The organism is Pantoea stewartii subsp. stewartii (assembly GCF_008801695.1).
Taxonomy (GTDB): domain Bacteria; phylum Pseudomonadota; class Gammaproteobacteria; order Enterobacterales; family Enterobacteriaceae; genus Pantoea; species Pantoea stewartii.
In genome coordinates this window covers 1-44342 of record NZ_VZPF01000041.1, presented here as the reverse complement: position 1 = coordinate 44342, position 44342 = coordinate 1, and the positions used below count along the sequence as shown (strand labels likewise).

At 52.9% G+C, this 44342-nt stretch carries 38 protein-coding genes and 3 pseudogenes; 30 read left to right on the top strand and 11 right to left on the bottom strand.

All coding sequences use genetic code 11. The features are described 5' to 3' along the window. Positions 1-560 precede the first annotated feature (560 nt). Positions 561-1961, top strand: a complete 1401-nt coding sequence (mdtD, locus tag F7Q90_RS13735) for a multidrug transporter subunit MdtD (protein WP_006121179.1) — start codon at positions 561-563, stop codon at positions 1959-1961. Here mdtD and rbsR read toward each other — a convergent pair. The 7 genes from rbsR to F7Q90_RS13700 form a co-directional block, all read right to left on the bottom strand. Next, complete coding sequence (gene rbsR, locus F7Q90_RS13730; RefSeq protein WP_033737206.1) at positions 1958-2941, bottom strand: ribose operon transcriptional repressor RbsR; 984 nt, start codon at positions 2939-2941, stop codon at positions 1958-1960. The two genes, mdtD and rbsR, sit on opposite strands and share 4 nt — an antisense overlap. A gap of 13 nt (positions 2942-2954) precedes the next feature. Beyond that, on the bottom strand, positions 2955-3884 hold the full coding sequence (gene rbsK, locus F7Q90_RS13725) for a ribokinase (protein ID WP_006121181.1): 930 nt from the start codon (positions 3882-3884) through the stop codon (positions 2955-2957). 61 nt (positions 3885-3945) lie between these two features. Next, positions 3946-4821, bottom strand: a complete 876-nt coding sequence (rbsB, locus tag F7Q90_RS13720) for a ribose ABC transporter substrate-binding protein RbsB (protein WP_033737208.1) — start codon at positions 4819-4821, stop codon at positions 3946-3948. A gap of 26 nt (positions 4822-4847) precedes the next feature. Further along, positions 4848-5819 carry a ribose ABC transporter permease gene (rbsC, locus tag F7Q90_RS13715; protein WP_006121183.1) on the bottom strand — a complete coding sequence of 324 codons (972 nt, stop codon included), beginning with the start codon at positions 5817-5819 and terminating at the stop codon, positions 4848-4850. Continuing rightward, the gene (rbsA, locus tag F7Q90_RS13710; protein WP_006121184.1) at positions 5816-7324 is read right to left on the bottom strand and encodes a ribose ABC transporter ATP-binding protein RbsA; all 1509 of its coding nucleotides are present in this window, start codon (positions 7322-7324) and stop codon (positions 5816-5818) included. Before rbsA ends, rbsC begins: the two co-directional genes overlap by 4 nt. Positions 7325-7331: 7 nt before the next feature. After that, entirely contained in the window at positions 7332-7751 is a 420-nt protein-coding gene (gene rbsD / locus F7Q90_RS13705; protein WP_006121185.1) for a D-ribose pyranase, read from the bottom strand. A gap of 182 nt (positions 7752-7933) precedes the next feature. Next, the gene (locus tag F7Q90_RS13700) at positions 7934-8335 is read right to left on the bottom strand and encodes a YgiW/YdeI family stress tolerance OB fold protein (RefSeq protein WP_006121186.1); all 402 of its coding nucleotides are present in this window, start codon (positions 8333-8335) and stop codon (positions 7934-7936) included. Positions 8336-8495: 160 nt separating this feature from the next. Between F7Q90_RS13700 and qseB the strand changes: the two genes are divergently transcribed. Both qseB and qseC read left to right on the top strand, forming a co-directional pair. Further along, the gene (gene qseB / locus F7Q90_RS13695; RefSeq protein ID WP_006121187.1) at positions 8496-9167 is read left to right on the top strand and encodes a quorum sensing response regulator transcription factor QseB; all 672 of its coding nucleotides are present in this window, start codon (positions 8496-8498) and stop codon (positions 9165-9167) included. After that, positions 9155-10491: pseudogene (gene qseC / locus F7Q90_RS13690) on the top strand (quorum sensing histidine kinase QseC). Before qseB ends, qseC begins: the two are co-directional and overlap by 13 nt. Before the next feature lie 32 nt (positions 10492-10523). Here the strand turns inward: qseC and kup are convergent. Continuing rightward, on the bottom strand, positions 10524-12392 hold the full coding sequence (gene kup, locus F7Q90_RS13685; RefSeq protein ID WP_006121188.1) for a low affinity potassium transporter Kup: 1869 nt from the start codon (positions 12390-12392) through the stop codon (positions 10524-10526). A gap of 271 nt (positions 12393-12663) precedes the next feature. Here kup and ravA point away from each other — a divergent pair, with 271 nt between their 5' ends. The 18 genes from ravA (at position 12664) to glmS (ending at position 33127) form a co-directional block, all read left to right on the top strand. After that, the gene (gene ravA, locus F7Q90_RS13680) at positions 12664-14160 is read left to right on the top strand and encodes an ATPase RavA (protein WP_006121189.1); all 1497 of its coding nucleotides are present in this window, start codon (positions 12664-12666) and stop codon (positions 14158-14160) included. Further along, the gene (gene viaA / locus F7Q90_RS13675; protein WP_006121190.1) at positions 14157-15617 is read left to right on the top strand and encodes an ATPase RavA stimulator ViaA; all 1461 of its coding nucleotides are present in this window, start codon (positions 14157-14159) and stop codon (positions 15615-15617) included. Before ravA ends, viaA begins: the two co-directional genes overlap by 4 nt. Positions 15618-15691: 74 nt before the next feature. Further along, on the top strand, positions 15692-17830 hold the full coding sequence (gene ovoA / locus F7Q90_RS13670) for a 5-histidylcysteine sulfoxide synthase (RefSeq protein WP_006121191.1): 2139 nt from the start codon (positions 15692-15694) through the stop codon (positions 17828-17830). Positions 17831-17933: 103 nt separating this feature from the next. After that, positions 17934-18395, top strand: a complete 462-nt coding sequence (gene asnC / locus F7Q90_RS13665) for a transcriptional regulator AsnC (protein ID WP_006121192.1) — start codon at positions 17934-17936, stop codon at positions 18393-18395. A gap of 154 nt (positions 18396-18549) precedes the next feature. Beyond that, entirely contained in the window at positions 18550-18990 is a 441-nt protein-coding gene (gene mioC / locus F7Q90_RS13660) for an FMN-binding protein MioC (RefSeq protein ID WP_006121193.1), read from the top strand. A 430-nt stretch (positions 18991-19420) separates the two neighbouring features. Next, positions 19421-21310: a tRNA uridine-5-carboxymethylaminomethyl(34) synthesis enzyme MnmG gene (mnmG, locus tag F7Q90_RS13655; RefSeq protein WP_006121194.1), complete on the top strand. Its 1890-nt coding sequence runs from the start codon at positions 19421-19423 to the stop codon at positions 21308-21310. A gap of 47 nt (positions 21311-21357) precedes the next feature. Continuing rightward, positions 21358-21975, top strand: coding sequence for a 16S rRNA (guanine(527)-N(7))-methyltransferase RsmG (rsmG, locus tag F7Q90_RS13650; protein WP_006121195.1), 618 nt, complete (start codon positions 21358-21360; stop codon positions 21973-21975). Positions 21976-22653: 678 nt separating this feature from the next. After that, the gene (gene atpI / locus F7Q90_RS13645) at positions 22654-23037 is read left to right on the top strand and encodes a F0F1 ATP synthase subunit I (RefSeq protein WP_006121196.1); all 384 of its coding nucleotides are present in this window, start codon (positions 22654-22656) and stop codon (positions 23035-23037) included. Between the two features lie 8 nt (positions 23038-23045). Continuing rightward, positions 23046-23864, top strand: a complete 819-nt coding sequence (gene atpB, locus F7Q90_RS13640) for a F0F1 ATP synthase subunit A (protein WP_006121197.1) — start codon at positions 23046-23048, stop codon at positions 23862-23864. A gap of 48 nt (positions 23865-23912) precedes the next feature. Next, positions 23913-24152 carry a F0F1 ATP synthase subunit C gene (gene atpE / locus F7Q90_RS13635; protein WP_003849523.1) on the top strand — a complete coding sequence of 80 codons (240 nt, stop codon included), beginning with the start codon at positions 23913-23915 and terminating at the stop codon, positions 24150-24152. A 102-nt stretch (positions 24153-24254) separates the two neighbouring features. Beyond that, positions 24255-24725, top strand: a complete 471-nt coding sequence (gene atpF / locus F7Q90_RS13630; protein WP_006121198.1) for a F0F1 ATP synthase subunit B — start codon at positions 24255-24257, stop codon at positions 24723-24725. Between the two features lie 14 nt (positions 24726-24739). After that, positions 24740-25273, top strand: coding sequence for a F0F1 ATP synthase subunit delta (gene atpH, locus F7Q90_RS13625; RefSeq protein ID WP_006121199.1), 534 nt, complete (start codon positions 24740-24742; stop codon positions 25271-25273). A gap of 14 nt (positions 25274-25287) precedes the next feature. After that, the gene (gene atpA, locus F7Q90_RS13620; protein WP_006121200.1) at positions 25288-26829 is read left to right on the top strand and encodes a F0F1 ATP synthase subunit alpha; all 1542 of its coding nucleotides are present in this window, start codon (positions 25288-25290) and stop codon (positions 26827-26829) included. A 52-nt stretch (positions 26830-26881) separates the two neighbouring features. Then, entirely contained in the window at positions 26882-27748 is an 867-nt protein-coding gene (gene atpG, locus F7Q90_RS13615) for a F0F1 ATP synthase subunit gamma (RefSeq protein WP_006121201.1), read from the top strand. A gap of 30 nt (positions 27749-27778) precedes the next feature. After that, positions 27779-29176, top strand: coding sequence for a F0F1 ATP synthase subunit beta (atpD, locus tag F7Q90_RS13610; protein ID WP_006121202.1), 1398 nt, complete (start codon positions 27779-27781; stop codon positions 29174-29176). Positions 29177-29200: 24 nt separating this feature from the next. Further along, positions 29201-29620, top strand: a complete 420-nt coding sequence (locus F7Q90_RS13605; protein WP_006121203.1) for a F0F1 ATP synthase subunit epsilon — start codon at positions 29201-29203, stop codon at positions 29618-29620. 161 nt (positions 29621-29781) lie between these two features. Next, a complete protein-coding gene (gene glmU, locus F7Q90_RS13600; RefSeq protein ID WP_006121204.1) occupies positions 29782-31152 on the top strand; it encodes a bifunctional UDP-N-acetylglucosamine diphosphorylase/glucosamine-1-phosphate N-acetyltransferase GlmU in 1371 nt (456 codons plus the stop codon). Between the two features lie 145 nt (positions 31153-31297). Further along, positions 31298-33127 carry a glutamine--fructose-6-phosphate transaminase (isomerizing) gene (gene glmS / locus F7Q90_RS13595; protein ID WP_151161018.1) on the top strand — a complete coding sequence of 610 codons (1830 nt, stop codon included), beginning with the start codon at positions 31298-31300 and terminating at the stop codon, positions 33125-33127. A 192-nt stretch (positions 33128-33319) separates the two neighbouring features. Here the strand turns inward: glmS and F7Q90_RS27220 are convergent, their stop codons facing one another. Beyond that, complete coding sequence (locus F7Q90_RS27220) at positions 33320-33517, bottom strand: hypothetical protein (protein ID WP_006121206.1); 198 nt, start codon at positions 33515-33517, stop codon at positions 33320-33322. A 206-nt stretch (positions 33518-33723) separates the two neighbouring features. Here F7Q90_RS27220 and pstS point away from each other — a divergent pair, with 206 nt between their 5' ends. The 8 genes and pseudogenes from pstS (at position 33724) to F7Q90_RS13550 (ending at position 40655) form a co-directional block, all read left to right on the top strand. Then, on the top strand, positions 33724-34767 hold the full coding sequence (pstS, locus tag F7Q90_RS13585) for a phosphate ABC transporter substrate-binding protein PstS (protein WP_006121207.1): 1044 nt from the start codon (positions 33724-33726) through the stop codon (positions 34765-34767). 86 nt (positions 34768-34853) lie between these two features. Then, positions 34854-35816 carry a phosphate ABC transporter permease PstC gene (gene pstC, locus F7Q90_RS13580; protein WP_006121208.1) on the top strand — a complete coding sequence of 321 codons (963 nt, stop codon included), beginning with the start codon at positions 34854-34856 and terminating at the stop codon, positions 35814-35816. After that, positions 35813-36703, top strand: coding sequence for a phosphate ABC transporter permease PstA (gene pstA, locus F7Q90_RS13575; RefSeq protein WP_006121209.1), 891 nt, complete (start codon positions 35813-35815; stop codon positions 36701-36703). The genes pstC and pstA overlap by 4 nt, the downstream gene beginning before the upstream one ends. A gap of 44 nt (positions 36704-36747) precedes the next feature. Next, a complete protein-coding gene (gene pstB / locus F7Q90_RS13570) occupies positions 36748-37521 on the top strand; it encodes a phosphate ABC transporter ATP-binding protein PstB (RefSeq protein WP_006121210.1) in 774 nt (257 codons plus the stop codon). A gap of 17 nt (positions 37522-37538) precedes the next feature. Beyond that, positions 37539-38276: a phosphate signaling complex protein PhoU gene (gene phoU, locus F7Q90_RS13565; RefSeq protein WP_006121211.1), complete on the top strand. Its 738-nt coding sequence runs from the start codon at positions 37539-37541 to the stop codon at positions 38274-38276. A gap of 110 nt (positions 38277-38386) precedes the next feature. Then, positions 38387-39624: pseudogene (locus F7Q90_RS13560) on the top strand (MFS transporter). 12 nt (positions 39625-39636) lie between these two features. Next, a complete protein-coding gene (locus tag F7Q90_RS13555; protein ID WP_141119400.1) occupies positions 39637-40053 on the top strand; it encodes a hypothetical protein in 417 nt (138 codons plus the stop codon). An 83-nt stretch (positions 40054-40136) separates the two neighbouring features. Next, positions 40137-40655 carry a GNAT family N-acetyltransferase gene (locus tag F7Q90_RS13550; RefSeq protein ID WP_141119401.1) on the top strand — a complete coding sequence of 173 codons (519 nt, stop codon included), beginning with the start codon at positions 40137-40139 and terminating at the stop codon, positions 40653-40655. A gap of 58 nt (positions 40656-40713) precedes the next feature. Here F7Q90_RS13550 and xylB read toward each other — a convergent pair whose 3' ends face one another. Both xylB and xylA read right to left on the bottom strand, forming a co-directional pair. After that, positions 40714-42159 (bottom strand): xylulokinase, encoded by a 1446-nt coding sequence (gene xylB, locus F7Q90_RS13545; protein WP_006121213.1) that lies wholly within the window; start codon positions 42157-42159, stop codon positions 40714-40716. Between the two features lie 17 nt (positions 42160-42176). Further along, complete coding sequence (xylA, locus tag F7Q90_RS13540; protein ID WP_006121214.1) at positions 42177-43499, bottom strand: xylose isomerase; 1323 nt, start codon at positions 43497-43499, stop codon at positions 42177-42179. A gap of 669 nt (positions 43500-44168) precedes the next feature. Between xylA and F7Q90_RS13535 the strand changes: the two are divergent. After that, positions 44169-44342 (top strand): annotated as a pseudogene (locus tag F7Q90_RS13535) (IS630 family transposase); the annotation flags it as partial.

Genomic DNA, 44342 nt, shown 5'->3' with positions numbered 1-44342 from the left:
GCCATGATCAAACTCTTCAATTTAAAGTTTGATTTGCTGCAACCAGTGCAGCGATGCTCAAGGAAAACGTCGTAATGAATTTCAATACGTGTTCACTCTTAAGACTTGATATTTTTTTTGCGTCCGGAGACGCGGATATCAATCCTGCGAGTGCCCACACAGATTGTCTGATAAATTGTTAAAGAGCAGTGCAACCAGCGGGTTAACCCTCTGTTGCGAGGTGGCGTATATTACGCTTTCCTCCTTCAGAGTCAACCTCTTTTTCAGAAGTTTTACTCCGGCGAAAACTCCGGGGAGCTCTCTGCTGAACACCGCGTTACGTAAGCCGTTGTGCCGTGTCAGTGGAGGCGCATTATAGGGCGTTCTTTCTGGGTGACAAGCATTAATTATAAAAAAATGACTGAGCGATTCATTTTTAAACGAACGGGGTAAAAAGCGACACATCCTGCGTAAATAACGCACGGAAATCACCACATATCGGTTGAAAGAGGCGTATTGTGCATTTCTGCCAATGCTATTCTTTTTATATTCTTTGCCGAAGACATTACGAAGGACGCTCAATGATTAAATCCGCGCGCAGTATGGCCGGTCTGCCATGGATTGCCGCTATGGCCTTCTTTATGCAGTCACTGGATGCCACGATACTCAATACCGCGCTGCCCGCGATCGCTACCAGCCTTGAACGTTCCCCGCTAGCCATGCAGTCCGCCGTTATCAGCTACACCTTAACTGTTGCCATGCTTATTCCGGTTAGTGGATGGCTTGCAGACCGCTTTGGCACACGCAAGATCTTTATTATTGCCGTTTCGCTGTTTACGCTGGGTTCACTTGCCTGTGCCTTATCGCCCTCCTTATCAATACTGGTCACATCGCGCGTTATTCAGGGCGTGGGTGGCGCGATGATGATGCCCGTCGCGCGGCTGGCACTTCTGCGTGCCTATCCCCGTAGTGAACTCTTACCTATTCTCAACTTTGTCACCATGCCGGGATTAGTCGGACCGATACTGGGGCCGTTGCTGGGGGGAATCATGGTGACCTATGCCACCTGGCACTGGATCTTCCTGATAAACATTCCGATAGGTCTGCTCGGCATCGTCTATGCACGTAAATTCATGCCTGACTTCACGACACCAAAGCGCCGCTTCGACTTTCTGGGATTTTTATTGTTCGGCATTGGATTAGTGATGATCTCTACCGGCATAGAGCTGTTTGGTGAGCGTATTGTCTCACCCTGGCTTGCGGCAGGCGTTCTGACTGGCGGCGTTGTCTTGTTGCTCCTCTATATAGCCCATGCCCGGCGTCATCCCTCGCCGTTGATCAATCTGCCCATGTTTAAGACACGCACATTCTCGGTAGGCATCATTGGTAACATCGCTTCGCGGCTGGGCACTGGTTGCGTGCCGTTTTTGATGCCGCTGATGCTTCAGGTAGGATTTGGCTATTCTGCGATTCTGGCTGGCTGCATGATGGCCCCCACAGCCATTGGCTCCATTCTGGCTAAACAAAGCGTGACGCAATTACTGCGCTGGTTTGGCTATCGCCGCCTGTTAGTCAGTATTACGATGATCATTGGCGTGATGATCGCCAGCTTCTCGCTGCAGTCACCTTCTGAGGATATTGCGTTCTTATTAATTCCGCTCTTTCTGTTAGGTATGGCGATGTCCACCCAGTTTACGGCAATGAACACCATTACCCTGGCTGATTTGGATGACGACAATGCCAGTGGCGGCAACAGTGTACTCGCGGTGACACAGCAGCTCGCGATCAGCTTTGGGGTGGCCGTCAGTGCGGCCGTCCTGCGCTTTTATCAGGAATTTGATAGCACGACAGTAGAACAGTTCCATTCTACCTTCCTGACGATGGGCATCGTCACCGTCCTGTCAGCGCTGACGTTTACGATGCTGCGCAATGGCGACGGACGCAACCTGATTAAAAATCGCGATAAAAAGAAGAAAGCTTAAACCGATCCCCGCGGAACCAGTTCCGGCGTCAGTACCAGCGTCTGCTGGCTGACGTCGGGATTACTCAGACGATAAATCAACGTATCAATAGCCAGTTCACCCAGCTCATCTTTCGGTTGATGAATGGTGCTCAGCGGCGGCGACATATAGCGCGCCAGTTCCACGTCATCATATCCCATCACCGCCATATCCTGCGGAATCTGCAAGCCGGCCTGATGTAGTGCATGGTAAACCCCAACCGCCATCGCGTCGTTGCTGGTAAAAACGGCATGCGGTGGGGTATCCAGCGCCAACAGTTCGAACATAGCGTTATAACCGCCCGCAAACTCAAAGTCACCGCTCACGACATAGTCTGGCGGGACCTCCAGACCGTTTTTCTGCATTGCCTGATGAAAACCTTCAAGGCGCATGCGCGCCGGGGTTTTATCAAGCGGCCCGGAAATACAGGCGATACGCGAATATCCGCTGTCAATCAGATGCTGTGTCGCCAGTTCACCCCCCAACAGCGCGTTATCCTGAATGATATCGCCCCGCCCTTCGAAAGGCGCCCAGTCCATCATCACCATAGGAATAGAAGGATAACGATTCAGGATTTCCGCCGACGGTAAATGACTTTCCGTGCACATAATCAGCAAACCATCGACCCGCTTTTGCAGCAAGGTTTCCAGGCTACGATTCATACGGTCTTCGTCCCCGGCGGTATTGCACAGGATCAGGCTGTATCCACGCTCATAACAGCTGTCTTCAACACCACGTACCACTTCGGCATAAAAGGGGTTACTGCTGGCGGTCAGTAGCATGCCGATCGTATGGGTTTGGTTAAGCTTGAGGCTACGAGCTAGTGCCGACGGCGCATAGTTCAGATCGCGAATCGCCTGTTCGATTTTTTCACGCACACCATCGCTCACAAAACGATTCTTGTTGATGACGTGTGAAACCGTTGAGGTGGAGACGCCCGCCAGCCGGGCGACATCTTTCATCGTAGCCAAGCGCTTAACCCTGTTGCTGTAAAAAGTCGTCGATCTCGGCACGCCAGGGTACAGAGGGCTGTGCTCCCGAACGGGTTACCGCAATTGCCGCAGCAGCGTGCGCAAAGCGAACGGCATCCAGCATGGCCTTGCCTTCAAGACGTGCTGTGATAAACGCGCCGTTAAACGTATCACCCGCCGCAATCGTATCTACGGCTTTCACGTCAAAGCCCGCAACACGTTGCCCCTGGCCCTTTTCACTCAGCCAGACGCCACGGCGTCCCAGGGTGATCAAGACAGTGGGGATGCCTTTATTATGTAACGCAGCCGCCGCACGCGCAGCGTCCTCATCATTTCTGACGGCAATTCCTGTCAGGATTTCAGCCTCAGTCTCGTTTGGCGTAATCACGTCAACCAACGCTAACAGACTGTCCGGCAGAGCCGTTGCTGGCGCAGGATTCAAAATGACCTGCGTCTGATGCTGTCGGGCAAGAGTTGCCGCCGCTACCACGCTGTCCAGTGGCGATTCAAGCTGCATCAGTAATGCGTCAGCCCCGGCGATAACCTGCTGGTGACGCGCGACGTAGGCTGGCGTTAACGCGGCATTAGCACCGGAATAGATGCCTATATTATTTTCGCCTTCGCCATTGACGAAGATCATCGCAACGCCCGTCGATTCACCCTCAATGACCTCTACCGGCTGGGTATCAATCTTATCCTGCGCGAGTTGCTGACAGACACGTTCACCAATGTCATCAGCACCGACACAAGCAATAAAGGCAATATCCGCGCCCGCACGGCCGGCCGCAACCGCCTGATTGGCGCCTTTACCACCAAACGCAATCTGATATTTCTGCCCGATCACCGTTTCGCCGGGACGGGGAAAGTGTGCCAGGTTAAGGATATGGTCAGCATTGATGCTGCCGAGAACGGCCAGTTTTGCGTGTTTGCTCATTGGGAGAGTCCGAAATAAGTGCGCCACCGATGGGTGGCGCAGTGCCCTGCTTTTCTTTGATTTATTTAGTAACCAGTTTCAAATCAACTGGATAAACTGCCTGCACTTTTTCGCCTTTCAGCACTTTATCAGCAGTCTGAACGCCGATCATGCCAATTTTCTCTGGCATCTGAGCAACGGTCGCCGCCAGCTTACCGCCTTCAACGGCTTTCACACCATCTGGCGTGCCGTCAAAGCCCACCACCAGCACATCGGTCTTACCAGCAGTCTGCAGTGCACGCAGGGCACCCAGTGCCATTTCGTCGTTCTGGGCAAATACCGCCTGCACATCTGGATGCGCCTGCAACAGGTTCTGCATCACGTTCAGGCCTTTAGTACGGTCAAAGTCAGCAGGCTGGCTGGCCAGAACCTTGAACTTGTGTGCATCAACAGCTTTCTGGAAGCCTTCGCCACGTTCACGGGCTGCTGAAGTTCCCGCGATCCCTTCTAATTCGATGATTTTCGCGCCATCACCCAGTTTACGGGCAATAAAGTCACCTGCCATTTTTCCGCCGAAGCGGTTATCAGATGCAACATGGCTTACCACGGTACCCTGAGCCGCCACGCGATCCAGCGTGATAACAGGGATTTTTGCCTGGTTAGCCAGCTTGATGGCATTGCCTACAGAGTCAGAATCGGTTGGGTTGATCAGCAGTGCTTTGGTGCCGCGAACCGTCAGATCCTGCACGTTAGCCAGTTCTTTCGCAGGGTTGTTCTGTGAATCCAGCACGACCAGGTTGTAACCCAGTTTGTCCGCTTCTTTTTGCGCGCCGTCTTTCAGGGACACAAAGAACGGGTTATTCAGCGTAGAGATAACAAGGGCAATGGTATCTTTCGCCATTGCGCTGGCGCTGAGGGTTGCGCCAAGAATGACAGCGAGTGCAGTTAACTTTTTCATCATTTTATCCTGTATAAGAGTCTGAGTTATTTGCTGCTTTTATTATCCACCAGCACCGCCAGCAGAATAACGACTGCTTTGACGATCATCTGGTAGTAGGAAGATACACCCATCAGATTTAATCCATTGTTTAAAAAGCCAAGGATTAATGCGCCAATTAAGGTGCCAACGACGCGGCCTTTACCGCCTGCCAGACTCGTTCCGCCCAGCACGACAGCCGCGATAGCGTCCAGTTCATAGCCTGTACCCGCTGTTGGCTGGGCAGAAGACAGACGCGCCACTTCAATCGATCCCGCCAGCGCGGCCAGCATGCCAGACAGTGAGTAAACAATAACTTTCACACGGTTAACGTTGATGCCGGAGAGACGCGTGGCCGCCTCATTACCGCCCAACGCATAAATATAGCGACCCAGGCGCGTGTGATGCAGCATGTACCAGGCGGCGACAAACACCAGCGCCATCAGCCAGACCGGGGTTGGAATACCCAGCGGACGACCAATACCAATCCAGCCAAACAGATCGGCATTATCGTTAAAACCGGTATTGACCGGACTGCCGTTGGTATAAACCATGGTGACGCCGCGCAGCAGTAACATCATGACCAGCGTAGCGATAAACGCCTGCACCTTGCCCCGCGCCACGATGGTTCCCGTGACCGCACCAATCGCCGCGCCCAGCACCAGGGAGGCTGCAACGGCAACAAAGGCATTCACCTCCATGCCTACCAGCGAGGCGGCCACCGCGCCCGTCAGCGCCAGCAGCGAGCCGACGGAAAGATCGATGCCGGACGTTAAAATGACCAGGGTCATTCCCACAGCCATGATGGCATTGACCGATGTCTGCTGAAGAATGTTGAACAGGTTGGCCACAGTAAAGAAATTGGGGCTCTGGCTCGCCACCACAGCAATCAACACAATCAGCGCAATCAGCGATTTTTGCTCAAGTAGCCAGGCTTTGCTGAACCAGCGACGGTTAGATGGAACGGTTTGGGTGGTCATACAACTAAATCCTCACTGTGTTGCTTACCGACGGCTGCTGCCATCAGGCTTTCCTGGGTAGCTTCTTCACGGCTAAATTCGCCGCTTAAACGGCCTTCATGCATCACGACAATACGGTCACTCATGCCCAGCACCTCTGGCATTTCTGACGACACCAGGATGATGCTCAGCCCTTCAGCTTTGAACTGATTAATCAGCTGATAGATCTCTTTTTTGGCCCCGACGTCCACGCCGCGCGTCGGTTCGTCAAGAATCAACACGTTAGGGCGCGTCATCAATCCACGGGCTATCGCCACCTTCTGCTGATTCCCGCCCGATAACAGGCCAATCGGCTGCTCCATCGACGGCGTTTTCACGTTAAATAAGCGAATGAAATCTTTTACAGCGAGCTGCTCTTCCGCATGGCGCAGTCTGCCAGCCGGGTGACTGAAATAGCGTAAGGCGGTAAGCGACATGTTTTCTTTGACTGACATGCCTAACACCAGGCCATCGCGCTTGCGATCTTCGGAGATATAAACGATGCCGTTAGCCAGGCCATCCTGAGGAGAACGGATCACGACTTCACGTCCACTCAGCCAGACCTGCCCCCCGGTACGGGGCAAGGCACCATACAAAATTTTCATTAACTCTGTCCGGCCTGCGCCCATCAGGCCCGATACGCCGAGAATTTCGCCTTTACGTAAGGTAAAGCTGACGTCATCCACGCCAGGGCCGCTGAGGTTCTGAACCTTAAGACGAATTTCGCCGGGCGCCTCATCCAGATGGGGATACTGATCTTCTAATTTGCGTCCCACCATCATTTCGATCAGGCTCTCTTCGCTCATCTCGGCGACCGGACGCTCTGCAATAAATTGCCCGTCACGGAAGACCGTCACGTCATCACAAATCTCAAAAATTTCTTTCATGCGATGAGAGATATAAACGATGCCGCATCCTTGCGCCTTCAGTTCATTGATCACCCGGAACAAGGACAATGTTTCGGTATCCGTCAGCGCATCCGTGGGCTCATCCATAATGATGACTTTCGATTCAAAGCTCAGAACCTTGGCAATTTCGACCATTTGTTGATCGCCGATGGATAAATCGCCCACCAGCTTGTGACTGCTAAAACGCAGATTCAGGCGTTTCAGGAGCGCATCCGCCTCGGCATACATCCGCTTCCAGTTAATGCGACCAAAACCATTAATGAATTCACGCCCAAGAAAGATGTTTTCTGCCACAGTCAACTGCGGGATCAGGTTGAGCTCCTGATGGATAATGCCGATACCGGCTTCCTGCGAGGCTTTCGGTCCACTGAAGGTGGTTTCTTCGCCCAGCCACTGCAGTGATCCGGCATCACGGGTATAAATCCCGGTCAGCACCTTCATCATGGTGGACTTGCCGGCGCCATTCTCACCGACTAATGCCATAACGCGCCCTGCCCAGACGGACAGCGACGCGCCATTTAATGCTTTCACGCCCGGAAACGCTTTTTCGATGCCTTTGAGCTGCAGTAACGGTTGCATAACGGCCTCAGAAGGTCACACCGGCACTCAGGATGACATTCGCATACGGAGAGCACTCTCCGCTGCGAATGACCGCCTGGCTACGTTGTGTTTGTTGTTTAAACTGTTCATGACTGATGTAGCGGATGGTAATGCGATTTCCCTGGTGCTGTTGCAATGCGTCGAGCACGGCGATCAGTTCGCTATGGAGCTGCGGATTGTGTTGCTTAATTTCTTCCGCGATAAAGGCGCTTTCCACCTGCATCTCATGCGTTACCGCTTCCACCACCTGCATGAAGCCTGGCGTACCCGGTATCAGTGCCAGATCGATACGCTGCGTTTCTGCCGGAATGGGCAACCCCGCATCAGCGATCGTCAACGTATCTGTATGGCCCAGGCGGGCGATAACGTAAGAGAGTTCAGCGTTTAACAGGCGACCTTTTTTCATTTTTCCACTCCAGAGCGAAACGTTTCGCTTTCTGGAGTGTATAAAAAGAAGGTTACAATTCAACCACTGGAGAAGAAATTTGTGATCGCTATCGAAACGTTTCGATATTGCCGGAGGGAATTTGAGTTAGGCACTGTTCTGAAAGGAAAACCGGACCGTCAATACGGTCCGGTCACGGGAGATTAAGGAAGCTTCTTAACCTGTTTCACATCCAGTTCAATGCTGTTGAAGTCTTTATCCAGTTCACCTGTCAGCTCAACCCGATCTTTCGGCGAAACCGTGACGCCATTCCAGCGTTTATGGTCGATCTCGACCGTCATTGTGCCGCTTTCATCGCGGAACAAATAATCTTCGTTACCCGTTTGTTTTTCAAGCTGACCCCTTACGGTAATCCAGCTGTCATCTTTCATCGCTTCAGCCTGCTTCACCGTCACGACGCTGGTGTGATCGGCGTGAAAACCACCCTGCTGCGTGTGTGCTGCCGGTGCAGGCGCATTCGGGTCAACAAAACCGCCTTGTTGTGCCGCCAGTACAGGCGCAGACGCTAACAGTGTTACAGCGATAAGTGCAGCATACTTTTTCATTTCGTCACCTCTTGTCTGTGAATCCGTTCTTTCAGTGAAAGCAGTAAACCACACAGTTCTTAACAGGATCTTAAGGGGAAAATATCCTCTTTTTTTAGCCAGACTCGCTGTACAACCGCCATTTCGCTTCGTATAAATCGCTTATTAAAAGGGAGAGACGATGCGCATTTTACTGATTGAGGACGATCGCCTGATCGGCGACGGCATTAAGGCTGGACTCAGCAAGCTGGGGTTTAGCGTCGACTGGTTTGTCTCAGGCGAGGCCGGATTTCAGGCCCTGAATGCCGCCCCGTGGGATGCGGTTGTGCTTGATTTGTCCCTGCCGGAGCGTGACGGGCTGGACATTCTGCGTCAGTGGCGTCAGCAGGGCTACGATGTCCCGGTACTCATTCTGACGGCGCGCGATGCACTCGACCAACGGGTTGAAGGATTACAGATGGGCGCGGACGATTATCTGTGCAAACCCTTTGCGCTGACCGAAGTCGCCGCGCGTTTACAGGCACTGATTCGACGACGCCACGGGCAACTGCAACCCGAACTGCGTCACGGCGATGTCGTATTGATCCCCGGTAACCTCAGCGTGGTACAAAACGGGGCCAGCGTTGAACTAAAAAGCCGCGAGATGGCGCTGCTGGAACTGTTTATGCGTAACCCGGGGCGCGTGCTGACGCGCAGCCAGTTAGAAGAAAAACTTTACACCTGGGATACCGAGGTTTCGAGTAATGCGGTGGAGGTGCATATTCATCATCTGCGCAGGAAATTAGGCCAACGCTTTATTCGCACGATTCACGGCGTGGGCTATACGCTGGGGGAAAGCGAATGCGATCGATGAGCTTATTCCTGCGTCTGGGCATTGGCCTGATGTTGATACTCGGCATCTGCTGGGGAGCGGCCACGCTGAGCGCTCGCTACCAGACGCGCGAAACGATCAATGAGCTGTTTGATACGCAGCAACTGTTACTTGCAAAGCGCCTGCTGACGCTGAATTTCACCTCAGTGAACGAAACCTCGCTTCCCAGGAGTAAAAAAATACTGCCCCATAACCGGGGCAGGATGATGATGCGCTGGCCTTTGCCGTCTTTACGCGTGATGGAAAACCGGTCCTCAACGATGGCGATAACGGCAAAGATCTTCTCTTTAATGCCGATCATCAGGGCTTTCTGAATGGTCAGCTCAGGGACGATGACGATCCCTGGCGGTTAGTCTGGCTGACCACGCCCGATCAACGCTACCGCGTAGTGGTGGGTCAGGAATGGGAATACCGGGATGACATGGCCAACGATATCGTGAAGACCAGCACGCTGCCCTGGCTGATTTCACTCCCCTTTATGCTGCTGATGTTAACGGGCCTGGTCTGGTATGAACTCCGCCCGCTAAAAAAGCTCAGCCAGCAACTGGCTCAACGCGCACCTGATGATGATGCGCCTTTACAGGCTGACCGCGTGCCGAAAAAGGTGCGCCCGGTCATTGACGCGCTGAATGGGCTGTTTGGTCGAATTCATACGATGGTGCAGCGGGAACGCCGCTTCACGTCCGATGCGGCGCACGAATTACGCAGTCCGCTGGCGGCCCTGCAGGTACAAAGCGAGGTCATCCAACTGGCCGCCGATGACGAGGCAATGCGCACGCATGCACTTCAGCAGTTGGATGCGGGCATTGTCCGGGCGACACGTCTGGTGGATCAGTTACTGACGCTGTCGCGTATTGAAGCAGAGGATGCCCGTAACGCGTTCCAGCCTGTCATGCTGAAGAAAGTGGCGCAGGAAACCCTGGCCTCACAGCTGCCGCTGGCAGAGAAAAGTGATATCCGGTTGCGCTTCAATGCTGAAGCCGATCCGGTCATTTCGGGACATCCCTTGCTGCTGTCTTTGCTGATAAGGAATCTGCTTGATAACGCCATTCGTTATACACCGCCAGGCAGCAACGTAGATCTGATTCTTCAGTCAGGAAGATTGCGAGTGGAAGATAACGGCAGCCGTTTATCACCCGACGCGCTACAACGACTGGGTGAGCGTTTCTGGCGTCCGCTAGGGCAGGAGAAAAGCGGCAGTGGATTAGGTTTATCCATTGTGCGCAATATTGCCCAGTTACATGGCATGACGCTGCACTTCAGTCAGCTTCCGGAAGGCGGGCTGTGCGTCAGCCTGAGCTGGTAAAAAAAAAGCGCCTGACAGGCAGGCGCACGCTGTTAAATCTCGACCTGGGTACCCAGTTCAATCACCCGGTTGGGCGGAATCTCAAACTGGTCTGGCGCACGTAGCGCATTGCGCTGTAGCGTCATGAACAGCTTGCCGCGCAGTCGCAGATACCATGGCCGTTTGCCGATGATCAGCGACTCATGAGACATAAAGAATGAGGTCTCCATCATGCGGCAGTTCAGTCCCTCCAACCCACAACGATGGAAAATCTCCTCTACGTTTGGCGTTTCACGCCAGCCGTAACTGGCTACCACACGCCAGAAGGTCGGCGACAACTGTTCGATAGTCACGCGTCTGACGTTATGCACATAGGGCGCGTCTTCTGTGCGCAGTGTTAATAACACCACGCGTTCGTGCAGCACCTTATTGTGCTTGAGGTTATGCAGCATGGCAAAAGGGATCACATTTAGTGCGCGTGACATATAAACCGCCGTTCCGGGCACGCGCACAGGCGGCGATTTTTCCAGAGAAGCAATCATTGCCTCCAGAGAGTTGCCGTGTTCATGCATACGACGCAGCAAACGGAAGCGTTCACTCTTCCATGTCGTCATCACGATAAACATCATCAATGCCAGAGTCAGCGGCAGCCAGCCACCGGAGAAAATCTTGATCAGGTTGGCCGAGAACAGGGATACGTCAATGCACAGCATGGCAATCAAAATCAGTCCAACCAGATAGCGATTCCAGTGCCAGTTCATTATCGCGACGGTCGCGCAAAGCACAGAGGTCAGCACCATTGTGCCCGTGACCGCAATCCCGTATGCCGCAGCGAGATTACTCGAATGCTCAAAACCAATAATCACAATCACCACAGAGAAATAGAGCAGCCAGTTAATGATTGGGATATAGATCTGGCCTGACTCTTTTTCTGAGGTATGAACAATGCGCATGGGCGGCAGATAGCCGAGACGCACGGCCTGGCGGGTTAACGAGAATACGCCGGAAATAACCGCCTGCGAGGCGATGACGGTGGCTAACGTTGCCAGAATCAACATGGGGACAAGCGCCCAGTCGGGTGCCAGCAGGAAAAACGGGTTTTTGATCGCTTCCGGGTGTTTCAGCAACAGCGCGCCCTGACCAAAATAGTTGAGCACCAGCGACGGCAGCACCACCACAAACCACGCCAGGCGAATAGGAAACTTACCGAAGTGCCCCATGTCTGCATACAGCGCTTCAACGCCCGTAATCGCCAGCACAACGGCGCCAAGCGCAAAGAAGGACACCGATTTATATTCCACAAAGAAGTGCAGCGCCCAGTAAGGATTCAACGCCTGGAGTACCTCAGGATTGTTGGCAATGCTTCGTGCGCCCAGTATTGCCAGCACGATAAACCACAGCAGCATGACCGGCGCAAACAGTTTACCGACAATCCCTGTACCGTGTTTCTGGATAATAAACAGCAGCGTAAGCACGGTGATCGCCAGCGGAACAATATAGCTGTCCAGGTTGGGCGCGGCGATTTCCAGCCCTTCAATCGCTGACAGCACGGAGACGGCTGGCGTAATCACCACTTCGCCATAGAAGAAGCTGCCGCCAATCAGTCCCATAATTACCAGCGTTGCCGTTATGCGCCCGCCCGTATGTCGGCCCGCCAACGACATCAGCGTCAGAATACCGCCTTCTCCGGCATTATCAGCACGCATAACGTAGCTGATGTATTTCAACGAGACCACCAGCACCAGCAGCCAGAAAATCAGCGAAAGAAAGCCAAAGACGGCATCCCGTTCAACGCCAAAACCAAACTGTCCCGAAAGACATTCTCGTAAGGTATAAAGCGGGCTGGTACCGATATCGCCATAGACGACCCCAATAGCCGCCAGAGTTAATCCGCCTAGTGAGTGCTTATTATCAGAGCTCATAAAATGATCTTTTGTTAGATTCTGAGAGGCGCTCAAGCCATCAAAAAGCGCACAGTATGCACGTATTCACGAAAATTTATACTCCGCCGTCAGGGTTACAGGCGGTCATCCCCTGATTTCTTGCGTTCTTATTAACATTAAAAGCCGCGCTATCGAACCTTATGAAACAAAAAAGCTGACATCGATTAACGCTTTCGCGCATCATACCCTATAGAGTATTGCGTTCGCTAAAACGCTGCGGCTCGACGATCTTAAGGACATAGATGTGATTATGGCTCAACCCCATCTTTTGGCAGAAAGAATTTCTCGTCTCAGCAATGCGTTAGAAAAAGGTTTGTATGAGCGACATCATGCCATTCGCCTTTGTTTGCTGGCCGCACTTAGCGGCGAAAGCGTTTTTTTACTTGGCCCGCCAGGTATTGCAAAAAGCCTGATTGCCCGCCGACTGAAATGCGCCTTTCAACATGCCCGTGCCTTTGAATATTTGATGACCCGCTTCTCCACACCGGAAGAAGTCTTTGGTCCCCTTTCCATCCAGGCATTGAAAGATGAAGGCCGCTATCAGAGGCTGACCAAAGGTTATTTACCGGACGCTGAAATCGTTTTTCTGGATGAGATCTGGAAAGCCGGCCCGGCCATCCTGAATACGCTGCTCACCGCCATCAACGAACGCCGCTTTCGTAATGGCGATAGCGAAGAAAAAATTCCGATGCGCCTGCTGGTCACCGCCTCGAATGAGTTACCGGAAGCCGACAGCGGACTGGAAGCCCTGTATGACCGTATGTTGATCCGCCTGTGGCTGGACAACGTGCATGAAAAACAAAACTTCCGCAGCATGCTGACCCACCAGCAGGATGAAAATGACAATCCGGTAGCCAAGTCGCTGCGCATCAGTGACGAAGAATATGTGCAATGGCAGCAAGGCATCAGTCAGGTTGCGTTGCCGGATAATGTCTTTGAACTGATTTACCAGCTACGTCAGCACCTGGAGAAGCTACCAGAGGCACCCTACATTTCCGATCGCCGCTGGAAAAAAGCCATTCACCTGTTGCAGGCCAGCGCTTTTTACAGTGGCCGCAATGCGATAGCGCCCCTCGATCTGATCCTGCTTAAGGACTGCCTGTGGCACGACGTCGCGTCGATGAAAATTCTGGACAGTGAAATCGATCAGTTGATGACGCAGCACGCCTGGCAACAGCAAACGATCCTGCTGAAACTCCAGCAGCTCAAAGCGCGCCGGCTGGCGTTGCAACAGCAGCAAAGCGTCGCTGCTGCAATCACGCTGGAAAAACACAGCGGTATGTTTAGCCGTAAACCCCATTACGATTTGCCCGAAAGCTTTACCGAGGCACAGTTAACCCTGATGTTGCAGAAACCCCTGGTGCTGCACGACATGCAGGTGACGCATTTGGTGATCGAGCGCGAAGCGCTGGATCACTGGCTGCAAAAAGGTGGTGATGTGCGCGGTAAATTAAATGGCATCGGTTTTGCGCAGACGCTGGATTTGCTGGTGGATGCGCAGCACTGCCTGGCGATACGCGACGTCAGTTTGCAAACCGCCAGGCTGACATTGCCGGGTGCCAGCAGCGCCGATGCCTTGCCGCAGGAAATCAGCGACGCGCTGGATGAACTTGACGGCCAGTTGCGTCAACAGCGTCACCTTTTCAGCCAGCAGCAACGTTGCCTGTTTATCAGCGATGACTGTCTGGCACGCGTCGAAACCAGCCTGCAGGATGTGGCGGAACAGCTCAAACAGGCGCGTAAATGATCTCACTGGAGACGCTGAGTACATTGCTGTCAATCGGCGAAACGGACCTGATTGAAGAGCTTATTCTGGCCTTACTCGCGTCTCCACAGCTGGCGCTTTTCTTTGAAAAATTCCCCGGTATGAAGAAGGCGCTGCTACGTGACGTCCCTCGCTGGAAAGCCGAGATTGACGCCGAACTCAAAGCCACGCCCGTTCCCGACATGCTGGCGGAAGAATTTCAGCTGTTTCAGCGTATTCAGTTACTCAGCGATCGTGAATTTAGCCAGCAGCTTGATGAAACGCTTGCTCACCTCGAACGCCTGACGTCCCCTTTCTTAGAGAAAGCTCGACGGCTGCTGCTGCATAACGATCCCGGTAATCTCAGCACCGCACAACATACCTTATTCCTGCAACGCTGGCGGCTCAGCCTCACACTGCAAACGCTCACGCTTAATGAACAACTCCTTGAGCAGCAGCGTGAACGTCTGATGGCAGAATTGCAGCAACGTATGGCACTGAGCGGGCAGCTGGCGCCGGTACTGGCGGATGATGACGAGGCCGCAGCCGGACGCTTGTGGGATATGGGCAAGGCCCCGCTCCAGCACGGCGATTACCAGTTGATGCTGCAATACGGGGATTTTCTTGCGCAGCAGCCTGAATTAATGAAGCTGGCTCAGCAACTGGGCCGCAGCCGGGAAGCAAAGTCGGTGCCTTCACAGGATGCCCCGCTGGAAACATTCCATCATCTGGTACGCGAACCGGATGCCGTGCCGGAAGAAGTCAGCGGTATTCATCAGAGCGATGATGTGCTGCGTTTATTACCGCCCGAGCTTGCGGCATTAAGCGTCAGTGAACTGGAACTTGAGTTTTACCGACGCCTGGTAGAGAAGCGATTACTTACTTACAAACTTCAGGGTGACGCCTGGCACGAAAAGATCACTCAGCGTCCGGTCAGCCACCAGCAGCATGAAGAACAGCCACGTGGCCCCTTTATCGTTTGTGTCGATACGTCCGGCTCGATGGGCGGTTTCAATGAGCGATGTGCAAAAGCCTTTTGCCTGGCCCTTCTCAAGATTGCGCTGGCCGATCGGCGGCGCTGTTACATCATGTTATTCGCGCATGACGTAATTGGTTACGAATTAACGGGCGATGACGGACTGGAGCAGGCCATTCGTTTTCTCAGCCAGCGTTTTCGCGGTGGCACCGACCTGGCAGCCTGCCTTTCCGCCGTCATTGCCCGCATGGAAGGGCCGCAATGGCAGGATGCGGATGCCGTCATCGTGTCTGATTTTATCGCGCAACGCCTGCCAGATGAGGTTGTGCGCAGCGTTAAACATCGCCAGCAACAGCAGCAGCAACGCTTTCACGCTGTGGCCATGTCTGCGCACGGAAAACCCGGCATCATGCGTATCTTTGACCATATCTGGCGTTTTGATACCGGCATAAAAAGCCGTTTATTGCGTCACTGGCGCCGTTAAGCCCTACGGCAGAAATTCCATTTTGCTTTATAGTAAATATCTGCAATTACTTATTCAGCAATCTGGAGTGCCCTGTGAACGCTGTTCAACACCATCATGATTTGCCAGCCCCAACCCGAACATTGCTGCTCTCTGGCCAAAACGTCGAACAAAAACGTGCCGAGCTCCTGGCTTATTTCAACCAGACCTGGGCGCTGTACGAGGATCTGTTTACCTGCCTCAACGATCAACGCGCCTGGTTTACAAAAGCGATACCGCTGCGTCATCCGCTGATCTTCTATTTCGGCCACACCGCCACCTTTTATATAAACAAGCTCATGGCAGGCCGCTACATCGACTCACGTATTGACGATCGCATCGAAGCGATGCTGGCAATAGGCGTCGATGAAATGAGCTGGGATGATCTTAATGACAGTCACTATGACTGGCCTTCAGTGGAAGCTGTACGCGATTATCGCGGCAGTGTGAAAGCACTGGTGACGCAGTTTATTGAAACGATGCCGCTGGAATTGCCTGTTAGCTGGGACAGTCCGGCCTGGGTTATTTTGATGGGCATTGAGCATGAACGTATTCATCTTGAAACATCCAGCGTACTGATTCGTCAGTTACCGGTTGAATGGGTAAAACCGCAACCACAATGGCCGGTCTGCAGCGAAGCGCGTCACGATCGCCAGTCCGTCCCGACAAACAGCCTGGTTTCTCAGCCAGGCGGACTGATTACGCTGGGTAAAACCGATGACACCTACGGCTGGGACAACGAATACGGCACGCAGCAGACCGAGCTGAAACCGTTTAAAGCCAGTAAAATGCTGGTCAGTAATGCCGAGTTTTATACCTTTATCGAGGCGGGCGGTTACCAGAACGATCGCTGGTGGGATGAAGAAGGGCTGGGCTGGCGTAAGTTTGCCAGGGCGACAATGCCGACCTTCTGGGTCGGCAACGCCGCGATGCCCGATCAGCTAAAACTGCGTTTGATGTGCGAAGAAGTGGCAATGCCATGGGACTGGCCTGCTGAGGTGAATCAGTTGGAAGCGGCCGCGTTTTGCCGCTGGAAAGCCGAGGAAACCGGAAAATCTGTGCAGTTGCCTTGCGAAGCAGAATGGTACCAGTTGCGTGAACAGGTTGAAGGCGACCAGCCAGACTGGGATCAGGCGCCGGGCAACATAAACCTGGCCTACTGGGCTTCATCCTGTCCGGTTGATCGCTTCCCACAGGGTGAGTTCTTTGACATCGTGGGGAACGTCTGGCAGTGGACGACTACGCCAACCAATGGCTTTGAAGGCTTCAAAGTTCACCCCCTTTACGATGATTTCTCGACACCTACCTTTGATGGTAAGCATTCACTTATTAAAGGTGGCAGTTGGATATCGACTGGCAATGAAGCCATTAAATCGTCACGTTATGCCTTCCGTCGCCACTTTTTCCAGCATGCCGGCTTCCGCTATGTCGTTTCTTCCCATCAGGAAACCATGGCGCTGAACCCTTATGAAACCGACAGCATGGTTTCACAATATCTCGATTTCCAGTACGGCCCACAGTATTTCGGCGTTGATAACTATGCAGAAGCGCTGGTCAAACTGGCGCTGCCGCACTGTAAGCACCACGGAGAGGCACTGGATATCGGCTGCGCGACGGGCCGCGCGAGCTTTGAGCTGGCACGTCACTTTGCGCATGTGACCGGCATGGATTACTCGGCACGCTTTATTGATGTCGCGTTACAGCTGACCACGGGTGAGGATTTCCGTTATGTCGTGCCGGAAGAAGGCGAGTTGGTTGAGTATCGTCAGGTAAGGCTTAAGGACTTTTCTGTTACCAGCGAACAGGCAAAGCGTATTCAGTTTATCCAGGGTGATGCCTGTAATATGAAACCCCAGCCTACACGTTACGATCTGGTCCTGGCATCAAATCTGATTGATCGCCTGCGCCAGCCGGCCCGGTTCCTTCATGATGTCACCCCCATGATCCGCTCGGGTGGCCTTCTGGTTCTGTCATCGCCGTACACCTGGCTTGAAGAGTTTACGCCGAAGGAAAACTGGTTGGGCGGGGTAAGGGAAAATGGCGAAGCGCTGACGACCTTACAGGCGCTACAACGCCTGCTGGCGGCAGACTTTGAGCCAATCGGTTCGCCACAGGACGTGCCGTTTGTGATTCGTGAAACCGCCCGTAAGTTCCAGCACACGCTTGCCCAGGTCACGCTCTGGCGTAAGCGTTAACCCGTGGACAGCGGCACATGCCGCTGTCCGTTGGTTGCCAGGGCCGTTATTTTGCTGCACATTCTCCTCAGTTCATTGAAGAAAAACGATAACGAGGATGACAATGCCTGACCATCTGCAGCTGGATAATCTGGACCGGGGCATTCTGAATGCCCTGCTGGAAAATGCGCGAACCGCCTACGCCGAGCTGGCCAAACAGTTCAATGTCAGTCCGGGAACGATTCATGTACGCGTCGAAAAGATGAAACAGGCGGGCATCATTCTGGGCACGCGGGTCGAGATTGACCCGCGTCAGCTGGGTTTTGATGTCTGCTGTTTTATCGGCATTATCCTGAAAAGCGCCCGTGATTACCCGGCAGCCCTCAGCAAGCTTGAAGCCCTGGATGAGGTCGTGGAAGCCTGGTACACCACCGGGCACTACAGTATTTTCATTAAAGTCATGTGTCGTTCTATCGATGCCCTGCAGCAGGTGTTAATCAATAAGATCCAGACCATCGACGAAATCCAGTCCACTGAGACACTGATCTCACTGCAAAATCCAATTATGCGAACCATCAAGCCCTGATCTTTCCACCGGCTTGTGCACAATCTTATCCTTTGACGATCAGCCGTCTGACAACGGCTGTATCGGGTTTATCTAAACTAATAACCTTGTTTTCCACAGGTGGATCACTGCTTGATCACAGCGTACAATACCGGCTTCACCTCAGGAGAGCACGATGGCCGACATTACGTTAATCAGTGGCAGCACCTTAGGCAGCGCCGAATATGTTGCCGAACATCTCGAAGAAAAACTGCAGGAAGCGGGCTTCTCTACGCAGATGCTGCATGGCCCTGAGCTGGGAGAGGTGCCGCAGGAAGGCATCTGGCTGGTGGTAAGTTCAACCCACGGCGCCGGTGAGTTACCTGACAATCTGCAACCTTTTTATGATGCTATTAATGAAAGCCGTCCCGATCTGTCTGCCGTCCGTTTTGGGGCTGTCGGCATTGGCAATCATGAGTACGATCTGTTTTGTGGCGCCATCCGCAATATTGATGCTCTGCTGATTGCCTGCGGCGCGCAGCGTATCGGTGAACGACTGGAAATCGACATTCTCGAACATGAGATCCCTGAAGATCCGGCTGAAGAATGGGTGATGACCTGGAAATCCGCGATCTGAGCGGGTGTGGGATCGTGAAATAATGACGATCCCCAGCAGATAATATTGTTTTTCGTCGGATCCTGCTGTTTTTTTTGTGGATAACTACCCTGCTTTTCTGCGTATAACCGGTAGTTATCCAAAGAACAACCGTAGTTTACTTTCTGATCTGTGGATAAGGACCTGTTTTGATCCCAGCTTATACGGATCGGGATCACCGATCATTCACAGGTAACGATCCTCGCTACCGACTTGTTTCCTTTGAGGTTTCCGCAGATATCCACAAGGCATGGCGATCCTAATAAGAGATCTAACAGAGAGATCAATAAAGAATAAAGATCTTATCTTTTAAACCTGACGATCCCGCTGCTTTCGCCTCAGCCATAATTTCAGTAGAATCCACCGCCCAGAGAGAACGATCTCTGACTATTCATCAACGAGGTACCACTTCATGTTTTATCAAGATCCTTTTGACGTCATCGTTATTGGTGGTGGTCATGCGGGCACGGAAGCTGCCATGTCAGCAGCCCGAATGGGTCAGCAAACCCTGTTACTGACCCATAACATTGATACGCTGGGACAAATGTCCTGCAATCCGGCGATCGGTGGTATCGGCAAAGGACATTTGGTAAAGGAAGTGGATGCCTTAGGCGGTTTGATGGCCAGCGCGATCGACCAGGCCGGCATTCAGTTTAGGATACTAAACGCCAGTAAAGGCCCTGCTGTTCGGGCAACGCGTGCGCAGGCCGACCGCGTGCTTTACCGTCAGGCTGTGCGTACAGCACTGGAGAATCAGCCCAACCTGATGATCTTCCAGCAGGCCGTCGATGATCTCATCGTTGAAAACGATCGTGTCGTCGGTGCTGTGACGCAAATGGGCCTGAAGTTCCGTGCCAAAACCGTTGTGTTAACCGTGGGCACGTTCCTTGACGGGAAAATTCATATCGGGCTGGATAACTACAGCGGTGGACGCGCGGGTGATCCCCCTTCTATCCCGCTGGCGAAACGTCTGCGGGCGTTACCCTTACGTGTTAATCGTCTGAAAACCGGCACACCGCCGCGTATTGACGCACGTAGCATCGACTTCAGCGTGTTATCGCTGCAGCATGGTGACAACCCCATGCCTGTGTTTTCGTTCATGGGAAGCGCGTCACAGCATCCTCAGCAGGTTCCGTGCTGGATCACCTATACCAATGAAAAAACGCATGATGTGATCCGCAATAACCTCGATCGTAGCCCGATGTATGCCGGGATCATCGAAGGGATCGGCCCACGCTATTGCCCTTCGATTGAAGACAAAGTCATGCGCTTTGCCGATCGCAATTCGCATCAGATTTTCCTTGAGCCTGAAGGGCTGACCAGTAACGAGATCTACCCGAACGGTATCTCCACCAGCCTGCCATTCGATGTGCAGATGCAGATCGTACGTTCTATGCAGGGTATGGAAAATGCAAAAATCGTGCGCCCGGGCTATGCCATTGAGTATGATTTTTTTGACCCACGTGATCTGAAACCCACGCTGGAAAGCAAATTTATTGCCGGTCTGTTCTTTGCTGGCCAGATCAACGGCACCACCGGTTACGAAGAAGCGGCGGCCCAGGGCTTGCTGGCAGGCCTGAATGCGGCAAGACAGTCTGCTGATAAGGACAGCTGGGCGCCACGTCGTGACCAGGCCTATCTGGGCGTGCTGGTGGACGATCTTTGTACGCTCGGCACCAAAGAACCGTATCGCATGTTTACCTCGCGTGCTGAATACCGTTTGATGCTGCGTGAAGACAACGCCGATTTGCGTCTGACGGAAACGGGTCGCGAACTCGGTCTGGTGGACGATGCGCGCTGGGCGCGCTTTAACCAGAAGCTGGAAGCGATCGAGCAGGAGCGTCAGCGACTGCGTGATATTTGGGTCCATCCTAAATCCGCAAACATCGCCGACGTGAATACCGTAACCAGCGCACCGTTGACGAAAGAAGCCAGCGGTGAAGATTTGCTCCGTCGTCCTGAAATGACCTACCTGAAACTGATGACGCTGGAAGCATTTGGCCCGGCGTTAACCGATGAGCAGGCTGCTGAGCAGGTCGAAATCCAGGTGAAATACGAAGGTTATATTGCGCGCCAGCAGGAAGAGATTGAACGTCAGCTGCGTAACGAAAATACATTACTGCCTGCGACGCTGGATTATCGTCAGGTCAGCAGTCTGTCCAATGAAGTTATCGCCAAGCTGAACGATCATAAACCCACGTCAATTGGTCAGGCGTCACGCATTTCAGGCATTACGCCTGCGGCAATTTCGATTTTACTTATTTACCTGAAAAAACAAGGTCTGTTGCGCAAAAGCGCCTGATCTGAACCGGGGCGGGCTTACCCGCCCCCGCTGACTGGACTTATGCTGTGATCAACAAACTCACTTCGCTGCTGCAAGCGGCAAACATTTCTCTTACCGATCAACAAAAACAGCAACTGGTAGCCTACGTCGGGCTGCTGGATAAATGGAATAAAGCCTACAATCTGACGTCCGTACGGGATCCCCAGCAGATGCTGGTGCGCCATATTCTGGACAGCATTGTGGTTGCGCCGCATCTTAAAGGTGCCCGCTTTATCGATGTCGGGACAGGGCCGGGCTTACCTGGTATTCCTCTGTCCATCGTCATGCCTGATGCGCATTTCACTTTACTGGACAGCCTCGGTAAGCGTGTGCGTTTTTTACGGCAGGTCCAGCATGAACTCGGTTTGACCAATATCACGCCAGTGCAGAGCAGGGTAGAGGACTTTCCTGCAGAGCCGCCATTTGACGGCGTCATCAGCCGTGCCTTTGCCTCCCTGGACGATATGGTGAGCTGGTGCCACCACTTACCGGCGGAAGACGGCCACTTTTATGCTCTTAAAGGCGTACGGCCTGATGATGAAATTGCCAACCTGCCTGCGGGCTATGCGCTTGATAGCGTGGTTGCATTGCGGGTACCCCAGCTTGAGGGTGAACGTCACCTGGTCATTATCGGACGTGAATAGCTGAAGTTTGCACCGTGCGCGACGACGAGGCATGGTGCATGTGTTACCAAAGATGCGGTAGGGCGACATTTGTCTCATCGGTTATTTCACCTCGCAATGTTAAATACCCACGCGGAAATTATCTGAAAAACTTTTTCACATTTAACTTTTACTTCACAACTTTTTATCAAAATAATCACGCATTCCTGGAATTTTCCAGGTGTGAATCACCCATTATCCGGTTAAACGGCAATGAAATGTGGTCACGGGGAATAAGCATTTTACGATTCTGAACCCGTCTTCGATGTCAATAGACCCTTTTTATCGCCATTACGAAAAAATGAGGCGGTAATTATTTTTAAGTGACTGTCCATAAAGGGTTTATTTATTGGTTCTTAGCTCAGGTAATTACGGGACGATAAAACCGGCTACGGTGCGAATGCTTATTATGTGATCTAAAGCACGCTTTAAAACAGCATGACGACCGAACTTTTCGGCGTGTAATTCGTAACGACCGGCTCTCTATCTTTGGAAAAATAGTCTTTCGGAAAGAAATTTAGATAATTGTTCACTTAACGATTGAAATCACAGGTGCGGCCCGTATAATTTGCACGGCTTTTGCTACTTGACTCAAATGCACAAAGGCAGTCTTATACGACACGCGACATACCCCTAAAGGGGTAGGAGAGTATCAGCGTCATGTCAGTGTCTCTTTACAGTGTAAAATACGCCCGAACGGTGCTGATGATTCAGTTAGTGACCATTGTCATCGTCGGTGTTCTCTTTTTTGCCCTGAAAGATATGACCTGGGGCGCCTCTGCACTTGCTGGCGGCGTGGCAGCCTGGCTGCCGAACGTGTTGTTCTTGTTTATAGCCTGGCGCCTGCAAGGGCAAACCCCGGCATCGGGGCGCGTCGCATGGAGCTTTGCTTTGGGTGAAATAGCCAAAGTGTTCGCGACCATTATTTTGCTCATTGTGGCGTTGGGTGTATTCGATGCGGTCTTTTGGCCGGTCGGAGTAGCCTGGTTATCGGTGCTGGTCGTACAGATGTTGGCACCGGCGGTAATTAACAACAAAGGGTAAGAGGCATCATGGCTGCAGGAGAAATCTCTACTCCGCAAGAGTACATTGGTCACCACCTGACTCATCTTCAGTTGGACCTGCGTAACTTCGAGTTAGTGAATGCTCACGACGCTCCCGCGTCGTTCTGGGTATTAAATATCGATTCCATGTTTTTCTCTCTGGTGCTGGGAGTTATCTTCTTGGTGTTGTTCCGTAGCGTGGCGAAAAGCGTCACCAGCGGTGTGCCAGGGAAAATGCAGGCGGCTATCGAGCTGGTTGTCGGTTTCGTTGATAGCAACGTGCGCGACATGTATCACGGTAAAAGTAAACTTATCGCCCCGCTGGCTCTGACAATTTTTGTCTGGGTCTTCCTGATGAACTTCATGGATCTGCTGCCAATCGATCTGCTGCCGTATATCGGTGAGCATTGGTTAGGCCTGCCAGCGCTTCGCGTTGTGCCGTCCGCAGACGTGAACATCACGTTATCTATGGCGTTGGGCGTCTTTATTTTGATTCTGTTCTACAGCATCAAAATGAAAGGCATTGGCGGCTTCACGAAAGAGCTGACGCTGCAGCCTTTTAATCACCCGATCTTTATCCCCATCAACCTGATTCTGGAAGGTGTTAGCCTGCTGTCCAAACCGGTTTCTCTCGGTCTGCGACTGTTCGGTAACATGTATGCGGGTGAACTGATCTTTATCCTTATTGCCGGTCTGTTGCCGTGGTGGTCACAGTGGGTTCTGAATGTGCCGTGGGCCATTTTCCACATCCTGATCATTTCGCTACAGGCTTTCATCTTCATGGTCCTCACGATTGTCTATCTGTCGATGGCATCTGAAGAACATTGATTTTTTTCTCAAAAATACGCGTTTAACTGAAACAAACTGGAGACTGTCATGGAAAACCTGAATATGGATCTGCTGTACATGGCTGCCGCTGTGATGATGGGACTGGCGGCAATCGGTGCTGCGATCGGTATCGGCATCCTCGGAGGAAAATTCCTGGAAGGCGCTGCTCGTCAGCCTGACCTGATTCCTCTGCTGCGCACGCAGTTCTTTGTTGTAATGGGTCTGGTGGATGCAATCCCAATGATCGCTGTTGGTCTGGGCCTCTACGTGATGTTTGCTGTCGCCTAAAGCCCTGTGTTCACTCTGCGCCCGGCGCAGGCGTGAACGGATTCTGCCGTTTATCACTGATAGCGGCAGAAAAGTTTACTACTTAATTAGAGGCATTGTGCTGTGAACATTAATGCAACAATCCTCGGCCAGGCCATCGCGTTCATCCTGTTTGTCGCGTTCTGCATGAAGTACGTATGGCCGCCGATTATGGCTGCCATCGAAAAGCGCCAGAAAGAAATTGCTGAAGGCCTTGCTTCTGCTGAACGCGCGAAGAAAGATTTGTATCTCGCGCAGGCTAATGCGACCGACCAGCTGAAAAAAGCGAAAGAGGAAGCTCAGGTCATTATCGAGCAGGCGAACAAGCGTCGCACGCAGATTCTGGACGAAGCCAAGACTGAAGCTGATAACGAACGTACTCGCATCGTGGCACAAGCGCAGGCTGAAATTGACGCCGAGCGTAAACGTGCACGTGAAGAACTGCGTAAGCAAGTCGCGTTGCTGGCAATGGCTGGCGCCGAGAAGATCATCGAACGTTCCGTGGATGAAGCTGCTAACAGCGACATCGTTGATAAACTGGTCGCTGAACTGTAAGGAGGGAGGGGCTGATGTCTGATCTGATTACTGTAGCTCGCCCCTACGCCAAAGCAGCTTTTGACTTTGCTGTTGAGCATCAAAGTATTGAACGCTGGCAAAAGATGCTGGCGTTTGCCGCAGAAGTGGCTGCCAATGAACAGATGGCTGACCTGCTTTCCGGTGCGTTAGCACCTGAAGCGTTGGCTGCCTCGTTTAACGCAGTCTGTGGTGATCAACTGGATGAACCCGCGCAGAACCTGATTAAGGTGATGGCGGAAAACGGACGTTTGACAGCGCTTCCAGCTGTACTGGCGCAATTCATTCAACTTCGGGACGCGTATGAAGCGACGGCCGAAGTGGATGTCATTTCTGCCAGCACGCTGAGTGACGACCAGCTGACTAAAATCAGCGCCGCGATGGAAAAACGTCTGTCACGCAAAGTTAAGCTGAATTGCAAAATTGATAAGTCTGTGATGGCAGGCGTGATCATCCGTTCGGGTGATCTGGTGATTGATGGCAGCGTACGCGGCCGTCTTGACCGTCTGGCAGACGTCTTGCAGTCTTAAGGGGACTGGAGCATATGCAACTGAATTCCACCGAAATCAGCGAACTGATCAAGCAGCGCATTGCTCAGTTCAATGTCGTGAGCGAAGCTCACAATGAAGGTACTATTGTTTCTGTAAGTGACGGTATCATCCGCGTACACGGCCTGGCCGATGTAATGCAGGGTGAGATGATTTCCCTGCCGGGAAACCGTTACGCTATCGCCCTGAACCTCGAGCGTGACTCTGTAGGTGCCGTGGTGATGGGTCCGTATGCTGACCTGGCCGAAGGCATGAAGGTCAAGTGTACTGGCCGTATTCTGGAAGTACCGGTTGGCCGTGGCCTGCTGGGCCGCGTGGTGAACACCCTGGGTGCACCTATCGACGGTAAAGGCGCAATCGACAACGACGGCTTCTCGCCAGTCGAAGTGATTGCACCCGGTGTTATCGATCGTCAGTCCGTAGACCAGCCTGTTCAGACGGGTTACAAATCTGTCGATGCGATGATTCCAATCGGCCGTGGCCAGCGTGAGCTGATCATCGGTGACCGTCAGACCGGTAAAACCGCGATGGCAATCGACGCCATCATCAACCAGCGTGATTCAGGCATCACGTGTGTCTACGTTGCGATTGGTCAGAAAGCGTCAACCATTTCTAACGTGGTACGTAAACTGGAAGAACACGGTGCGCTGTCTAACACCATCGTTGTTGTGGCTTCTGCATCTGAGTCTGCTGCACTGCAGTACCTGGCTCCGTATGCGGGTTGCGCCATGGGCGAATACTTCCGTGACCGCGGTGAAGATGCGCTGATCGTATACGATGATCTGTCTAAGCAGGCTGTTGCATACCGTCAGATTTCTCTGCTGCTGCGCCGTCCACCAGGTCGTGAAGCATTCCCGGGCGACGTGTTCTATCTCCACTCTCGCCTGCTGGAGCGTGCATCACGCGTTAGCGCTGACTACGTTGAGCGCTTCACCAATGGTGAAGTAAAAGGCCAGACCGGTTCTCTGACCGCACTGCCTATCATCGAAACTCAGGCGGGTGACGTTTCTGCGTTCGTTCCGACCAACGTAATCTCGATTACTGATGGTCAGATCTTCCTGGAATCTAACCTGTTCAACTCCGGTATCCGTCCGGCTGTTAACCCGGGTATCTCTGTATCCCGTGTAGGTGGTGCTGCTCAGACCAAGATCATCAAGAAACTGTCCGGTGGTATTCGTACCGCGCTGGCACAGTACCGTGAACTGGCTGCATTCTCCCAGTTTGCGTCTGATCTGGACGATGCAACCCGTAAACAGCTGAGCCACGGTCAGAAAGTGACCGAGCTGCTGAAGCAGAAACAGTATGCGCCGATGTCTGTCGCGCAACAGGGGCTGGTTCTTTTCGCAGCGGAACGCGGCTATCTGAACGACGTTGAGCTGGCAAAAATTGGTAGCTTCGAAGCGGCTCTGCTGGCGTTCGCAGATCGCGATCACGCCGAGCTGATGGCTGAAATCAACCAGTCTGGTAACTTCAATAACGACATCGAAGAGAAGCTGAAAGGCCTCCTTGAGACGTTTAAAGCAACCCAGTCCTGGTAATGTCTGGCGGCTTGTCTGAAAAGGCAGGCCGCAAGGCTTTGAGGAGAAGCTAATGGCCGGCGCAAAAGAAATACGTACCAAGATTGGAAGCGTAAAAAATACGCAGAAGATCACCAAAGCGATGGAAATGGTCGCCGCCTCCAAAATGCGTAAAACGCAGGAACGCATGGCGGCCAGCCGTCCGTATGCAGATACCATGCGCAAAGTGATTGGTCACCTTGCGTTAGGCAATCTGGAATACAAGCACCCTTACCTGGATGAGCGCGACGTTAAGCGCGTCGGCTACCTGGTCGTTTCGACTGACCGCGGGCTTTGTGGTGGTTTGAACGTTAACCTGTTCAAAAAATTGCTGGCAGAGATGAAGGCCTGGTCCGACAAAGGCGTACAGAGCGATCTGGCCATTGTGGGATCGAAAGGCGTGTCATTCTTCGGCGCTGTTGGTGGCAATGTAGTGGCACAGGTCACTGGCATGGGCGATAAGCCTGCGCTGTCTGATCTTATTGGCCCAGTAAAAGTGATGTTGCAGGCCTACGATGAAGGCCGTATCGACAAGCTGTACATTGTTAACAACAAGTTCAACAACACCATGTCTCAGACTCCGACCATTACCCAACTGCTGCCGTTACCGCCAGCGGAAGGTGAAGAAGAGATGAAGGCGAAGACCTGGGATTACCTGTACGAGCCCGATCCGAAAGCGCTGCTGGATACGCTGCTGCGTCGCTATGTCGAATCGCAGGTTTATCAGGGTGTGGTGGAAAACCTGGCCAGTGAGCAGGCCGCACGTATGGTGGCGATGAAAGCTGCAACCGATAACGGCGGAAATCTGATCAAAGAGCTGCAGTTGGTTTACAACAAAGCTCGTCAGGCCAGCATCACCCAGGAACTTACCGAGATCGTCTCGGGAGCCTCCGCGGTTTAACCAGGTTTGGAATTAGGTAGAGGATTCAAGATGGCAGCTGGAAAGATTGTCCAGATTATCGGCGCCGTAGTTGACGTCGAATTCCCTCAGGATGCAGTACCGCAAGTGTACAGCGCTCTTGAGGTTAAGAATGGTGATGCTCGTCTGGTGCTTGAAGTTCAGCAGCAGCTGGGTGGTGGCGTAGTGCGTACTATCGCCATGGGTACTTCTGACGGCCTGAAGCGCGGTCTGGAAGTTGCCGACCTGAAAAAACCGATCCAGGTACCGGTTGGTAAAGCAACCCTCGGCCGTATCATGAACGTGCTGGGCGAGCCTATCGACATGAAAGGCGACCTGAAAGAAGAAGATGGCAGTGCAGTAGAGGTTTCCTCTATTCACCGCCCTGCGCCTTCTTATGAAGAGCAGTCTAACTCGCAGGAACTGCTGGAAACCGGCATCAAGGTTATCGACCTGATGTGTCCGTTCGCGAAGGGCGGTAAAGTCGGTCTGTTCGGTGGTGCGGGTGTGGGTAAAACCGTAAACATGATGGAGCTGATCCGTAACATTGCGGCTGAGCACTCAGGTTACTCGGTATTTGCCGGCGTGGGTGAGCGTACTCGTGAGGGTAACGACTTCTACCACGAAATGACTGACTCCAACGTTATCGACAAAGTTGCGCTGGTGTATGGCCAGATGAACGAGCCGCCGGGTAACCGTCTGCGCGTTGCACTGACCGGTCTGACCATGGCGGAGAAATTCCGTGATGAAGGCCGTGACGTTCTGCTGTTCATCGACAACATCTACCGTTATACCCTGGCCGGTACAGAAGTCTCTGCACTGCTGGGTCGTATGCCATCTGCGGTAGGTTATCAGCCAACGCTGGCAGAAGAGATGGGTGTGTTGCAGGAGCGTATTACCTCCACCAAAACCGGTTCAATCACCTCCGTACAGGCCGTTTACGTCCCTGCGGATGACCTGACTGACCCGTCACCGGCAACCACCTTTGCTCACTTAGACTCAACAGTCACCCTGAGCCGTCAGATCGCCTCTCTGGGTATCTACCCAGCCGTTGATCCGCTGGACTCAACCAGCCGTCAGCTGGATCCACTGGTTGTGGGTCAGGAGCACTACGATGTTGCACGTGGCGTACAGTCACTGCTGCAGCGTTATCAGGAACTGAAAGACATTATCGCCATCCTGGGTATGGACGAACTGTCTGAAGAAGACAAACTGCTGGTGGCACGTGCGCGTAAGATTCAGCGCTTCCTGTCTCAGCCGTTCTTCGTAGCAGAAGTGTTCACCGGTTCTCCAGGTAAATACGTGACGCTGAAAGACACCATCCGTGGCTTTAAAGGCATCATGGAAGGTGAATTTGACCACCTGCCAGAGCAGGCCTTCTACATGGTTGGTGCCATCGAAGAAGCGGTCGAAAAAGCGAAGAAACTGTAATAACGGTTTCCCAGGAGGAAAATTATGGCTATGACTTATCACCTGGATGTTGTCAGTGCAGAGAGCCAACTGTTCTCTAGTCTGGTACAGAAAATTCAGGTGTCAGGTAGCGAAGGTGAACTGGGGATTTTCCCTGGCCACGCCCCGCTGCTGACTGCCATTAAGCCTGGAATGATCCGTATCGTGAAACAGCACGGCGAAGAGGAGTTTATTTACCTCTCTGGCGGCGTGCTGGAAGTGCAGCCTGGCAGCACTACCGTTCTGGCCGATACCGCTATTCGCGGTACCGATCTGGACGAAGCGCGTGCCCTGGAAGCAAAACGTAAAGCAGAAGAGCATATGAACAGCAGCCACGGCGACGTGGACTATGCTCAGGCTTCTGCAGAACTGGCGAAAGCCATTGCCAAACTGCGCGTGATCGAGCTGACCAAAAAAGCGATGTAATCCGGCTTTATGCGTCACGAAATGCCAGCCCATTGGGCTGGCATTTTTTTTATCTGAAGCCCGGATAGCGGGATAATAGCTAATTTCGGAACGAGAAAAATGTAGTAATCTCAGTGCTAAATCGTTTAACGTTCCTCAGTCAAAAATCAGTCAGGATAGATATGTCTAACAGTGCGATGAGTGTGGTGATTCTTGCGGCTGGCAAGGGCACCCGTATGTATTCCGATCTGCCAAAAGTCTTGCATACGCTGGCAGGTAAACCGATGGTTCAGCACGTCATTGATGCCGCAAAAGGGCTGGGTGCGCAACAGGTTCATCTGGTTTACGGACACGGCGGTGACCAGCTCAAAGCCACGTTAACCGACAGTGCCGTTAACTGGGTGTTGCAGGCAGAACAACTCGGTACCGGGCATGCCATGCAGCAGGCAGCTCCGCACTTTGCAGACGACGAAGACATCATGATGCTTTATGGTGATGTTCCGCTGATTTCTGAAGAGACATTACAACGTCTGCGCGACGCGAAGCCGGAAGGCGGGATTGGACTGTTAACCGTCGTACTGGATAACCCTACGGGCTACGGCCGCATCGTGCGTGAAAATGGCACCATCGTCGGCATTATTGAGCAGAAAGATGCCAGCCCTGCGCAACTGGCCATTAATGAAATCAATACTGGCATCCTGATCGCTAACGGTGGTGATCTAAAACGCTGGCTGGCAAAACTTACCAATAATAATGCTCAGGGTGAATATTACATCACCGACATCATTGCCCTGGCGCATCAGGAAGGTCGGGTCATCAATGCGGTACACCCGGCACGCAATAGCGAAACTGATGGCGTAAATAACCGTCTGCAACTGGCAACTCTCGAGCGCACTTACCAGCAGGAGCAGGCAGAAAAACTGCTGCTTGCGGGCGTTATGCTACGCGATCCGGCACGCTTCGACCTGCGCGGCACGCTGCAGCATGGTCGGGACGTTGAGATCGACGTCAACGTCATTATTGAAGGCCAGGTAACGTTGGGCAACCGGGTCAAAATTGGTGCGGGCTGCGTCATTAAAAACAGCGTCATCAGCGATGATTGCGAGATTAGCCCCTATTCGGTGATCGAGGATGCGAATCTGGCCACTGACTGTACGGTCGGCCCGTTCGCGCGTTTACGTCCCGGCAGTGAACTGGCCCAGGCCGCCCACGTCGGCAATTTCGTTGAAATGAAAAAAGCCCGACTCGGGAAAGGCTCTAAAGCAGGTCACCTGTCTTATCTGGGTGATGCGGAGATCGGCGCCAATGTGAATATCGGTGCAGGGACGATTACCTGCAATTACGATGGCGCAAACAAATTCAAAACCGTTATTGGTGACAATGTATTTGTTGGCTCGGATACGCAGCTGGTCGCACCGGTGAGTGTGGCGGCAGGCGCAACGATTGCCGCCGGAACAACGGTGATGAAAGACATTTCCACTGCCGATCTGGTCTATAACCGTAAAGAGCAGAATCACAAAGCCGGCTGGCAGCGCCCGCAGAAGAAAAAATAATTTTTACGGCCCGGGCTAAACGGGCCGCTTGCAGTACCAAAACTATAATCCCCACTCTCTACAAGGCTCGGGGAACCGGCAATGCCGGACTATCAGGTCATATGACAACGCAATGGCAAACAGCCATGAAGTCAGGAAATAACTTATGTGTGGAATTGTTGGTGCAGTAGCACAACGTGATATCGCAGAAATTTTGTTAGAAGGTTTACGCCGCCTGGAATACCGCGGTTATGACTCAGCCGGTCTGGCCGTCGTCGATCAGCAAGGCCATATCACCCGTCTGCGTCGTCTGGGCAAAGTTCAGATGCTGGCTGCCGCAGCGGAAGAACAACCCCTGAACGGCGGAACCGGTATCGCGCATACGCGCTGGGCAACCCATGGCGAACCCTCAGAGGCCAATGCGCATCCGCACGTTTCTGAGCACATCGTTATAGTGCACAACGGTATTATCGAAAACCATGAGCCGCTTCGTGAAGCGCTGATTGCACAGGGTTACCATTTCAGCTCAGAAACCGATACCGAAGTGGTAGCGCATCTGGTTCATCTGGAGCAGAAAAAGGGCGGTTCGCTGCGTGAAGTCGTGCAGCGTGTGATTCCCCAACTACGCGGTGCCTATGGCATGGTGATCATGGACAGTCGCGATCCATCGTGTCTGGTGGCCGCCCGTTCAGGCAGCCCACTGGTGATCGGTCGTGGTGTGGGTGAAAACTTCATTGCTTCTGACCAACTGGCCCTGTTGCCGGCCACTCGCCGCTTTATTTATCTGGAAGAGGGCGATATCGCTGAAATCAGCCGTCGCGATGTTACGATCGTCGATCGTGCGGGTAATACCGTGCGCCGCGATGAGATCGAATCCAGCGTACAGTACGATGCCGGCGATAAAGGTATCTATCGCCATTACATGCAAAAAGAGATCTATGAGCAGCCAAATGCGATTAAAAACACCTTAACGGGGCGTTTTAATCACGGTGCAGTCGATCTCAGCGAACTGGGGCCAAATGCAGAAGCGCTGCTCAGCAAGGTTGAGCACATCCAGATCATCGCCTGTGGCACTTCTTACAACTCTGGCATGGTCTCGCGTTACTGGTTCGAGGCGCTGGCAAACCTCCCTTGTGATGTCGAGATTGCGTCCGAATTCCGCTACCGTAAATCGGCGGTACGTAAAAACAGCCTGCTGATTACCCTGTCCCAGTCGGGGGAAACGGCGGATACGCTGGCCGCGCTGCGCCTGTCGAAAGAGCTGGGGTACCTGGGATCGCTGGCTATCTGTAACGTCGCGGGTTCGTCGCTGGTACGTGAATCCGATCTGGCGCTGATGACCAAAGCGGGTACGGAGATTGGTGTAGCCTCTACAAAGGCCTTTACCACTCAACTGACCGTACTGCTGATGCTGGTGGCAAAACTCGGTCGCCTGAACGGCATGTCCGCAGAAAAAGAGCACGAAATTGTGCATGGTCTGCAGGCTCTGCCAAGCCGCATTGAGCAAATGCTGGCGCAGGACAAGCTGATTGAAAACCTGGCCGAAGATTTCTCTGATAAGCACCATGCCCTGTTCCTTGGCCGTGGTGATCAGTACCCTATAGCGATGGAAGGGGCGCTCAAGCTGAAGGAGATCTCGTATATTCATGCGGAAGCCTATGCGGCAGGTGAACTCAAGCACGGTCCGCTGGCGTTGATCGATGCCGATATGCCGGTCATTGTGGTGGCACCGAACAATGAACTGTTAGAGAAGCTGAAATCGAATATCGAAGAAGTACGCGCACGTGGCGGTCTGCTGTACGTGTTTGCCGATCAGGATGCCGGTTTCAGTGACAGCGAAGGAATGAAAATCATTCCTCTGCCGCACGTCGAAGAGGCCATTGCGCCTATCTTCTATACCGTGCCGCTCCAGCTGCTCTCCTATCATGTGGCCCTGATCAAAGGCACCGATGTGGATCAGCCGCGTAACCTGGCGAAATCGGTAACGGTCGAGTAATGCATCTTATGCGTGAATCCCCGACGGGATTCACGCGTTTCATTTATTTGATCTTGCTACTGCATTGCTCCAGTGCACGCTGTTGCTCGCTGATTTTGCGGTTAGCCTCATCGAGTGAACGCTGCAGGTTATTGATCGTATCCTCATTGTTGCTTAGCTTTTGGCGAGTTGACTGAGGATATTTGCATGATTTTATAGCGTTTTTGTTAAGTCTTTAATCTTATCTTTCATTGCAATAACACCTTCAACATCGACGGATGATTGTTTAACGGTGCCGTAATAACCCAATATAGCCAGAGCGCCTCTGTTATTAGCTGCGGTATAAAATTTATCTAAATGAATCGTGGGTGTCGTATCTTCCGCCTGTAAGCGTACAGAGCAGGACGACATTGCACACCAGAAGCTTCTTCATAAATCTCATCGAACATGTCCTTTTCGAGAGGAGTCTCATGAAATGAGCAATAATTGTGCCTGTCATATAACTGTAATATTAACTACATTTTTCTGTCACTAAACTGTCCTATTTTCCCTCCTGCAGCAATCACTGACTCTTACTAAAAAGGCACTTAGCCTGACTTTTCTCCCCTGGAGGGAACATGACACTGATGCGTAGCACCGTAGCCCGAATCCTCGCCGCCTCTCTTGCCGTTAGTGCGGTTTCTGCATTTGCAGCCACCGATCTGACCGGTGCTGGCGGTACATTCCCGGCGCCGGTTTATGCCAAGTGGGCAGCAGAGTATCAGCAAGCCACCGGTAGCAAAATCAACTATCAGGGCATTGGTTCATCTGGCGGTGTAAAACAAATTATCGCCAAAACCGTTGATTTCGGTGCCTCCGATGCGCCTATGAAAGACGAAGATCTGCAGAAATATGGTCTGTTCCAGTTCCCTACCGTAATCGGTGGCGTGGTGCTGGCGGTTAACCTGCCAGGCATCAAATCTGGTCAGCTGACGCTGGACGGTAAAACCGTTGGCGACATCTATCTGGGTAACATCAAAAAGTGGAACGATCCTGCGATTGTTAAACTGAACCCAGGCGTGAAACTGCCCGATACCAACATCAACGTGGTGCGTCGCGCGGATGGCTCAGGTACCTCTTTCGTTTTCACCAGCTACCTGGCGAAAGTGAATGAAGAGTGGAACAGCAAAATTGGTAAAGGCAACACCGTTAACTGGCCAACCGGTCTGGGCGGTAAAGGTAACGATGGCGTAGCAGCGTTTGTACAGCGTCTGCCAGGTTCTATTGGTTACGTTGAGTACGCGTATGCCAAACAGAATAACCTGACCTATACCAAACTGATGGATGCGGACGGCAAAGCGGTTGCGCCAAGCGAAACCAGCTTCTCTAATGCCGCGAAAGGCGCAGACTGGAGCAAATCGTTTGCTCAGGATCTGACCTTCCAGAAAGGCAATGATGCATGGCCGATCACCTCAACCACCTTTATCCTGATTTACAAAGATCAGACTAATGCGGCGAAAGGTGCCGAAGTCCTGAAGTTCTTTGACTGGGCCTACAAAGATGGCGGTAAAACGGCCAATGCGCTGGATTATGCCACCCTGCCGGAGAGCGTGGTTCAGCAGATCCGTGCTGCCTGGAAAGCCAATATCAAAGACAGTTCTGGTAAAGCGCTTTATAAGTAAGTGAATGACCCTGACCAGCCTGCGTGCTGGTCAGCCTTCAAGGGCGGCGTCTGCCGCCCTGATAACTTCTGAGGACGAAGACTTCTATGGCTGCAACGAAGTCGGCATTCAAAGCCCCAGGTAAGCAAGGTGACCGAATTTTTGGCGCGCTGGTAAAACTCTCTGCGCTGATTGTTCTGTTGCTTATGGGCGGCATTATCGTCTCCCTGATCTTCTCTTCCTGGCCAAGCATACAGAAATTTGGTTTCGCGTTTTTGTGGACCAAAACCTGGGACGCTCCTAACGAACAATTCGGTGCACTGGTGCCGATTTACGGCACACTTGTCACCTCAATCATTGCGTTGATTATTGCGGTACCGGTCAGTTTCGGTATTGCTCTTTTTCTGACCGAACTCTCACCAGGCTGGTTACGACGTCCACTGGGAACCGCAATTGAGCTGCTCGCTGCGATTCCGAGTATTGTTTATGGTATGTGGGGCTTATTTATCTTTGCTCCGCTGTTCGCAGAATATTTCCAGACGCCCGTTGGTGATGTCCTCTCGGGCATTCCGATTATTGGCGCTCTGTTCTCCGGTCCGGCGTTTGGTATCGGTATTCTGGCCGCAGGTGTGATTCTGGCCATCATGATCATTCCCTATATTGCTTCAGTCATGCGCGACGTGTTTGAGCAGACGCCGGTGATGATGAAAGAGTCAGCCTATGGGATTGGCTGCACCACGTGGGAAGTGATCTGGCGCATCGTATTGCCGTTTACTAAAAACGGCGTCATCGGCGGCATCATGCTGGGCCTGGGACGTGCGCTAGGCGAAACCATGGCGGTCACCTTTATTATCGGTAACACCTACCAGCTCGACAGTGCCTCACTGTTTATGCCAGGCAACAGTATCACCTCGGCACTGGCGAATGAGTTTGCTGAAGCCGAATCGGGTGTTCACGTAGCGGCACTGATGGAACTGGGCCTGATTCTGTTTGTTATCACCTTTATTGTGCTGGCGATTTCCAAGTTAATGATTATGCGCCTGGCAAAAAGTGAAGGAGCGCGATCATGACAACAATGGAAGTACAGGCTCGGGCCGAACTGGAAGCGTCACGTCGCAAAATGCAGTCGTGGCGTAGCACCAAGAACAAAATCGCCTTAACGCTGTCCTTGCTGACGATGGCATTTGGCTTATTCTGGCTGGTCTGGATTTTGTTTACCACCGTGAGCCGCGGCATTGACGGGCTTTCATGGTCGCTGTTTACCGAGTCCACACCGCCGCCAAACACGGCGGGAGGCGGATTAGCCAATGCGCTGGTAGGTAGCGGTTTACTGATTTTATGGTCGACATTCATTGGTACGCCACTGGGCATTCTGGCGGGTGTGTATCTGGCAGAATATGGTCGTAAGTCTTTACTGGCGGAAGTGATTCGTTTCATTAACGACATCCTGCTGTCTGCCCCATCGATTGTTGTGGGCCTGTTTGTCTACACCATTGTCGTGGCGCAGATGCACCACTTCTCAGGCTGGGCAGGTGTGATAGCGCTGGCGTTGTTACAGATTCCAATAGTGATTCGCACGACGGAAAACATGTTACGACTGGTGCCTGACAGCATGCGCGAAGCAGCCTATGCGCTGGGTACGCCCAAATGGAAGATGATTTCCGCCATTACGCTGAAAGCGTCCGTATCCGGGATTATTACGGGTGTGCTGCTGGCGGTAGCGCGCATCGCGGGCGAAACCGCGCCGCTGCTGTTTACTGCGCTGTCGAACCAGTTCTGGAGCACCGACATGATGCAGCCGCTGGCAAACCTGCCGGTCACCATCTTTAAATTTGCGATGAGTCCGTTCGCCGAGTGGCAAAGTCTGGGCTGGGCGGGCGTACTGATTATTACCCTCTGTGTGTTGCTGTTAAATATCGTAGCACGCGTGGTATTCGCCAAGGGTAAACACGGTTAACGACTGACACGGCCCTGTGCGGTGTCGTATAAGAGAGAAAAGCAATGAGTACTGCGACTGCATCAGCGGGTAAGATTCAGGTCCGTAATCTGAATTTTTATTACGGCAAGTTTCACGCTCTGAAGAACATCAACCTGGATATTGCGAAGAATCAGGTGACGGCCTTTATCGGCCCTTCAGGCTGTGGTAAATCCACTTTGCTGCGAACCTTCAATAAAATGTATTCGCTCTATCCCGAGCAGCGCGCGGAAGGGGATATTCTGCTGGACGGCGACAACATTCTGGCGTCCAACCAGGATATCGCCCTGCTGCGCGCCCGGATTGGCATGGTGTTCCAGAAGCCAACGCCTTTCCCGATGTCGATTTATGACAATATCGCCTTTGGCGTGCGCTTGTTTGAAAAGCTGTCTCGCGCCGATATGGACGAGCGTGTGCAGTGGGCGCTTACAAAGGCAGCCCTGTGGACTGAAACCAAAGACAAGCTGCATCAGAGTGGCTACAGTCTGTCAGGCGGCCAGCAGCAGCGTCTGTGTATTGCGCGCGGTATCGCCATTCGTCCGGAAGTCCTGCTGCTGGATGAGCCCTGTTCAGCGCTGGATCCCATATCTACCGGCCGTATCGAAGAACTCATTACTGAACTGAAGCAGGATTACACCGTCGTGATCGTGACACACAACATGCAGCAGGCGGCACGTTGTTCCGACCACACGGCGTTTATGTATCTGGGCGAACTGATTGAGTTCAGCGACACCGACACGCTGTTCACCAAGCCGGCACAGAAACAAACGGAAGACTACATTACAGGTCGCTACGGCTGATTAGACAGGAGATCGCCATGGACAGTTTAAATCTGAATAAACACATCTCCGGTCAGTTTAACGCTGAGCTGGAGCACATCCGCACGCAGGTGATGATCATGGGCGGCATGGTTGAGCAGCAGCTGACCGATGCCATTACCGCCATGCATAATCTGGACGGCGAACTGGCCCAGCGCGTCATTGATGGCGACCAGAAGGTCAACATGATGGAAGTGGAGATTGATGAAGCCTGTGTGCGCATCATCGCCAAACGTCAGCCGACCGCTATCGATTTACGTCTGGTCATGGCGATTATCAAAACCATCTCCGAACTGGAACGCATCGGCGATGTTGCCGAGAAAATCAGCCGCACTGCGCTGGAGAAGTTTGGCCAGCAACATCTGCCGCTGCTGGTCAGCCTGGAATCGCTGGGCCGTCATACTGTGCAGATGCTGCATGATGTGCTGGATGCCTTTGCGCGCATGGATCTTAACGAAGCCGTGCAGATCTACCGTGAAGACAAGAAAGTGGATAAAGAGTACGAAGGCATTGTGCGTCAGCTGATGACCTACATGATGGAAGATCCGCGGACGATTCCCAGCGTTCTGACGGCGCTGTTTTGCGCCCGTGCCATCGAACGTATCGGTGACCGCTGCCAGAATATCTGCGAAATCATTTTCTACTTCGTGAAAGGTCAGGATTTCCGTCACGTGGGCGGCGACAGGCTGGACGCGCTGTTATCCGGTGACGACGACGGTAGCAACAAGCCGTCTTGATCTCGCGCAACCGTGCGCCATAAGGCGCACGGCTCCGGCTATTCTGCATAGACCCCATCCTCTTAGCTCTTTATACTTGCGCCAGTTTTTTAACCAACGGGTGCGCACTCATGTCCTCTTCTTCCCCTGTTAAGCAGAGCATTACGCCTGCGAAAGCGATGCTGGCTGCCGTCAGCGGTTATGCCATGGACGGATTCGATCTGCTGATTCTGGGTTTATGCTGCCCGCTATCAGCCTGTCGCTGGCACTTGATCCGTCACAGGCTGGTTCACTGGTGACCTGGACGCTGATCGGCGCGGTCATCGGCGGCATTGTGTTTGGCCACCTCAGCGATCGCTATGGGCGCATTCGTGTGTTAACCATCACGATACTGATGTTCTCTGTCTTTACCGGATTGTGTGCAGTGGCGCAGGGTTACTGGGATCTGCTGGCGTACCGTACGCTGGCGGGCATGGGACTGGGCGGTGAGTTTGGCATCGGCATGGCGCTGATTGCAGAAGCCTGGCCGGCAGAAAAGCGCAACCGCGCCTCGGCCTGGGTCGGCATCGGCTGGCAACTCGGCGTACTGCTGGCGGCATTTATCACCCCGCCTTTACTGAGTGTGATTGGCTGGCGCGGCATGTTCCTGGTGGGATTACTGCCCGCGCTGGTGTCATTTGTTATTCGCCGCAGCATGGGCGAACCCGAGAGCTTCACCCGTCAAATTAAACATGTTCCCTCGCTGTCCTTTCCCGCCCGACTGAAACTGCTGTTTAAAGACCGTGCCACCAGCAAAGCCAGCCTGGGGATCTTTATTCTCTGTTCCGTTCAGAACTTCGGTTATTACGGCCTGATGATCTGGATGCCCAGTTACCTGTCCTCTAACTTCGGTTTCAGTCTGACCAAATCCGGCGTCTGGACGGCGGTAACCGTGGTGGGCATGACCTTTGGCATCTGGCTGTTTGGCGTGCTGGCCGATCGCTTTGCGCGCTGGAAAATCTTTCTGCTTTACCAGTTCGGTGCGGTCGTGATGGTTGTGGTTTATGCGCAACTGCGCGATCCGACCGTGATGTTGTTTACCGGTGCGCTGATGGGCCTGTTCGTCAACGGTATGATTGGCGGCTATGGCGCATTGATCTCAGATACCTTTCCGCCGCGGGTTCGTGCGACCGCGCAGAACGTATTGTTTAATCTGGGGCGCGGCGTCGGTGGATTGGGACCGTTGGTGATCGGGCTGCTGGCGGGTAAATTCTCCTTCGTGGCTGCTATCACGCTACTGACCCTGATCTACCTGCTGGATATTGCAGCAACGCTGTTCCTGCTGCCGAAAAAGCAAAGCCAGGACGATGCGCTGGGGGCGATTGGTTAAGTAACCCGGCTGATGTCACTTAACCGGCTTTATAATGAAGCCGGTTTAAGTTGGCTGGGGATGCCCGGATCGTTTGCTGAACTGAATTCGTCCATTGCGCATGGTTACACTGGCTGTTTGCGTATTCATTCCAGGCCGATGTTGGTGGAAAGACGCAATGCGGAACTTCGCCGCGCGAAAACAGGCAATGATTTCATCGTATTCATCAGGGTTCGCACCATGCTGGCCAGTTTACTCGATTACTACAAAAGTCTTCCTTTGACAGAAGAAGCCTTAAGGTTTCAGTTGGAAAAATGGCTTAGCATGCAACGCTCATGGTGTTGCGATATGTCATTTGCCACACAGTTTCCGTGGAAGGAAACGGGACTCCCTGCGCATTTTTTGTCGATATCGTGGCATTTGATGCCCCCATTACTTCGCATGTCATAACGAAAATTTGCAGGGAATGGTCAGAAATTAAGCCTCAGCGTGTTCGCATTCTCGTGCCTGGCGACATTCCTGTATGCGGAGAAATGGATCAACTCATCTATGCCTCAGCCCTCACCAGCAAGGGAAACGAGGCTGAAGAACATCATTTGACACTAATTCGCGCTGACGCAAGAAGTTTGAGCTGGTGCATGCAAGGGTTGACTGACGCTTATCAACGGGCATGGGAAGCCATGCCTGCTTTGAAAGAAAGTTTACTGCCGACGAATGAAAGTACACTGATGGAAAAAATTTCTGATGGCAGTGTTTTTATTCTTTATGAAGAAGCACAACGTGTCGGGTTTATTGTTTGTGAGGAAGGTACGGTAGGGTTTCTTCAGGCATTCCAGATAACTGAGGAAGTGATATTGCCTGAATATCAAGGGCGATCGCTGGCATCCCTTGCTCAGCAGGTTTTAAGAAAACAGCTGTGTCTTTCGGGTAAACGAAATTCCCTGTTAGCGGGCACGATTGTTCCGGGGAATCGTCCCTCAATCCGCGTAGCCGAAAAAGCAGGCCGTCGATGCGTGCTCAGATATGAATTTCTTCCAGCAGGACAGCCTTGATCGGCGACGATGAAAACCCTGCGCAGCCAGAGGGCAACACCGTTGCCCTCTGGCTGAATTACAGATTCATCAGCGGCAGCAACTGCTGATACAACCGACCGAACGTCTCACGTCTCGGCTGATAATGTGCATGACGAGCCGGATCTGGCTCATGGCGCTGCACCTGCTTCAGGGCCGGAATGGTCAGATTGTTATCTATTGCCATCTGCGCCAGTCGGGCGGCACCCAGCGCCGGGCCGACATCGCCACCTTCGCAGTAGTCCAGTGTTTGTCCGCTGATATCTGCCAGCATCTGCCGCCAGTAGCGACTTCGTGCTCCACCGCCAATCAGCATGATGCTTTCGGGTGTTACGCCGCAGTCGTGAACCACATCCATGCCATCTGCCAGCGCAAAACCGACGCCTTCCAGCACGGCGCGCGCCAGCTCGGGTCGCCCATGCTGGTGGGTAAACCCAAAGAAGCTGCCGCAGGCATGCGGATTATTATGCGGTGTGCGTTCACCGGAAAGATAAGGCAAAAACCACAAGGCGGGCGCATCGTCTTTTGCACGTTCCGCTTCGGCTAACAGGTGCGGGACATCATCGCAGCCCGTCAGTGACGCTGCCCAGTCCAGGCAGGAAGCGGCGCTCAGCATTACCGACATCAGGTGCCAGCGCTGCGGCAGCGCATGACAAAAGCTGTGTACCGCCTGCTCGGGATTGCTGAGATAGCCTTCGCTGACCACGAAGTACACGCCGGAGGTACCGAGTGACAACATCCCTTGCCCCGGCGCTACCATGCCGACGCCGACCGCGCCTGCCGCGTTATCGCCACCGCCCGCCACGATCGGCACCTGCGGCAGCGACCAGCGCTGCGCGATCGCGGCTGATAAAGTACCGGTAATCTGGTTGCCTTCGAACAGGGCTGGCATCTGGCTGTGATCCAGCCCGCAGGCCGCGAGCATCTCCTCACTCCAGTCACGCTTTTCCACATCCAGCCACATGGTTCCGGCTGCATCAGACATGTCGCTGGCAAACTCGCCGCTCAGGCGCCAGCGCAGGTAATCTTTAGGCAGCAGCACCCTGGCAATCCGGGCAAAAATGTCTGGTTCGTGCTGTTGCACCCATAATAGTTTGGGCGCGGTAAAGCCTGGCATCATCAGGTTACCGGTGATGCGCCGAGAGTCAGGTACCCGCTGCTCCAGTTCACGGCACTGATCGCCGCTGCGTCCGTCGTTCCAGAGAATGGCGGGACGCAGCACCCGATGCTGCGCGTCCAGCAAGGTCGCGCCGTGCATCTGTCCTGTCAGGCCCACAGCTTTCACCGTGCTCAGGTCGTGCCGTTGTGCCAGTGCCTGCATTGCCTTATCCGTGGCCTGCCACCAGCTTTCGGGATCTTGCTCGCTCCATAACGGATGCGGGCGGGAAACCGTTAGTGGGGCCGTTTCCACCGCCGCTACCTGCCCTTGCACATCCAGCAACACGACTTTTACGCCGGATGTGCCGATATCGATCCCGATTACCATGTCGCGCTCCTTACGGATTAGAAGTCATAGAGGTAATGATTCACCAGGTTTTCCAGTTGCTCCTGGCGGCCGCTGCGATGTTGCGGATTGAACTGCTGCTGGTGCGCATGGGCCGCGAGCGTTTCCAGTGAAAACTCACCTTTCAAAATCTGCTGACCAAACTCCCCGTTCCAGCCGCTGTAGCGCTGTGCCACGCGCTGATCAAGCTCACCGTCAGACAGCATACGCGCCGCCACTTTCAACGCCAGCGCCATCGTGTCCATGGCTCCGATGTGTCCATAGAACAGATCGTACTTGTCGGTGCTCTGCCGACGTACTTTGGCATCAAAGTTTAAGCCGCCTGTGGTAAAGCCGCCTGCTTTGATAATTTCATACATCACCAGCGCGTTCTCTTCCACGCTGACCGGGAACTGATCGGTGTCCCAGCCACACTGGGCATCACCCCTATTGGCATCGACCGAACCAAATACACCCAGCGCAATCGCCGTCGCTATTTCGTGATGGAATGAGTGACCCGCCAGCGTGGCATGGTTGGCTTCCACATTTACCTTAATCTCTTTTTCCAGGCCAAACTGCTTCAGGAAGCCATAAACCGTCGCAACGTCATAATCGTACTGATGTTTGGTCGGCTCCTGCGGTTTGGGTTCAATCAGGAGCGTGCCCTGGAAGCCGATTTTGTGCTTATGTTCAACGACCATCTGCATAAAGCGGCCAATCTGCTCGCGCTCCTGGCGCAGGTCGGTATTTAACAGCGTTTCATAGCCTTCGCGTCCGCCCCACAGTACGTAGTTTTCGCCCCCCAGCGTTTGGGTCGCTTTCATTGCACTGCACACCTGACTGGCGGCCCAGGAAAATACTTCCGGATCCGGATTGGTGGCGGCACCCGCACCGTAGCGCGGATGTGTAAAGCAGTTAGCGGTGCCCCAGAGCAGTTTTAAGCCCGTTTCCTGCTGTTTCGCCTGCAACGTATCGGTCATTACCGCCAGGTTTTCGCGATAGCTTTTTAAGGAGTCACCTTCAGGTGAGACGTCCACATCGTGAAAGCAGTAGTAAGGCACGTTCAGCTTGTGGAAAAACTCAAAGGCAACGTCCGCTTTCAGTTTGGCCAGCGCCAGCGCATCGCCCGCTTTTTGCCATGGACGATCAAAAGCGCCGACACCAAACATGTCCGCGCCATTCCAGCAGAAGGTGTGCCAGTAACAGGCGGCGAAGCGCAGATGCTCAGCCATGGTTTTCCCCAGGATGACTTCGTCAGGGTTGTAGTGGCGGAAGGCCAGAGGATTAATGGTTTTTGCGCCTTCGTAGCGAACGCGATCAAGCTGGTCAAAATAAGCGTGCATGGTTTGCTCCTTAACAGTGGTCCCGAATGGGTTACCCAGAAGCCATATTGTGCGTATCCGCTTTCTGACTACTCAATTACGATATTTCACACAGGCAGTAAGAGAATTATTTATTGTGCGCTTGCTCGCAAAAAAATATGACGATGAGATGACCTCATGCTGTGCAGTTTGCGGTAACGGCGAGTCTGAAAATGTTAAAATTTGGATCGCGCTCAAAAATTCAGAAATAAACCAAAAAACGTAATAGCCGGATAAAAATCAGTAATTGCTGGCAGGTAAAAATAAGGTGAACAATTCATCCGCCTGGTTCATAGCCTTACAACGGCTTTGTTGAATAATAGGTAATCATTCTGTTTTGTCTGCACTGTTTTGGTAGAAAACGCTGATGCCAGACAGAACACCGTCATACGCAAGCATGTAACACATTGATTTTATGTTATCTGAAACAACCGTTTTCATAGTACCACAGCATAAAATCCATTTATTCAACAAAGCCCCTTACAACGACAATAACCGTTCCCTACAGGATGACCATGATGAAAATGAAACCCGCATTACTCGCTGCGCTAAATAACTGCTCGGAATAGTAGATCACTTAGAGGGAACTCAGTCCGGTTTATGCGATCTGATCAATCGCTGAATATCCCAAATCACCAGCCGGACTGAGCAATGTCGATCATAGCACCAATACCCAGAACCGAACGACGCCTGATGCAGAAAACTATCCATAAAACAAAGGACAAAAACCACGCCCGGCGGCTCACCGCCATGCTGATGCTGCATCGTGGTGACACCGTCAGTCATGTTGCCAGAACACTCTGCTGTGCCCGCTCATCGATTGGT

What these genes read in the sequence shown, in the direction of transcription:
- atpH (WP_006121199.1), top strand. Translation starts at nt 24,740, where the DNA reads ATGTCTGATCTGATTACTGTAGCTCGCCCCTACGCCAAAGCAGCTTTT.
- atpD (WP_006121202.1), top strand. Translation starts at nt 27,779, where the DNA reads ATGGCAGCTGGAAAGATTGTCCAGATTATCGGCGCCGTAGTTGACGTC.
- atpB (WP_006121197.1), top strand. Translation starts at nt 23,046, where the DNA reads ATGGCTGCAGGAGAAATCTCTACTCCGCAAGAGTACATTGGTCACCAC.
- ravA (WP_006121189.1), top strand. Translation starts at nt 12,664, where the DNA reads ATGGCTCAACCCCATCTTTTGGCAGAAAGAATTTCTCGTCTCAGCAAT.
- F7Q90_RS27220 (WP_006121206.1), bottom strand. Translation starts at nt 33,517, where the DNA reads ATGTCGTCCTGCTCTGTACGCTTACAGGCGGAAGATACGACACCCACG.
- atpI (WP_006121196.1), top strand. Translation starts at nt 22,654, where the DNA reads ATGTCAGTGTCTCTTTACAGTGTAAAATACGCCCGAACGGTGCTGATG.
- glmS (WP_151161018.1), top strand. Translation starts at nt 31,298, where the DNA reads ATGTGTGGAATTGTTGGTGCAGTAGCACAACGTGATATCGCAGAAATT.
- atpG (WP_006121201.1), top strand. Translation starts at nt 26,882, where the DNA reads ATGGCCGGCGCAAAAGAAATACGTACCAAGATTGGAAGCGTAAAAAAT.
- pstB (WP_006121210.1), top strand. Translation starts at nt 36,748, where the DNA reads ATGAGTACTGCGACTGCATCAGCGGGTAAGATTCAGGTCCGTAATCTG.
- rbsB (WP_033737208.1), bottom strand. Translation starts at nt 4,821, where the DNA reads ATGAAAAAGTTAACTGCACTCGCTGTCATTCTTGGCGCAACCCTCAGC.
- mioC (WP_006121193.1), top strand. Translation starts at nt 18,550, where the DNA reads ATGGCCGACATTACGTTAATCAGTGGCAGCACCTTAGGCAGCGCCGAA.
- rbsR (WP_033737206.1), bottom strand. Translation starts at nt 2,941, where the DNA reads ATGAAAGATGTCGCCCGGCTGGCGGGCGTCTCCACCTCAACGGTTTCA.
- pstA (WP_006121209.1), top strand. Translation starts at nt 35,813, where the DNA reads ATGACAACAATGGAAGTACAGGCTCGGGCCGAACTGGAAGCGTCACGT.
- xylA (WP_006121214.1), bottom strand. Translation starts at nt 43,499, where the DNA reads ATGCACGCTTATTTTGACCAGCTTGATCGCGTTCGCTACGAAGGCGCA.
- rbsA (WP_006121184.1), bottom strand. Translation starts at nt 7,324, where the DNA reads ATGCAACCGTTACTGCAGCTCAAAGGCATCGAAAAAGCGTTTCCGGGC.
- xylB (WP_006121213.1), bottom strand. Translation starts at nt 42,159, where the DNA reads ATGGTAATCGGGATCGATATCGGCACATCCGGCGTAAAAGTCGTGTTG.
- atpE (WP_003849523.1), top strand. Translation starts at nt 23,913, where the DNA reads ATGGAAAACCTGAATATGGATCTGCTGTACATGGCTGCCGCTGTGATG.
- qseB (WP_006121187.1), top strand. Translation starts at nt 8,496, where the DNA reads ATGCGCATTTTACTGATTGAGGACGATCGCCTGATCGGCGACGGCATT.
- rbsD (WP_006121185.1), bottom strand. Translation starts at nt 7,751, where the DNA reads ATGAAAAAAGGTCGCCTGTTAAACGCTGAACTCTCTTACGTTATCGCC.
- rbsK (WP_006121181.1), bottom strand. Translation starts at nt 3,884, where the DNA reads ATGAGCAAACACGCAAAACTGGCCGTTCTCGGCAGCATCAATGCTGAC.
- atpA (WP_006121200.1), top strand. Translation starts at nt 25,288, where the DNA reads ATGCAACTGAATTCCACCGAAATCAGCGAACTGATCAAGCAGCGCATT.
- F7Q90_RS13700 (WP_006121186.1), bottom strand. Translation starts at nt 8,335, where the DNA reads ATGAAAAAGTATGCTGCACTTATCGCTGTAACACTGTTAGCGTCTGCG.
- pstC (WP_006121208.1), top strand. Translation starts at nt 34,854, where the DNA reads ATGGCTGCAACGAAGTCGGCATTCAAAGCCCCAGGTAAGCAAGGTGAC.
- kup (WP_006121188.1), bottom strand. Translation starts at nt 12,392, where the DNA reads ATGAGCTCTGATAATAAGCACTCACTAGGCGGATTAACTCTGGCGGCT.
- viaA (WP_006121190.1), top strand. Translation starts at nt 14,157, where the DNA reads ATGATCTCACTGGAGACGCTGAGTACATTGCTGTCAATCGGCGAAACG.
- F7Q90_RS13555 (WP_141119400.1), top strand. Translation starts at nt 39,637, where the DNA reads ATGTCACTTAACCGGCTTTATAATGAAGCCGGTTTAAGTTGGCTGGGG.
- mnmG (WP_006121194.1), top strand. Translation starts at nt 19,421, where the DNA reads ATGTTTTATCAAGATCCTTTTGACGTCATCGTTATTGGTGGTGGTCAT.
- asnC (WP_006121192.1), top strand. Translation starts at nt 17,934, where the DNA reads ATGCCTGACCATCTGCAGCTGGATAATCTGGACCGGGGCATTCTGAAT.
- F7Q90_RS13605 (WP_006121203.1), top strand. Translation starts at nt 29,201, where the DNA reads ATGGCTATGACTTATCACCTGGATGTTGTCAGTGCAGAGAGCCAACTG.
- phoU (WP_006121211.1), top strand. Translation starts at nt 37,539, where the DNA reads ATGGACAGTTTAAATCTGAATAAACACATCTCCGGTCAGTTTAACGCT.
- mdtD (WP_006121179.1), top strand. Translation starts at nt 561, where the DNA reads ATGATTAAATCCGCGCGCAGTATGGCCGGTCTGCCATGGATTGCCGCT.
- rbsC (WP_006121183.1), bottom strand. Translation starts at nt 5,819, where the DNA reads ATGACCACCCAAACCGTTCCATCTAACCGTCGCTGGTTCAGCAAAGCC.
- glmU (WP_006121204.1), top strand. Translation starts at nt 29,782, where the DNA reads ATGTCTAACAGTGCGATGAGTGTGGTGATTCTTGCGGCTGGCAAGGGC.
- F7Q90_RS13550 (WP_141119401.1), top strand. Translation starts at nt 40,137, where the DNA reads ATGGATCAACTCATCTATGCCTCAGCCCTCACCAGCAAGGGAAACGAG.
- pstS (WP_006121207.1), top strand. Translation starts at nt 33,724, where the DNA reads ATGACACTGATGCGTAGCACCGTAGCCCGAATCCTCGCCGCCTCTCTT.